The sequence below is a fragment of the Pseudomonas piscis genome (assembly GCF_009380155.1).
Classification (GTDB): Bacteria; Pseudomonadota; Gammaproteobacteria; order Pseudomonadales; family Pseudomonadaceae; genus Aquipseudomonas; species Aquipseudomonas piscis.
Window position 1 is genome coordinate 327,278 of sequence record NZ_WHUV01000002.1, and the last position, 56,694, is coordinate 383,971.

46 protein-coding genes and 1 pseudogene (2 of these 47 only partly in view) are annotated in these 56,694 nt (G+C 65.9%); 21 read left to right on the top strand and 26 right to left on the bottom strand.

Features of this window, described 5'->3' with window-relative positions:
* From GDH07_RS11585 to GDH07_RS11610, 6 genes are all read left to right on the top strand, one after another.
* Positions 1-90, top strand: the final stretch of a protein-coding gene (locus GDH07_RS11585; protein ID WP_152897609.1) for a TetR/AcrR family transcriptional regulator. Its footprint begins 528 nt before the window's first position; 90 of the gene's 618 nt are visible here — the last part of the coding sequence; its start codon lies beyond the left edge, outside the window; it ends in the stop codon at positions 88-90.
* A gap of 83 nt (positions 91-173) precedes the next feature.
* Positions 174-872, top strand: a complete 699-nt coding sequence (locus tag GDH07_RS11590; RefSeq protein WP_022644076.1) for an AzlC family ABC transporter permease — start codon at positions 174-176, stop codon at positions 870-872.
* Positions 872-1,183 (top strand): AzlD domain-containing protein, encoded by a 312-nt coding sequence (locus GDH07_RS11595; RefSeq protein ID WP_164485051.1) that lies wholly within the window; start codon positions 872-874, stop codon positions 1,181-1,183. Before GDH07_RS11590 ends, GDH07_RS11595 begins: the two co-directional genes overlap by 1 nt.
* Before the next feature lie 67 nt (positions 1,184-1,250).
* Positions 1,251-2,237, top strand: coding sequence for an SMI1/KNR4 family protein (locus GDH07_RS11600; RefSeq protein WP_152897610.1), 987 nt, complete (start codon positions 1,251-1,253; stop codon positions 2,235-2,237).
* Positions 2,234-3,187: a GDP-mannose pyrophosphatase NudK gene (gene nudK / locus GDH07_RS11605; RefSeq protein WP_152897611.1), complete on the top strand. Its 954-nt coding sequence runs from the start codon at positions 2,234-2,236 to the stop codon at positions 3,185-3,187. The genes GDH07_RS11600 and nudK overlap by 4 nt, the downstream gene beginning before the upstream one ends.
* Before the next feature lie 216 nt (positions 3,188-3,403).
* A complete protein-coding gene (locus tag GDH07_RS11610; RefSeq protein WP_152897612.1) occupies positions 3,404-5,974 on the top strand; it encodes a bifunctional diguanylate cyclase/phosphodiesterase in 2,571 nt (856 codons plus the stop codon).
* 7 nt (positions 5,975-5,981) lie between these two features.
* Here the strand turns inward: GDH07_RS11610 and GDH07_RS11615 are convergent, their stop codons facing one another.
* The 9 genes from GDH07_RS11615 to bcsQ form a co-directional block, all read right to left on the bottom strand.
* Positions 5,982-7,133: an alginate O-acetyltransferase AlgX-related protein gene (locus GDH07_RS11615; protein WP_152897613.1), complete on the bottom strand. Its 1,152-nt coding sequence runs from the start codon at positions 7,131-7,133 to the stop codon at positions 5,982-5,984.
* The gene (locus GDH07_RS11620) at positions 7,133-8,548 is read right to left on the bottom strand and encodes an MBOAT family O-acyltransferase (protein ID WP_152897614.1); all 1,416 of its coding nucleotides are present in this window, start codon (positions 8,546-8,548) and stop codon (positions 7,133-7,135) included. The genes GDH07_RS11615 and GDH07_RS11620 overlap by 1 nt, the downstream gene beginning before the upstream one ends.
* 17 nt (positions 8,549-8,565) lie before the next feature.
* Positions 8,566-9,240, bottom strand: coding sequence for a cell division protein FtsQ (locus GDH07_RS11625; protein WP_152897615.1), 675 nt, complete (start codon positions 9,238-9,240; stop codon positions 8,566-8,568).
* The gene (locus GDH07_RS11630; RefSeq protein WP_152897616.1) at positions 9,237-9,923 is read right to left on the bottom strand and encodes an SGNH/GDSL hydrolase family protein; all 687 of its coding nucleotides are present in this window, start codon (positions 9,921-9,923) and stop codon (positions 9,237-9,239) included. Before GDH07_RS11630 ends, GDH07_RS11625 begins: the two co-directional genes overlap by 4 nt.
* Before the next feature lie 18 nt (positions 9,924-9,941).
* Positions 9,942-13,850: a cellulose biosynthesis protein BcsC gene (locus GDH07_RS11635; protein ID WP_152897617.1), complete on the bottom strand. Its 3,909-nt coding sequence runs from the start codon at positions 13,848-13,850 to the stop codon at positions 9,942-9,944.
* Positions 13,832-14,965, bottom strand: coding sequence for a cellulose synthase complex periplasmic endoglucanase BcsZ (gene bcsZ, locus GDH07_RS11640; protein ID WP_246195967.1), 1,134 nt, complete (start codon positions 14,963-14,965; stop codon positions 13,832-13,834). The genes GDH07_RS11635 and bcsZ overlap by 19 nt, the downstream gene beginning before the upstream one ends.
* A gap of 112 nt (positions 14,966-15,077) precedes the next feature.
* Positions 15,078-17,366: a cellulose biosynthesis cyclic di-GMP-binding regulatory protein BcsB gene (gene bcsB / locus GDH07_RS11645; protein WP_152897619.1), complete on the bottom strand. Its 2,289-nt coding sequence runs from the start codon at positions 17,364-17,366 to the stop codon at positions 15,078-15,080.
* Positions 17,366-19,471, bottom strand: coding sequence for a UDP-forming cellulose synthase catalytic subunit (bcsA, locus tag GDH07_RS11650; protein ID WP_246195968.1), 2,106 nt, complete (start codon positions 19,469-19,471; stop codon positions 17,366-17,368). The genes bcsB and bcsA overlap by 1 nt, the downstream gene beginning before the upstream one ends.
* A 113-nt stretch (positions 19,472-19,584) precedes the next feature.
* On the bottom strand, positions 19,585-20,643 hold the full coding sequence (gene bcsQ / locus GDH07_RS11655) for a cellulose biosynthesis protein BcsQ (RefSeq protein ID WP_152897621.1): 1,059 nt from the start codon (positions 20,641-20,643) through the stop codon (positions 19,585-19,587).
* Between the two features lie 594 nt (positions 20,644-21,237).
* On the opposite strand from bcsQ, the gene GDH07_RS11660 reads away from it, so the two are divergent.
* Complete coding sequence (locus tag GDH07_RS11660; protein ID WP_053130464.1) at positions 21,238-21,894, top strand: ribonuclease T2 family protein; 657 nt, start codon at positions 21,238-21,240, stop codon at positions 21,892-21,894.
* A gap of 45 nt (positions 21,895-21,939) precedes the next feature.
* On the opposite strand, the gene dapA is transcribed toward GDH07_RS11660, so the two are convergent.
* Entirely contained in the window at positions 21,940-22,800 is an 861-nt protein-coding gene (gene dapA, locus GDH07_RS11665) for a 4-hydroxy-tetrahydrodipicolinate synthase (protein ID WP_152897622.1), read from the bottom strand.
* A 635-nt stretch (positions 22,801-23,435) separates the two neighbouring features.
* Between dapA and GDH07_RS32840 the strand changes: the two are divergent.
* The 3 genes and pseudogenes from GDH07_RS32840 to GDH07_RS11675 form a co-directional block, all read left to right on the top strand.
* A pseudogene (locus GDH07_RS32840) lies at positions 23,436-23,720 on the top strand (PAS domain-containing protein); the annotation flags it as partial.
* Between the two features lie 96 nt (positions 23,721-23,816).
* Positions 23,817-24,965, top strand: a complete 1,149-nt coding sequence (locus GDH07_RS11670) for a methyl-accepting chemotaxis protein (protein ID WP_425502117.1) — start codon at positions 23,817-23,819, stop codon at positions 24,963-24,965.
* A 93-nt stretch (positions 24,966-25,058) separates the two neighbouring features.
* On the top strand, positions 25,059-25,643 hold the full coding sequence (locus GDH07_RS11675; RefSeq protein ID WP_152897623.1) for a LysE family translocator: 585 nt from the start codon (positions 25,059-25,061) through the stop codon (positions 25,641-25,643).
* Here the strand turns inward: GDH07_RS11675 and GDH07_RS11680 are convergent.
* The 5 genes from GDH07_RS11680 to GDH07_RS11700 all read right to left on the bottom strand — a co-directional run bounded on the left by GDH07_RS11680 (position 25,636) and on the right by GDH07_RS11700 (position 31,190).
* On the bottom strand, positions 25,636-26,472 hold the full coding sequence (locus tag GDH07_RS11680) for an AraC family transcriptional regulator (RefSeq protein WP_152897624.1): 837 nt from the start codon (positions 26,470-26,472) through the stop codon (positions 25,636-25,638). The genes GDH07_RS11675 and GDH07_RS11680 overlap by 8 nt on opposite strands.
* A gap of 47 nt (positions 26,473-26,519) precedes the next feature.
* Entirely contained in the window at positions 26,520-27,023 is a 504-nt protein-coding gene (locus GDH07_RS11685; RefSeq protein ID WP_152897625.1) for a VOC family protein, read from the bottom strand.
* Between the two features lie 84 nt (positions 27,024-27,107).
* On the bottom strand, positions 27,108-29,579 hold the full coding sequence (locus tag GDH07_RS11690) for a TonB-dependent siderophore receptor (protein WP_152897626.1): 2,472 nt from the start codon (positions 29,577-29,579) through the stop codon (positions 27,108-27,110).
* Between the two features lie 96 nt (positions 29,580-29,675).
* The gene (locus GDH07_RS11695) at positions 29,676-30,653 is read right to left on the bottom strand and encodes a FecR domain-containing protein (RefSeq protein WP_152897627.1); all 978 of its coding nucleotides are present in this window, start codon (positions 30,651-30,653) and stop codon (positions 29,676-29,678) included.
* Positions 30,654-30,656: 3 nt separating this feature from the next.
* Positions 30,657-31,190, bottom strand: a complete 534-nt coding sequence (locus tag GDH07_RS11700) for a sigma-70 family RNA polymerase sigma factor (RefSeq protein ID WP_152897628.1) — start codon at positions 31,188-31,190, stop codon at positions 30,657-30,659.
* A 326-nt stretch (positions 31,191-31,516) separates the two neighbouring features.
* Here GDH07_RS11700 and GDH07_RS11705 point away from each other — a divergent pair, with 326 nt between their 5' ends.
* Positions 31,517-33,604, top strand: a complete 2,088-nt coding sequence (locus GDH07_RS11705) for an EAL domain-containing protein (protein ID WP_152897629.1) — start codon at positions 31,517-31,519, stop codon at positions 33,602-33,604.
* A 110-nt stretch (positions 33,605-33,714) separates the two neighbouring features.
* On the top strand, positions 33,715-34,689 hold the full coding sequence (locus tag GDH07_RS11710) for a sensor domain-containing diguanylate cyclase (RefSeq protein WP_022639049.1): 975 nt from the start codon (positions 33,715-33,717) through the stop codon (positions 34,687-34,689).
* Here the strand turns inward: GDH07_RS11710 and GDH07_RS11715 are convergent.
* The 8 genes from GDH07_RS11715 to gloB form a co-directional block, all read right to left on the bottom strand.
* Positions 34,680-35,168, bottom strand: coding sequence for an XAC2610-related protein (locus GDH07_RS11715; protein WP_152897630.1), 489 nt, complete (start codon positions 35,166-35,168; stop codon positions 34,680-34,682). The two genes, GDH07_RS11710 and GDH07_RS11715, sit on opposite strands and share 10 nt — an antisense overlap.
* 57 nt (positions 35,169-35,225) lie before the next feature.
* The gene (locus GDH07_RS11720) at positions 35,226-36,836 is read right to left on the bottom strand and encodes an ABC transporter ATP-binding protein (RefSeq protein ID WP_152897631.1); all 1,611 of its coding nucleotides are present in this window, start codon (positions 36,834-36,836) and stop codon (positions 35,226-35,228) included.
* 1 nt (position 36,837) lies between these two features.
* The gene (locus GDH07_RS11725; RefSeq protein WP_022639046.1) at positions 36,838-37,857 is read right to left on the bottom strand and encodes an ABC transporter permease; all 1,020 of its coding nucleotides are present in this window, start codon (positions 37,855-37,857) and stop codon (positions 36,838-36,840) included.
* Between the two features lies 1 nt (position 37,858).
* Positions 37,859-38,932 (bottom strand): microcin C ABC transporter permease YejB, encoded by a 1,074-nt coding sequence (locus tag GDH07_RS11730; protein WP_152897632.1) that lies wholly within the window; start codon positions 38,930-38,932, stop codon positions 37,859-37,861.
* 1 nt (position 38,933) lies between these two features.
* The gene (locus GDH07_RS11735) at positions 38,934-40,787 is read right to left on the bottom strand and encodes an extracellular solute-binding protein (protein WP_152897633.1); all 1,854 of its coding nucleotides are present in this window, start codon (positions 40,785-40,787) and stop codon (positions 38,934-38,936) included.
* Positions 40,784-42,613 carry an extracellular solute-binding protein gene (locus GDH07_RS11740; protein ID WP_152897634.1) on the bottom strand — a complete coding sequence of 610 codons (1,830 nt, stop codon included), beginning with the start codon at positions 42,611-42,613 and terminating at the stop codon, positions 40,784-40,786. The genes GDH07_RS11735 and GDH07_RS11740 overlap by 4 nt, the downstream gene beginning before the upstream one ends.
* Before the next feature lie 204 nt (positions 42,614-42,817).
* The gene (locus GDH07_RS11745; protein WP_053130437.1) at positions 42,818-44,245 is read right to left on the bottom strand and encodes a transglycosylase SLT domain-containing protein; all 1,428 of its coding nucleotides are present in this window, start codon (positions 44,243-44,245) and stop codon (positions 42,818-42,820) included.
* 98 nt (positions 44,246-44,343) lie between these two features.
* Complete coding sequence (gene gloB, locus GDH07_RS11750; RefSeq protein ID WP_053131383.1) at positions 44,344-45,111, bottom strand: hydroxyacylglutathione hydrolase; 768 nt, start codon at positions 45,109-45,111, stop codon at positions 44,344-44,346.
* 65 nt (positions 45,112-45,176) lie between these two features.
* On the opposite strand from gloB, the gene GDH07_RS11755 reads away from it, so the two are divergent.
* The 5 genes from GDH07_RS11755 (at position 45,177) to GDH07_RS11775 (ending at position 50,376) form a co-directional block, all read left to right on the top strand.
* Positions 45,177-45,935 carry a class I SAM-dependent methyltransferase gene (locus GDH07_RS11755; RefSeq protein WP_152897635.1) on the top strand — a complete coding sequence of 253 codons (759 nt, stop codon included), beginning with the start codon at positions 45,177-45,179 and terminating at the stop codon, positions 45,933-45,935.
* A 106-nt stretch (positions 45,936-46,041) separates the two neighbouring features.
* Positions 46,042-46,491: a ribonuclease HI gene (rnhA, locus tag GDH07_RS11760; RefSeq protein WP_022639041.1), complete on the top strand. Its 450-nt coding sequence runs from the start codon at positions 46,042-46,044 to the stop codon at positions 46,489-46,491.
* A gap of 123 nt (positions 46,492-46,614) precedes the next feature.
* Entirely contained in the window at positions 46,615-47,361 is a 747-nt protein-coding gene (dnaQ, locus tag GDH07_RS11765; RefSeq protein ID WP_152897636.1) for a DNA polymerase III subunit epsilon, read from the top strand.
* Between the two features lie 172 nt (positions 47,362-47,533).
* On the top strand, positions 47,534-49,789 hold the full coding sequence (locus GDH07_RS11770) for an Orn/Lys/Arg family decarboxylase (protein WP_152897637.1): 2,256 nt from the start codon (positions 47,534-47,536) through the stop codon (positions 49,787-49,789).
* A 14-nt stretch (positions 49,790-49,803) separates the two neighbouring features.
* Positions 49,804-50,376, top strand: coding sequence for a GNAT family N-acetyltransferase (locus tag GDH07_RS11775; RefSeq protein ID WP_022639039.1), 573 nt, complete (start codon positions 49,804-49,806; stop codon positions 50,374-50,376).
* Here the strand turns inward: GDH07_RS11775 and GDH07_RS11780 are convergent.
* Both GDH07_RS11780 and GDH07_RS11785 read right to left on the bottom strand, forming a co-directional pair.
* On the bottom strand, positions 50,373-51,266 hold the full coding sequence (locus GDH07_RS11780) for a LysR family transcriptional regulator (protein WP_152897638.1): 894 nt from the start codon (positions 51,264-51,266) through the stop codon (positions 50,373-50,375). The genes GDH07_RS11775 and GDH07_RS11780 overlap by 4 nt on opposite strands.
* Before the next feature lie 134 nt (positions 51,267-51,400).
* On the bottom strand, positions 51,401-51,637 hold the full coding sequence (locus GDH07_RS11785; RefSeq protein ID WP_031319940.1) for a hypothetical protein: 237 nt from the start codon (positions 51,635-51,637) through the stop codon (positions 51,401-51,403).
* A gap of 177 nt (positions 51,638-51,814) precedes the next feature.
* Between GDH07_RS11785 and GDH07_RS11790 the strand changes: the two genes are divergently transcribed.
* Together GDH07_RS11790 and GDH07_RS11795 are read left to right on the top strand one after the other, a co-directional pair.
* Positions 51,815-52,372 carry an NADPH-dependent FMN reductase gene (locus tag GDH07_RS11790; RefSeq protein WP_053130426.1) on the top strand — a complete coding sequence of 186 codons (558 nt, stop codon included), beginning with the start codon at positions 51,815-51,817 and terminating at the stop codon, positions 52,370-52,372.
* Positions 52,373-52,474: 102 nt separating this feature from the next.
* Positions 52,475-53,758, top strand: a complete 1,284-nt coding sequence (locus GDH07_RS11795) for an arsenic transporter (RefSeq protein WP_152897639.1) — start codon at positions 52,475-52,477, stop codon at positions 53,756-53,758.
* Positions 53,759-53,764: 6 nt separating this feature from the next.
* Here GDH07_RS11795 and GDH07_RS11800 read toward each other — a convergent pair whose 3' ends face one another.
* Positions 53,765-54,721 carry a DUF1853 family protein gene (locus tag GDH07_RS11800; protein ID WP_152897640.1) on the bottom strand — a complete coding sequence of 319 codons (957 nt, stop codon included), beginning with the start codon at positions 54,719-54,721 and terminating at the stop codon, positions 53,765-53,767.
* Positions 54,722-54,868: 147 nt separating this feature from the next.
* Here GDH07_RS11800 and GDH07_RS11805 point away from each other — a divergent pair, with 147 nt between their 5' ends.
* The gene (locus GDH07_RS11805; RefSeq protein WP_022639033.1) at positions 54,869-55,759 is read left to right on the top strand and encodes an NAD(+) kinase; all 891 of its coding nucleotides are present in this window, start codon (positions 54,869-54,871) and stop codon (positions 55,757-55,759) included.
* Positions 55,756-56,694, top strand: the 5' portion of a protein-coding gene (locus GDH07_RS11810; RefSeq protein WP_172681624.1) for a metallophosphoesterase. It continues 36 nt past the right edge of the window; the window shows 939 of its 975 coding nt (coding positions 1-939); the start codon lies at positions 55,756-55,758; its stop codon lies beyond the right edge, outside the window. Before GDH07_RS11805 ends, GDH07_RS11810 begins: the two co-directional genes overlap by 4 nt.

Genomic DNA, 56,694 nt, shown 5'->3' on the forward strand with positions numbered 1-56,694 from the left:
GCCTGGTTGTCCGGGCGGGTCCAGGGGCGTCCCCGCGAGTACCGCGAGCACTTGGCCGCCGCGGCCTGGCGCTCCATCGCCAGCCTGTAGCAGGCGCAAGTGCGCAAGATTGTTCAAGCCAGGACCGGCAGCGGCTGGCACAGTCCGGGTCCATCATTTGCGTGCGGGGTTCCATGTCCAGCGTTCTTCTACCGCGCGCCGCCTTCATCCGCGGCGCCATTGCCATCGTGCCCCTGTCCCTGGCCACCGCGCCCTGGGGCTTGCTGGCCGGCTCCATGGCCATCGAGGCCAATCTTTCGCCGTTGCAGGCCCAGGGCCTGTCGGGCATCGTGTTCGCCGGTGCCGCGCAGCTGGTGGCCATCGGCATGCTCAAGGGCGGGGCGGGGATCTTCTCGATCCTGCTGACCACCTTGCTGCTCACCTCCCAGCACCTGCTGTATGGCATGAGCATGCGGTCGGTGATCGCGCCGTTGCCGGGGCGCTGGCGCCTGGGCCTGGGCTTTCTGCTCACCGACGAGCTGTTCGCCCTCACCAGCGCCCACGACAAGCAGCAGTTCGACCGCTGGTATGCCCTGGGCGTGGGCCTGACCTTCTACGTGGCCTGGAACCTGTTCACCCTGCTGGGCATCGTGCTCGGCAAGAGCATTCCGGGGCTTGAGCACCTGGGGCTGGACTTCTCCATCGCCGCCACCTTCATCGCCTTGATCACCCCCCTGGTGCGCAATGTACCGACCGTGGTCTGCGTCGCGGTGTCGTTGTTCTGCTCGGTGCTGTTGAGCTACTGGCAGTGGGGCTCGGCCCTGGTGATTTCGGGCCTGGCGGGCATGACCGCGGGTTTTGTCTGCAACAAGCTGTATCGGGGGCGCGCATGATGGTCTGGGCAGTGATTTTCGGCATGGGCCTGCTGGTCTTCCTCAACCGCTACGTGTTCCTCGAACCGCGCCTGCCGCTGCGCCTGAGCAGCAATGCGCGGCAGTTCCTCGGTTTCGCCGTGCCGGGCATGCTCACCGCGATCTGCGGGCCGATCGTGTTCATGCCCGAGCACCAGTTGAACCTGCGGCTGGACAATCCCTACCTGCTCAGCTCCCTGGTGGCCATCGTGCTGGTGATCTACACCCGCAACACCTTGCTCAGCATGCTGTTGAGCATGGGTTTCTTTTTTCTCTTGCGCTGGTGGCTGTAGCGGCCGATTGCGGTAGCCTGGGCACCTTTGGGCCCAGGCGGCCCACCAACCGCAACGGAAGCACTGGATGAGCGAATTTCCCCATGACATCGACCTGGACCAGTTCTGGGGCCAGGATGATCCCGCCAAGCGCCTGCCACCTCCCAGCGACCAGCTGATCGCCGAACTGCAAGAGGAACTGGGCTACCGCTTCCCCGATTCCTATGTGGCCTTCATGCGCCTGCGCAATGGCGGGCGGCCCGAGCTCACCTGTTTCCCGGTGGAGCAGGGCACCTCCTGGGCCGAGGATCATTGTGCGATCGACTCGTTCCTGGCCATCTCCCGCGAGGGTGGCGACAGTCTGGGCGGACCCTCCGGCAGCCGTTTCATGATCGAGGACTGGGGCTATCCGGACCTGGGGATCTACATCTGCGACTGCCCGTCCGCCGGGCACGACATGGTGGCCCTGGACTACAGCGAGTGCGGGCCGCAAGGTGAGCCGCGAGTGGTGCACGTGGACCAGGAGGGCGACTACGAGGTGACCGTCCTGGCCCCGGACTTCGAGACCTTCGTCCGTGGCCTGGTGTCTTGGGAGGTCTACGACACCTCCGAGCAGGACTACCTGGATGACCTGGACAAGGTGGCCAACGCCGAGTTCTCGCCGATGCTGGCCGAGCTGCTGGAACACTTCGCCCAGGTGCCGGACCTGGGCCCGCGCATCCGCCACATCGCCCTGGGCATCGTCCAGGACAAGCGCTACTTCGCCCTGCATGCCGACCCGTTGTCGCAACTGCTGTACGACCTGCAGTTCTGGCTGTACCAGGAACGCCACGGGGTCATCGGCAAGCAGCAGTACCTGCAGGACTACCGCGAGATGATCGCCTTCGCCAAGGGCTTCGGCAGCGGTGGCTACGCCCCTGACTTCATCAACGACTGGTGGCGGGCAAGGATGGCCGGCGGCCAGTTGCTCCAGGTCGGTGGTGGTTTTGCCTTCAGCGCCGAATACCGCCAGCACCTGCTCGCGCAGCTGGCTGGCTTTCCCGCCACCCCCCTTGATCTCCAGGAGCAACCATGAGCGAGGCCTCGATCCGCATCACCGGCGAGCAGACCCTCTCCGACAACTGGTATGTGCTGAAGAAATACAGCTTCGAGCTGCGCCGCCGCGACGGCAGTTGGCAGGCCCAGACCCGCGAGGTCTATGACCGTGGCAACGGCGCCACCATCTTGCTGTACAACCTGGAGCGGCGCACGGTGCTGCTGACCCGGCAGTTCCGCATGCCGGCCTATGTCAACGATCACGACGGCTATCTGATCGAGACCGCCGCCGGGCTGCTGGACAACGCCAGCCCCGAGGTGCGCATCCGCCAGGAAGCCGAGGAGGAAACCGGCTACCGGGTCGGCGAGGTGCAGAAGGTCTTCGACGCCTTCATGAGCCCCGGCTCGGTGACCGAGCGCGTGCATTTCTTCATCGCCCGCTATCAGGCCGAGGACCGGATCGACGATGGCGGCGGCCTGGAGCACGAAGGCGAGGACATCGAGGTCCTGGAACTGGATATCGACCAGGCCCTGGGCATGATCCACAGCGGGGAAATCGCCGACGGCAAGACCATCATGCTCCTGCAGTACTTGCAATTGCATGTGCTCAAGCCCCGCAGCCTGATGGTGCTGGTGGCCGGCCCTTACCGTTCCGGCACCGGTGACGACCCGGCGCTGCTGGCGCGCAACGTCGAGGCCATGGAGCAGTGTGCGGCGCAGGTGCTGGCCGCCGGGCATTTTCCGCTGCTGGGGGAGTGGGTGGCCCTGCCCATGACGCGCCTGGCCGGCTCCACGGCAGTGGGCGATGAAATCTACCAAGCGCGGTTCCATGCCTACGCCGAACGCCTGTTGCAGCGCTGCGACGCGGTATTGCGGATCGGCGGACCATCGACCGGCTGCGACGCCATGCTCGAGCAGGCCCGACGCCAGGGCCTGGCCATCTACCACGGGGTCGAACAGTTGCCGGTGCTCGCCGTCGAGCGCAACTGAGCCCCCGGCTGCCCCTCCATCGCGCCAGCGGCGCCCGGGTTCGCCCGGGCGTGCCGCCGGCCTCTGTCCATTCGTGCAACGCCAGGGGCGCGGCGCCTGCCAGCCCCGCGGAAAAATACTGTCTATCGTCTATAGGCAAGCGGGAGCTTCGTCGAACGCCGCGCGGGAGCCGCAGGGACGCGCCGGTCGATCTGTCGTCATGGCACCTGGAGCACTATGGAAAACCACGGTCCTGTTCTGCCCCAAGGGTTCAGCCCCTCCAACCAGGCGTTGACCCGGGTCACCTTGCTCAGCTGCTGCGGGCTGTTGCTGGCGCTGTTCCTGTTCACCACGGCGCTCCTGGTGTTCATCGCCCTGGAGCAGAACCGCAGCGCCGAGCAACACAACCGCCAGGATATCGACAAGGCCCTGCAAACCCTGGCCAGTAACACCCGCACCACCATCAAGGACTACGCGTTGTGGGGCGATGCCTACCGGAACCTGCACCTGACGGTGGATATCGACTGGGCCTTCACCCGGCAGAACTTCGGCTCCAGCCTGTATCGCGACCTGGGCTTCGACGGCGTCTTCGTGATCGGCCCTGCCGGCACCACCCGCTATGCCCTGGTGGCCGGCCAGCTGGCCGCGATGGACGCCGGCGACTGGCTGGGGGCGCAACTCGCGCCGTTGGTGGCCCAGGCGCGCCAGACCCCGGCCGGGCATCCGGTCAGCCGCTACCTGTCCATCGGTGGTACGCCGGCCCTGGTGGCCGCCGATGTGCTGGGCACTGGCGGCGATCCCCAGGTTCGCGCCGACAACGGGCCGCAGTCGGTGCTGGTGTTCGTTGCCCGGCTCAACCCGCCGCGCTTGTTGGCCATGGGCCGTGGGCTGGAGATCGAGCAACTGCGGGTGGCCGGCGCCGCGCTCCCTGGGAACCAGCCCCGGCTGGCCTTGCCCGACGCCGCCGGGTTCTTGCAGTGGCAGCCGGCCCGCCCCGGCCATCAGTTGCTGGTGGTGGTGATGCCGCTGTTGTTGCTGGTCGGGCTGCTGGTGGGATTGCTGGCAATGTTCCTGCTGCGCCGGACCGCCCTGGCAGCCCAAGTCATGGACCGGCAGATGCACGAGCTGCAGGCCGGTCGCGCGGCCCTGGCGGCCAGCGAGGCGCGCTTTCGCGATGTGGCCGAGGCGGCCTCCGACTGGATCTGGGAAGTCGATGGGCAACTGCGCCTGACCTACCTGTCCGAGCGTTTCCAGACGGTCACCGGGTTGTCCCGCGATGCGACCCTGGGCCAACCCCTGGATACCTTGCTCAGCAGCGAGCAGGGGTCGCTGTCGCAATGGCTGGCGGCACCCGGACAGTCCGCGCGGACGGTGCTGCAATGCACCTACCTGGACGGCAGCCGGCAGCCGCGGATCTGCCGCCTGTCGTTGCGCGCCTTGGCCGAAGGCGGGTTTCGCGGCACCGCCAGCGACATCACCGAGGAAGTCGCGGCCCGCCGGCGCATCGAATACCTGTCCCAGCACGACACCCTCACCGGGCTGGCCAACCGGGCGCGGATGCAAGAGTTCCTCGAGGGCAAGCTGTTGGTGTCGCCATCCTTGCAGGAGCCGCTGCTGATGCTCAGCGTCGACCTCGATCGCTTCAAGCCGGTGAACGACCTGCTGGGCCATGGCGCCGGCGACCAGGTGCTGCACGAGGTGTCCCGGCGCCTGAGTCGTTGCCTGCGCAGCGAGGACCTGGTGGCCCGGGTCGGTGGCGACGAGTTCGTGCTGGTGGTGCCGGGGCATGTGGCCCAGGTGGAGATCGAGGGCCTGTGCCGGCGGGTGATCGAGCATATCGAGGCGCCGTTCTACGTGGCCGGCCACGAAGTGTTCATCAGCGCCAGCATCGGCATCGCCCGGGCCCCGGCGGATGCCACCCAGGCCGATGAATTGCTGCGCCTGGCCGATATCGCCCTCTACGAGGCCAAGGCCGCCGGGCGCAGCACCTGGCGTTTCTATGCGGCGCAGATGAACGCGCGGATCATCGAGCGCCGGCGCCTGGAGCAGGACTTGCGCCAAGCCATCGACCAGGGCCAGTTGCAGCTGCAGTTCCTGCCGCGCTACCGCCTGGCGGACCATCGGCTGGTGGGCGCCGAGGCATTGGTGCGCTGGGCCCATCCCCGGCACGGGCTGCTGGGGCCGGAAGTGTTCGTACCCATCGCCGAAGACAGCGGACTGATCCTGCCGCTGAGCAACTGGGTGTTGCAGGCGGCCTGCCAGGCGGCGCTGGACTGGCCGCAAGAGCTGCCGGTGGCGGTCAAGGTGTCGTCCGCGGAATTCCAGCGGGCCAGGCTGGTGGCGCGGGTCAAGGCGGCGCTGGAGCACAGCGGCCTGGCTGCGGGGCGCCTGGAACTGGAACTGAGCGACAAGCTGCTGCTGGACGACCGGCGCCAGGTGCTGGACATCATGCGTGGGCTCAAGACCTTGGGCGTGGGCCTGTTGATGGATGATTTCGGCACCGGCTACTGGGCCTTGCAGCATCTGCAGAGCCTGCCCCTGGATGGCTTGAAGATCGACCGCAGCTTCGTCGCGGGCCTGGCGGGCAACGCTGCCGGGCGGTCGATCGTCCAGGCGATCGTCGACCTGGGCCACGCCTTGTCGTTGCGGGTGGTCGCCGAAGGCGTGCAGGACCAGCAACAGTTCCAGGCCCTGCGCGATATCGGCTGCGATGAAGTGCAGGGGCTCTACCTGGCCGGGCCGCTCTTGAACCAGAACCTGCTGGACCTCTTCGCCGGGCTGCCGGCCAGCGTCGACCCGGCCCATTGACGGCGCGCTACGGCAGTTGCAACTGCTGTGCGGCAGGCGCCTGCAGGTCGCGCTCGGGGATTTCCCAGACGATCAGCCGCGGCGGTGTCTGCTTGAACGCCGGGCTGGCGAAGTAGGCATTGGCGGCCCCGGCGAACTCGCCGCCGTCCTTGGCGAAGTTGCCCAGGGGCGCGCCGAGGGCGAGCTGGAGGAACCCGGCAAAGTTCGAGTGACGAGAAAACGAGGTGCCGATCAGCACGCTGTTGGGGAGGTTGGCGTCCCCCAGCAGGTCATCCAGGCTTTGCTCGGCCGCGCTCGGGGTGGCCTGGCTCTGGCTGATCCGGCTGGCGGCAACCCACTGTCGGGGTGGTTGCAGGCGTTGTGGCAGCCAGTCGATGCCCGCCAGCCGCACCAGGTCCCCGGGTTGCGGGGCAGGGGCTGTCTGTTCGAGAACGAAGGCCGCCGCCGGTGTCGGTTGCACCGGCATGGCGCGCACCGTTTGGGCGATGGCTTGGGCAGCGGCCTGGGCGCCGCTCTCGCTCCAGTGGGTGTCGGTCCGCAGGAAGGCGTCGCTGCCCAGGGGCGCCAGGGCAGGGGTCAGGTCCAGGGTCCGGACGCCGGCCTGCCGCAGCCGGTCGAGCCAGGCGCGGGTACGCATTTGCAGGGCCGGCGCCCGGGGCAGGCCGCAAAGCTGGTCGGCGGCGATGCGGCTCTTGTCCGGAACCACCGCCACCAGCAGCTCGATGCCGCGTTCTTGCAGGCGCCTTTGCAGTTCGAGCACGCCCCGGACCTTGCTCGCGGCATTGGCCTGGGCATTGGGGTACAAACGCAATTCGTCGCTGAGGAACAACCAGCCGGGGCAGCCCTGGCGTACCCGGGGCCCGAGGTCGCCGAGCAGCAGCCAGCTGCCGCCGCGTTCCAGCTCGGCCGCTTGGCGGGCCAGGGGCGCCTCCTGCAATTGCTTGGCGAAGCGCCGGGTGAGTTCGCCGTGCAGCAGCATGTCGCGGTCCACGTGCTGGGGGAGGAAACTGACCGGCCCCTTTAACATCAGCCACAGGCAGGAGAACAATCCGGCGGTCAGGAACAGGGCCAGGACCCAGCCGGCCAATGGGCTGGCTCGCAGGTCCAGGGCACTGGGCGCGACAGGGGCGATGGAGGACGAGGCGGCTGGCTGCTTCATCAGAATTGGAAGTACAGGAAGGGCACGGCATCGCGGCTGGCGATCAGGCTGATCGCCAGCAGGAAGCCGGCCACGGGCCAAAGGGCGGCCGCCAGCAGGAACCACCTGCGGTCGGCGTATCGGGCATGCACATGTGGTTGCACCAGCGGCGCGAGGATGCCGGCCAGGCCCAGCAGGGCCGCCACGCCGTGGGCCGGCCGCAGTGTCGCGGCCAGGGCGTCGCCCAGGGCCAGGCCGTGCCGGCCGAACTGGCCGGCGTACATGTCCAGGGCGCTGGCGAAGTCCGGTGCGCGGAACAGCGTCCAGGCCAGGCAGACGAACAGCAGCGTCGCGCAGTGGCTGGTCCAGCGCGGCAGGCTAGGCAACCGCGAGCGCGACCAGGCGCGATCGACGCAGAGCGCCACGCCATGGGCCGATCCCCAGAGCAGGTAGTTCCAGCTGTCGCCGCCGTGCCACAGGCCGGCGATGGCCATGGTCAGGAACAGGTTGCGGTAGGTCTTCCAGGTACCCTTGCGGTTGCCGCCCAGGGCTATGTACAGGTAGTCGCGCAGCCAACTGGACAGCGACAGGTGCCAGCGCCGCCAGAAGTCCTGGATGCTGTAGGCCAGGTACGGGCGGTTGAAGTTCTCCGGGAAGTGGAAACCCAGCATCAGCCCCAGGCCGATGGCCATGGCGCTGTAGCCGGCGAAGTCGAAGAACAGTTGCAGCGAATAGGCCAGGCAGCCGATCCAGGCGTCGACGAAGGACGGCCGATCGAGGTGGAAGGCCAGGTCCACCAGGGGCGACAGGGTGTCGGCCACCAGTACCTTCATGCACAGGCCGATCATGAAGCGCCGGGCGCCCAGGGCGAAGTTCTGCGCGGTGAAGTAGCGCTGCGCAAGCTCCCGGCGTACCCAGTCGTAGCGGATGATCGGGCCCGCGATGGAGTGGCCGAACATCGAGAGGTAGGTGGCGTAGTTGACCAGGCTGCGTTCCACCGGCACCACATGGCGATGGACGTCCACCAGGTAGGAAATGGCCTGCAGCACGATGAACGACAAGCCCGCCGGCAGCGCCACCTTCTGCCACTCCATGGGCAGCGCGCCGTAGTGGCTGAGTAACTGGTTGAAGGTGGCGGCGAGGATGTTGGCGTACTTGTACCAGCACAGCACCAGGGTGTTGATCAGGATCAGCGCCGCCAGCAGTCGCAGGCGCCGTCGCGAGCCGTCGTCAGTGTGCGCCAGCAGCAGGCCGCCGCCCCAGGCCAGCACCGTCAAGGCCATGTGCAGCAACAGGAACAACGGGCTCAGCCAGCCATAGAACAGCCAACTGCCGACCAGCAGCACCAGGTTGCGCCAGGCTGGCCGGGCCAGGGCGTAGACCAGCAGGAACGCCGGCAGGAACAGGGTCAGGAACTCGAGCGAGGCGAAGACCATGATTGGCGCTTATCCGCTCAGTGGGCCGAGCTGTCGGTGACCGCCAGCAGCCTCGGTCCGGCGGTGGAGGGCAGCAATAGCAGGCTGTAGCGCTGGCCGGCCTGCAGGGCGCCCAACTGCACCACCGGGCCGCTGTCCCGGCCATCGCAGTTGAGCTGTACCGCCAGTTCGCCACGGGGGTTGAGTTCCTGGCGCCGGGGGTTGCCCGGGGCGGCCTTCTGGAACAGGTCCAGGTCGCGCCCGGCCAGGTTGATCCGGGGCGCCAGGCAGCTTGGGTCGGCATTGAACAGCGCCAGCGAGGCCTTGAGTTGATTGGGCAGCTCGAAGGTCTCGTTGATCGCCAGTTGGCGGATACCCTGGCCAGCCGCCAGGGCGAACACTGTGGTGAAGTCCCCGGCCGCCACTTCGATCTCCAGCGCAGATTGCTGGCCGTCACGGCTGAGCAGGCCCTTGAGCGGCTGGCCGCCCGGCACCGCGATAAAGGCGCTGACCGGTTCGGCGGCGCTCAGTACCAGGGCCGTGCCCGTACCCTCGGGGGTCAGTGTCAACGGCGTGTCGGCGACGTTGACCAGGCGCAGGTAGGCCGAGTCCCGGGCCGGGCCGGTGGGGTACAGGGCGATCGGTCCGGCGCTGGCATCCAGGCCCAGGAACAGCGCCGCCAGGGCAACGCAACAGCGCAGCGAAGGGTTCATGGCTGGTTCCCCTTGACCGCCTGGGCCGGCAGCTGGCTCATGGCCCCGCCTATGGCATTGGCCCAGGCCTTGTAGCCGGCGATGGTGAAGTGCTGGCCGTCGGAGGTGACCCACTGGCCCGGCTTGGAGAAACGGGTGGAGTCGATGTAGGTGCAGGGCGCGACCATGTTGGCCAGGGTGGCGGCCACCAACTGCGTACGCACCTGGTTCTTGCTGTACTGGTTTTCATGGATATCGCCGCCGTTGGCCTTGCCCCAGGCCGGGCCGACCCACACGCATTTGGCGCCGCTGGCGGCTATCTGCCGGGTCAGGGCGGTGACGCTCTGGTAGGCCCAGACCTTGGGAAACGGCGTGCTCTTGTAGGACGCCAGGGTGTCGCCAATGATCAGCACCACCAGGTCCGGCCGGTCCTTGGCGATCACCTCCTTGATCGGTTGGGTGTCCATGGTCCCGCGGGTGTGGATCACGATCTTGCCGCCCGGGTCGCGGGTCGCGCCGCAGTCCAGCTTGAGCTTGGGAACCATCCAGTCCTCGGCGTTGGCGCCACAGGCGCCGATGGCATGCACCTGGGCGCCCTGGCGGGTCAGCTCGTCATACAGGGGATTCATCAGCGAATCGGGAAAACTCATGTGGCTTTCACCGATCACCAGCAGGGTCAGTCCAGCCAATACGGAAGATGCCATCGATCATGCCTCGTTGAATCAATAGGAATTCGAATAGGGGGAGCCGAACGGACTGACCGGCAGGCTCATTGGCCCGGTCATGTCCTCGAAGGTGTATCGCAGGTACAGGCCTGCGGCGAACTGGCGGTAGTCGCTGGCGTTGTCCAGGCCCAGGCTGGCGCCCAGGAAGAACCGCGAGCCGAACTTGTACTCGCCGGCGGCGTTGAGGCTGTAGCCCAGGCCGGTCTTGCTGCTGCCGGAGTAGCGCGACAGCCCGACGGCATCGGCGTTGCCCTGCAGGTCCCGGTGCCCGGGGAAGATCGGCGCACCATCCTGGCCGATGTGCTGGACCCCCAGTGAACCGCGCAACCGGTAGGTGAAGCGTTCGGTACGCTGGGCCCAACTGACCGGTACGCCGAGGGCGAAGAAGGTCTGCGGGCTGAAGTAGCCACCGTGGCCGTAGGTGTAGAAACCCTGGTTTTCCCCGTAGCGCAGGGCCGATCCGCTCAAGCCCAGGGTGAGGATGCGGTCCTCGGCGTTCTGCAGGTACCAGTAGATGCCGCTGCCCAGTTCCAGGCGATCGTTGGACTCGACGTTGTTGCCCAGCAGCTTGTGGGCCGAGGCATAGCCATAGGCGCCCATGCGCTGGTCGTCGTAGCTCAGTTCGCCGCGCACGCCGTTGGCGGTGACACCGCCCCAGCGCTTGCCGCTGCGCGGGTCGCGCGAGCCGGCGAAGGAGGTCAGGCTGTCGATCACCGGGCGCCGTGACAGGCTCACGCCGTAGCGATAGTCCGGGTCGGCCGCGAACGGCCGGTTCAGGCTGATCCCGCCGATCGCCGTGCTGTAGGTGAACCCCAGGGGGCTGACTCCGGCATCGGCCTTAAGGCCCAGGTCGCGGTCCTGGTAGGCAAGGGCGAAGCCAACCCCGCTGTCTTTTTGCGAACCCACCGGAGCCAGGGTGCTGGTACCGAAGCGGGCCGCCGCGTCGCCCTTGGGGCTGCCGGCGTACAGGGTCACCGGAGTCACCCGCAAGGCCAGGCTGGCACTGCTGTCGTCCAGGGGCAGGGAAAGCTCGAAGGGCGCCTCGATATCCAGCAACCGGCCCAGGCCCTTCTCGCTGTTGTTGGCCCGTACCGTCAGGCCCTGCACCGCGTAGCCGGTGCTTTCGGCGGCCAGTTGATCAAGCTCACGGCGCGCCGGGCTCGGGCTGTCGGCCCAGGCCGGTTCTGGTCCCTGGGTATCATCGTCCCGGGCATAGGGATCGACCTGGCCGGCGCTGTCGGCCACGCCCCGGCCTTGTCCCGGATCCACCAGCGGCGGGAACCCCGAGTCGGGCCCTGGGTGCCTGCGCCGGCCCTGGGGCACCGCTGGCGGCACCAGCTCGGCACTGGCCAGGGTAGTGGCCTCGCGGCGTTGGCCGGGCAGGCCGACGAAGGGATTGAACGGCCTGGGCCGGGCGGCGGGACGCAGCACCAGGCGCTCGGTTCGTTGGCTGTCCTCGATGGCCACCGCCTTGCGCAGCAGCCTGCTGGCTTCGGCGCTGTTGCCCAGGCGACGGTAGATCCGCGCGCCCTGGGTCAGCACCTGGGGATCCTCGGGTTCCAGCTCCAGGGCCCTGGCGACGGATTTTTCCGCGGTGCCACGGTCCCGGCCCTTGAGTGCGATATCCGCCAGGCCCAGGTGCAGGCGGGCGTTGCGCGGGTCGCCCTGGAGTAATGGGGCGTAGAGCTGGCGGGCTTTTTCCGGGTTGCCACTGGCGGCGTACATCTGCGCCAGGGAGGTCACGCCCGGGGCTGCGGCGGGGCGTTCGGCCAGGGCCGGGGAGAGCACGTCGTAGGCCGCCACCAGGTCGTTGCGCTCGCGCAGCGCGTCGGCCTGCCTGACCCGGTACAGGTACAGCAGGTCGGCATGCTGCTGGCGGCTGTCCTCGTCCATGGGCTGGTCTTGCCAGTGCCGCAGGATGTCGCCAGCCTCGGCGTCCTGGCCGGCCTTGAGCAGCACCCCGGCATACAGCAGTTGCGACTGGGCGTCAGTGGCGGGGGAGCGTTCCAGCAACTGGCGCATCAGGCCGATGCCGTGCTGCGGATCGCCGGCTTCGGCGTAGGCCGCGGCCAGCACCGCCACGCGGGTGGGCTTGTCGCGGGTCAGCGGGGCGCTGTCGTCCAGCAGGGCCCAGGCTTCCTGGCGCTGGCCACGGCGGGCCATGTCCACTGCCTGCTCGGTCTGGATATGCAGGCGGATATCCAGGTCCAGTTCATTCATATCGTCGCTGCGCCGGCCCGCCGGAACCTGTTCCAGGCTGCGCCGGGCCTTGCGCCATTCGCCCAGTTCGGCCGACAGCAGGGTGCTGGCGTAGAGCGCGTCGGCCTGGCCGGGCTGGCGCTTGAGGGCCTGCTCCATCAGGTCGCGGGCGGCCTGGGCCTGGCCGCTGCGCAGCAGGACCCGGGCCAGGGCGAAGCGGGTCCAGGCATTGTCCGGATCGTCGGCCAGGGCCTGCTGGTAGGCCTTGCGGGCACCCGCCAGGTCGCCCCGGCGTTCGGCCAGCTTGGCCACCTGGGTCGCACGCAGGGCGCGAATGTGCACGCTGGGCGCCAGGCGCGCCTGTTGCGCCGGGCCCAGGCCGTCGATCAGGCGCAGTGCTTCTTCGGCACGCCCGGCCTGGGACAACAGGTTGACCAGGCCGCCCAGGGCATCGGGGTAATCCGGCTTGCGGGCCAGGACCTCGCGATAGCCGGCCTCGGCTTCGCGCCGCTGGCCCATGCGCGCCTGCAATCCGGCCAGGGCCGTGGGGCCTGCCGGTTCCAGGGGATTGCGAGCAAGGGCCTGGTCGATGGCCGCCCGGGCCTCGGTGTAGCGCCCGGCCCGCTGTTCTTGCTCGGCGCGGGCCAGCAGGCGCCAGTAGCGCACGTCCTCCAGGGCGCTTCGCCATTGACCGCCGCCGGGGGCCTGGGTCGCCCGTTGCAGGTAGTCCTGGGCTTCGTCCAGGCGCTTCTGTTGCTGGCGCAGGATGCCCATGCCGCCCAGGGCGTCGTAGTCGTTGGGTTGCACCAGCAGGCGCGCCTGGAAAGCTTGCTCGGCGCCGGCCAGGTTGCCGTTGTCCAGGGCCTGGAGGCCCCGGGCCACCTGTGGGTCGCGGCGCCAGCCGGAGCCGCTGCGACCCTGGGCGATGCCCTTGTTCATCAGGTTGCGGATTTCCTGGTCGTCGGGGTGGGCCTCCAGGTATTGGCGGAACAGCGATACCTGGTCCCGCGATGGCGGGCCGAGCCATTGCAAGGCGAAGCGCCAGGTCTGGTCGGCATTGCCGCCGATGTCCGGGTTGTGCGAGAGCCGGGCCAGGGCCCGGATGCCTTCCGGCCGGCTGTCCGGGTTGCGTGCCAGGTGCAGGGCCAGGAACAAGGCCAGGATCGAGTCGTCCGGGCGTTCGCGCTGCAGACGCTCCAGGCCGACACGAGCCGCGGGCCAGCCACCGCTGGCGAAACCCAGGGTGTTGTAGTACTCGCGGGCGATCAGGCCCTGGGGTTGGCGTCCGCCCAGCAGTTGGCGGTAGACCTGCACGGCTTCGTCACGCTGCTCGGCATCGCTCAGTTCGCGGGCTTGTTCCAGCAACTGCTGCTGGGATTGCGGGCTCAGGGCGATGTCCTGTTGCAGTTGCAAGGCCTGGCGCGGCATCGGCGTGAGCGCTTGCAGCCGGGTCAGGTAGGCCTGGGCCTCGGCCATGCGCTTGCGCTGCAGGCTGATCAGGCCCAGGCCGTACAGGGCGTCGGGTTGTTCCGGAGCCAGGTTGAGCAGCTTGTTCCAGGCTTCGGCGGCCCGCTCGGGGTGCTCCTTGGCCTGCCAGTAGTAACCCTGCTGGATCAGCAGCGCCTCGGGGCCGCCGGCCTGGTCGGCGAGGACCCAGGTGCAGCCCAGCAGGGTCCAAGTGGCCAGGACTAGCCTTGGCTTGCGCATGCGGCCTCCCATGGCAGCCCGAGGGTGCCGTCCTGGTTGAAGTGGTAGCGTTTTTCGCTGAAGCCCAGGGAAAACAGGCTGAGCATCAGGTGGTAGTACTGGTGCTGCTGGTGGGCCGGGTTGGCCGGGTCGCGGTAGTTGGCGATGGCCTGGTCGACGATGCGCTGCTGCTGCTCGGCCAGCAACGGCTGGCCCTTGGCGCGAAAGTACGGCACCAGGGCGGCGGAGAATCCGTAGGGTCCGAGGCCTTCGGTACGGCCGCTGAGGACCTCGACCTTCTCCGGCGGGGTGCCACTGGAGGCCGTGGCGCGGGCCATGCCATCCAGGTGCTGGAGCAGCTTTGCGGCCAGGGGATCGCTGGCTGGGGTCAGGCCGGCCCAGAGATAGACGCGGATCGCATCGTAGCTGCCGACCTGGTTGCTGAAAGGGTCGACGACGAAGAGTCCCCGGTCCAGGTCGGTGGCTCTGTAGGCCACCCAGTCCGGGACGAAACCGTAGCGGTTCATGTCCTTGTCGGCGACCATCGCCAGGGTGTTCTCGGCCACTTCGCGCCAGGGGCCGCCGGGGCCTTCGCGGGTGAAACGCCGCAGCAGCGGCAGCGGCAGGTAGCTGGCGTTGAAGCGCCACAGCTGGTCCGGGTGCTCGAAGCCCACCGGCCCCGGCAGCAGCATCCGGCCCAGGCCGGGAATCGGCTTGACCAGGGTCTTCTCGACATTGGCCAGCAGTTGGCGGGCCGCGTTGCGATAGTCCGGCTTGTGCCACAGGCGATCGGCCTCCAGCAGGGCGAAGGCGAACCACAGGTCGGCGTCGCTGGCCGAGTTCTGGTCGAGGATGCCCCAGGTGCCATCAGGCCTGGCGCCCCACAGCCAGCCGGGCAGGTTGTGGGCCGGATCGCTGCCGGCCAGGTTGTCGCGGGTCCAGCGCCACAGGCGTTCGAAGCTCTCGGGGTCATTGGCCACCAGGGCGAAGAACATGCCGTAGGACTGCCCCTCGGAACTGCTCTGGTTGGGGTCCATGCTGGAGCCGAGCATGCGCCCGTCGGCCTGGACAAAACGCTGGGCGTAGTCCTGCCACAGGGGCCAGGTCCGGGTCGGGCAGGTGTCGGCCTGGGCCATGCCCGGCACGGCCAGCGCGAGGGCCACGGCCAAGTGCGGCGCAGCCAGGGCCCGCGCCTGCCGGCAGAGCCGCGCAAGTGCTGAAAGACGTGTGCTCATGGTCGCGGTCCCATCAGGAAAGACGTTGCCTGGCGCGGCTGCGCAGGGCCAGGTAGATCAGGCCGCTGACCAGCAGCAGGCTGCCCAGGGTCACCAGCAGCATCCACAGCGGATGCTGCGAGAGCAGCCACTGGATGCGCTTGAACAGGCCAAGATCGCCGACGTAGTACTGTTCCTCGGCTACCAGCGAGGTGATTTCCTTGCCATTCACCAGGGCCAGGCTGCCCTGGATGCTGCCCTGGTAGTCGGCGCCACCGATCAACGCCGCGGTGGCTTCCACCAGGCCCTCGGGCTGGCCTGCGGCGATCAGCACCACGCTGCGTCCGGCTTGCAGCGGCGACTCGAAACCGGCCAGGAAGGTGCTGCCCGGTTCCCCGCTGTAGCTCAGGCGCAGGCGGGCCGGACGCGGGTTGGCCTCGGGCTCCGGGCTGATCCATTGGCGCAGGCGCAGGGTCAGGTCCGACAACGAGAAGCGCTGGTGTTCGCTGTCGCGGGTCGCGGGCAGGTACCCGGCCCATTGCTCGAGCAAGGGCTGGTTGGTGCCGGAGGCGAACACCAGCAGGTCCTTGTCGCTGACCTGCCGGGCCTGGTCGGCGCCGACTACGCGGACGGCCGTCGCCGGGTAGCCGGTGGCTTCGCCGAAGCGCCCGAGCACCGTCAGGTAGGCGCTCCATTCTGCCGGGCCGCTGTGCTCCGGCAGCACCACGGCGCTCTGGGACAGATCGGCCAGGCGGGTGAAGGGGAAGCCGCTGTCGTTGAAGACCCCGAGGTTGGGCAGGGCGATGTAGTGGTTGTAGCCGCTGACATCCAGGGTCGAATCCGGATCGATCAGGCCGCGCATGTTGTCGATGATGATGTCCCGGCATTCACCCTGCTTGACGTAGTCGTACATGAAGCGCAGTTGCAGGCGCGAACGCGGCGTGGCGGTGCCCAGGGGCAGCAGGACCCTGGTTTCCCGTGGCAGGCCGGGGTCTGTCTGCAGGCGCTCCAGCAGCGCGGTGCCGCCGTCGAGGTTGCCCACCGAAGGCAGCGGCATGGACTTCATGAAGTGGTCGTTGAGGTGCACCAGCAGCGCCGAGTTGGTGGAGAACTGCTGCGGTGTGTAGCGGTACTTGAGGTCCAGCGGCACTCCGCTTTCGCGCCAGTTGAACAGGTCGGGGGCCAGGCGCAGGGGGATCTCGATATTGCCCGGGTTGTAGCCCGAGACGCTGAGCTTGCCGGGTTCGATCAGTTCACCGAGCTTGACCGGGCGATTGGAGGGCAGCCAGTTCGGGGCATCGTAGGGTTGGCGCGGCTGCAATGCTTCTAGCTGCTCGACCACCACGCTGGCGCCGCTCAGGGCCTTGCCGCCGACGGTCAGGGCATTGGCCGCCAGCTTCAGTTCGTCGGTGTTGCGGCCACTGATGATCAAGACCTTGCCCCGGGCATCGCCGGGATTGCTCACCAGGCTCAGGCTGGGGCCCTTGGCGGCCGGCACTTCGAGGTTGCCCAGGCGCAGTGGTTCCTTGGCGATCGCCAGCAAGACCGCGTTGCCCTGCGCCGGCAACTGGTCTCGGCTGCTGGGGAAGCTGGCGCCACGGTAGGCGGCCAGGGCGCCGATCCAGGACGACACCGCGCCGGCGGCCTCCAGGGTGGCATTGTCCGGAGTGCCGGCGAAGACCATCGGCAAGCGTACCTGGCGCGAGTCGCGGCGATCGAAGAAGGGCAGCGGCAGGATCGCCAAGTCGTTCTTCAGGGTGATCGGTGAAACCTCGATCTGCAGTTCGCTGCTGTTGTTGATCTTGGCCCACAGGCTGCTGTGCAGCGGGTCTTCGCACTGCATGGTGTAGTGGCCGATGAACTGCAGGCGCAGGTGGTTGAACTCGGTGATCAGCTGCGGCGGGATCCGCACCTCCTGCTCCTGGGGCAGGCCTGCACCCTCCTTGGGCAGGGCCAGGCTTGCGGCGACCTGGTCGTTGACCAGTACGTTGATCTGCGACAGCTCGGCCAGCAGGGCCGGCGAGTAGCTGTAGCGCAGCAGCAGGCGGGCGCCGGTCACCACTTCGTCGGCCCGGATACCGAAGTCCACGCTGTCGGAGGCCTCGGTACCTTGCAGGTTCATGGTGTCGCGACGCCCCAGCTGCTTGAGGCTCAGCTGGTAGCTGGCCACCGCCGGCGCCGCAGCGTCGGCGGTGGCCGGCAGCTCCTGGGCCGTGGCCCATTGTCCCAGGCCGCCCAGGCACAGCGCCGAGGCGGCCAGCAGATTCCTTTGGGGGCGCTTGTGGCGCGGTTCGAGGCCGGCAGAGCAAGAGGTCGGTTTCATCACTTGTCCATGAGAGTGGTGAGCGGTGGCTGGGAATCGGTACGGCGGGTGCGCTGCCGACGTTGGAGGCTCAGGCAGGCCCTGAGCAGGGCGCCGACGCCGCCCAGGCCGATACGGCTGACTTCGCGCAGGGCCGACAGCGGAGTGTCGACCTTGCCGCTGCCCCAGCTGGCGGCCCAGGTGTCGGCGCGGGAGAAGGTCAGGCGCACCAGTTCGCTTTGCTGGCGCAGGCTCAGGGGCTCGAACTGCGCGCCGACGAAGTTGCCGTTGCGAAACACCACGCGGGTGTCGAATTCGCTGGCGCGCTGGTTGCGAAACAGCGACACCCGCAGGTGTTCGCCACGCTGTACCAGGCTGGCTTCGGGCAGCCGCAGGCCGAGCCCGCGTTGCGAGAAGTCCTGGGTCTGGCCCATGACCTGCGAGCCATCGTCCAGGGTCACCTGTATCGGCAGTTGTGCCTGGACCCGGGGTTCGGCGCGGACCTGGCGGGTTTCACTGGCTACCGCCACGGCGGCGCTGGTGATGATCAGGTTGTAGAGGGTCCAGGCCAGGTTGATCAGTACTGTGGTGCGGCTGTCCGGCTCGCCCCAGAACAGCTGCTGGATGCCCATGCACAGGCCGATGAAGTTGAGCAGCAACAGGACGATATAGGGCCGGGCCAGCTTCCAGTCGAAGAACTCGTGGTCGATGATGCCGCCCTTGTCGGTGACGTTGAAACCGCCGAACTTCGGCTTGACCAGGGCGATCAGCACCGGCGGCATGATGTACCAGGCCAGCACCGTCTCGTAGACCTCGTTCCAGAACGAATGGCGAAAGCGTCCCTGGATCCGCGAGTTGGTCAGGCTGGCATGGAACAGGTGCGGCAGGACGTAGGCGGTGATCATCAAGGCCGAGGCGTGGAAGATCTCGGCGCCGAATATCAGGTAGGCCAGTGGCGCGGTGAGAAATACCAGGCGCGGCAGGCCGTAGAAGAAGTGCAGCATGGCATTGGCGTAGCAGATTCGCTGGCCCAGGTTCAGGCCCTTGCCGCCCAGGGGATTGTCGATGCGGAAGATCTGCGCCATGCCCCGGGCCCAGCGGATCCGCTGGCTGATGTGCCGCGACAGGCTTTCGGTGGCCAGGCCGGCGGCCTGGGGCAGCGCCAGGTAGGCGGTGTTGTAGCCGGCGCGGTTGAGCTTGAGGGCGGTGTGGGCATCCTCGGTGACGGTCTCGGTCGCCACGCCGCCGACTTCTTCCAGGGTGCTGCGGCGCAGCACCGCGCAGGAACCGCAGAAGAAAGTGGCGTTCCACAGGTCGTTGCCATCTTGCACCAGGCCATAGAACAGCTCGCCTTCGTTGGGCACCGCGCGGAAGGTGTTGAGGTTCTTCTCGAACGGGTCCGGGGAGAAGAAATAGTGCGGGGTCTGCAGCATCGCCAGCTTGGGGTCCTTGATGAACCAGCCCATGGCGACCTGCAGGAAGGAGCGGGTGGGCACATGGTCGGCGTCGAACATGGCGATGAACTCGCCGTCGGTGATCTGCAGCGCGTGGTTGAGGTTGCCGGCCTTGGCGTTGGCGTTGTCGTCGCGGGTGATGTAGTTGACGCCGATGTCCTGGCAGAACTGGCGGAAGTCGTCGCGGCGACCGTCGTCGAGCACATGAACCCGCAGCTTGTCCTTGGGCCAATCCATCGCCTGGGCGGCGAAGATGCTCAATTTGACGATGTTCAGGCCTTCGTTGTAGGTGGGGATGAACACGTCCACCGTCGGCCAGGTATGCGGTTCGCCCTGGAGCAGTACCGGCTGGCGCCGCAGCGGCCAGGCGGTCTGCAGGTAGCCGAACATCAGCACCACCAGGGCGTAGATCTCGGCCAGCACCAGGCCGTAGCCGAACAGCGCATCCAGCCAGGCATCGAAACCCAGGGTCGAGGTCAGGCGCCAGTACATGTAGCGCAGCGAGGCGATCAGCGACAGCACGATCAGCATCAGGATCGGCAGTCGCCCGGGAATGCGCCTGATCACCAGCGCCGCGAGGAAGCACAGCAGGGCGAACAGGCACTGGCTGTAGAGATCCAGCGGTGCGCTGACGCTGCTCAATAACAGCAGTGCAGCCAGGATCCAGAGCATGCCTACGAATGATCGGCGGATTGATTTAGGCCAGGCCGACAGGCGGTCGAGCCAGGCGCCGGGGTGCACTTCAAGACGCCCCTGGGCAAGGGACGGGCGCGGTGTTTCCTGGGTCATGGGGATATGGGCTCTTGGGTATCGTGCGCGAGCAGTTGATCGAGTGCCGCGCCGATCTGCAGGATCTCTGCGCAGCCTCGGGTGCTTGGGCCCCGGGCCAGGGGATTGCGTTCGTAGGCCAGGGCTTCGCCTAGCTGGTGGTCCTGGTGGACCGTCCCCAGCAGTTGGTCGCCCAGCTGGTTGCGCAGGATCTCGGCCATGTCGAGGCTGAAGCTGCGCTGGTCGTCCAGCAGGTTGATCAGGTAACGGCAAACCGGTGCCCGCGAGCCTTGGCGGTGGCTGGCCAACAAGCGGTCCAGGCGTTGCAGGCTGTTGTAGCTGGCGGCATCGGCCAGGGTGACGATCAGCAGCGCATCGGCCACTTGCAACACCTGGCGCAGGTAGCAGGACGCCCCGGTTGGCGTGTCGATCAGCACCGTGTCGCCAGCCTTGAGGTCAAGCTGGGCAAGATGCCGGGCCAGCCAGTTGCTGTCCTGCTCCAGGACTTGTTCGAGCCGGCGTTGCTGGTCTTCCCGGGCATTGCCGTAGGCCAGGCACTGGGTCCGGGCATGACCGGTGCGCAGGTAGTCTTGCCAGTTGGCGGCGCCTTCGTCGGCTTCGACTATCCCTGCCTGTTGCGGGCCAAGCCCAAGGTGCAGGGCCAGGGCATTCTGCGGGTCCAGGTCGATGGCCAGCACCCGGCCGTTGGGGCGCTCCAGGGCGCAGGCGAGCCCGGCGGTGAGAGTGGTACGTCCGACACCGCCCTTGCCCGACAACAGCGCAACCACCCTGGCCCTGGATGGACCTTTCGGGCCCGCGTCGGGCTGCGGCTGTAGCGGGTCGAGGTGCTGGCGCTGCTGGCGGACCTGGGCCAGCAGGGCACCCAGGGCATTGGCCGGGGCTGCCATCTGGGCCCGGGGTGGCTGGATTGCGGTCGAGAAGGCAGGTACAGGCGCCGCCTGGAGCACGGCCGACCGATCATCGGCGTACTCGTAGCTGGGTTCGATTTCCTGATAGTGCTCCGCACTGGCCCCGAACCTGCTGAACAGGTTCGCAATGTCGTCCGAACGATGCATGGGACATCCCTGAATATTGGTCTTATTAGATTGAGGGACGGACTCCTGTCTGGCCGCTCGCATCCTTGCTGCTTTGCAAATTTTCCTGAGGCGAATGCTGGCTATCTAATTCCGTCATTATTTTGTTGTCTATTTGATTTTTTTATCACCACCTGGGTTTTTTGACGTTATTTTGACGACCAAAAGCTTGAAGCGTTGATCGAGCCTTGCCGAGGCTGGCATCCAGGTCTGCACCCTTGGCTGGAGGAGGCCGAGCCAGAGCTTTTGCTGGGTTGGTGGGCAGATTGTGCTGGCCACGGCGTCTCGCTGGGGACCTGCTCCGGGGGCATCGCCGAGGGGCCGGGCTGGTCGTTTCTCTGGGGCGTCTGCTCGGGCCCCTTTGAGTGGCTGGCGGTCACCGTGGGGTTACAGCCCAGCGCCGGGGTGGTTTCACTGGTATCTTGGCGCGCCGGTGCTGGCCGGCTATCCGGGGGCGCCTTGGCGTTCCTGTCATGTTCCTGCAATGCCTGCGTGCCAATAAGGATCCGCTATGTTTGATCTGCGCCGCCTCGAGACCGGGGCCGGAACGCGTCCGTTTTCCAAGGAGAGGTCACGATGAGAAAGCTTTTCACCCTGCTGGCAGCCCTGGTGCTGACCCTGGGGATGGTAGGGATCAGCGACGCGCGTTCGTCCAAGCAACAACGCGACTCGGTGGCCGGGAGCTTCGACTATTACTTGTTGAGCCTGTCCTGGTCGCCGACCTTCTGCCTGATGCATCCGGACAACGAGCAGTGCTCGGGCAAGGGCTACGGCTTCGTCCTGCACGGCTTGTGGCCGCAATACAGCCGGGGCGGCTGGCCGCAGTCGTGCCCACCCTTGACCCAGCTCAACCGTGAGGAAATCGCCAAGGGCCTGACTCTGTTCCCCACCGAAAAGCTGCTCAAGCATGAGTGGAGCAAGCACGGTACCTGCAGTGGCCTGGGCGCCATGGGTTACCTGGACAAGGCCGACCAGGCCCTGGGCAAGGTGAAGATTCCAGAAACCCTGCAACCCTCCACCAGCGTGCGTTACTACGAGGCGGCGCAAATCGCCCAGCAGTTGCGCCAGAGCAACCCGGGGATCACCGAAAATGGCGTGGCAGTCCTGTGCAGCGGGCCGGAGCTGTCCGAAGTGCGGGTGTGCCTGGGCAAGGACCTGGAGTTCGCCGACTGCGGCAAGGGCGTGAAGACCCAGTGCCGCTCCGGGCAGATCCGCATTCCTCCGGTGCGCTGAACGAGCTGCCGGCTCCTGCCGCGAGGGCTGGAGCCGGTTTGCGGGCTAAAGGGCGGCCAGCAGGCGCTGCAGGCGCTCGGCGGTTGCTGCGCTGCAATCCTCCATCGGTGCCCGCAACTGTGCTTCGAGCAATCCCTGATGGGCCAGCAAGGCCTTGACCGGTGCCGGATTGGGCTCGCTGAACAAGCCCTGGATCAATGGCGCCAGGCGCATGAAGGTGGCGCGGGCGGCTTCCAGCTGCTGATCCGCAACCTGGCGTTGCAACTGCACGAACAACTCGGGGCGGATATGCGCCGAGGCGGCGATCGCGCCGCTGGCGCCCAGGCAGAGCGCGTTGAACAGTTGCAGGTCCTCGCCGCACAGCACCTGCGCGTCGCCGCTGGCCAGCACTGCCAGGGTCTTTTCCAGATTGCCACCACAGTCCTTGACCGCCGCGACCTGCGGGTGGCGGACGATCGCCAGCAAAGTCTGCTGGTTCAGGGTCACGCCGGTGCGATACGGGATGTCGTAGATGATCAGCGGCACGCTGGACGCATCGGCGACGCAGCCGAAGAAGCTTTCCAGGGCAGCCTGGGAGGGGCGGATGTAGTAGGGCGCCGGCACCAGCAGGCCGGCCACCGGACGTTCCAGGATGCGCTGTTGCAGGTCCAACAGGGCCGGCAGGTTGTTGCCCGCCAACCCCATGAGCACTTTCCCGGGGGGCGCCAGCTCCACCAGTGCGTCGAGCACCGCCAGTTGCTCGTCCTTGTCCAGGGCGGCGGCTTCACCGGTGGTGCCGCAGGCTACCAGCCCGGCCACGCCGCTTTCCAGCAGGTGGGCGGCGAGTCGGCGCAGGGCGGTGAAATCGATGGCGCCGTGGCGAAAGGGAGTGACGATGGGGACCCAGATACCGTGAAACGATGACATGCATATTCTCCTGGTGCTTGACCGTCGGGTCGTCGTCAGAAGAGTAGAAGGGCGGTCGGCAAGGGGTGTTCCGTAGCGAGGTCCTGTCAGCTCATCTGACGGGACACAGCGCCCCGGTCACATGAGCGGCTGTTTCTTCGATTTGCGGCTGCAGGCCATCCACGCCGGGGCCTTGGCAACTTGGCCAATGGCGCGCGGTACGTGGAAGGTGGCGTGGGGCATGGTGGTGGCCGGCTCGCAAACAAGGCGCCCAGTTTCAGGAACCGTCCGGCGTTTTGTCAATCCTCCCCGGGTGCGGCGCAGGGTCCCGGGGCCAGGCTTGTGCTACACCATCACGAAGCTTTCTCTGAAAGGTTTTCAGTTGCCAGGCTACGTATTGATCCATGTCAAGAATCTTGCAGATTGTTGCCGGATCGTTCCTGTCCACACCGCACATTCGATAGCGCTCGCCAAGGCGCTATCTACACTCGACTCCACCGGCGCCGACTGCCGGGGAAGTCTTGCCGGGGGCAGGAGCAGTCTTCGAGTCATCGCAGGATGCGCAGTTGCGGTTCGATCATGACGGGCAATCAACAGACTTCCTGCGAGGTTTTTTCAAGGTGAAGAACAATCTCCCAGTGACCCAGCGCGAGCGGGTGTTCCCCGCCGAGCAGCGGCTCATCTCCGCCACCGACTCCCACGGCAAGCTGACCTACTGCAACGACGAGTTCGTCGAGGTCAGCGGTTTCACCCGCGAACAACTGATCGGCAGCCCGCACAATATCGTGCGCCACCCGGACATGCCGCCAGCGGTATTCGCCCATATGTGGTCCTACCTCAAGGACGGCAAGAGCTGGATGGGCATCGTCAAGAATCGCTGCCAGAACGGCGACCACTACTGGGTCAATGCCTATGTCACGCCGATTTTCAGCGCAGGCGTGATCACCGGCTACGAGTCGGTGCGGGTCAAGCCCGAGCGCGAGCAGGTCGAGCGGGCCGCGGCCCTCTACCAGCGCATGCGCGGCGCCGACATGGCCATGCCCTGGAGCCAGCGGCTGCTGGTGGCTGGCGAGATCCTGCTACCGCCGCTGCTCGCCCTGGCAGCCATTGCCCTGGCCAGCTGGCTGGGTGGACCCTGGGCCGGAGTGGCTTGCGCCGTGGCCGGGCTGTTCGCCGTGCAGGCCCATGGTGCATATCGCACCCGGCGGTTGCTGGCGCGCATCAGCGCGGTGTCCCTGGGCAGCTTCGATAGCGAACTGATCGCCCGCACCTATACCGACGAGCGTGGGCCGGTGGCGCGCCTGCAGATGATCCTGATCAGCGAGGCGGCGAAGATCCGTACCGCCCTGAGCCGTCTCGGGGACTATGCCAACCAGGCCGCGGAGCTGGCTTCCACCAGCCAGAACCTGTCGCGCCAGGCAGAGTCGGCCCTGGGCAAGCAGCGTGACGAGGCAGACATGGCGGCCACGGCGATGAACCAGATGGCGGCGTCCATCGCCCAGGTCTCGGTGCATGTGCAGGACACCGCCTCGGCGGCCGACCGGGTCAACGAGCTGACCCATGTCGGTTCCGAGGAAGCCCGGCGGACCCGGGTCATGATCGAGAAGCTGGCCGCTACCGTGGACACGGTCAGTCAGTCGGTCCAGGGCCTGGCCGACGAGACCCAGTCGATCCAGCTGGCGGCGAACATGATTCATTCCATCGCCGAGCAGACCAACCTCTTGGCGCTCAATGCCGCCATCGAGGCTGCCCGCGCCGGGGAGCAGGGGCGTGGCTTCGCCGTGGTGGCCGATGAGGTAAGGGCCCTGGCATCCAAGACCCGGGAATCGACCCAGAGCATCCAGCAGATCATCGCCACCTTGCAGGAGGTGGCCAGCCAGGCGGTGGAAGTGGCGCGCCAGGGCAGTGTCGAGGCGCGCTCCGGAGTGGCCCAGGTGATCAGCACCGAACAGGCGCTGGATGGCATCAATACGGCGATGGAGCGCATCCAGCAGATGAGCCAGCAGATGGCCGCCGCTTCCGAGCAGCAGGCCCATGTGGCCGAGGAGATTTCCGGGCAGATCACCAATATCGCCCGGGTCTCGGACCAGAACGCCGATATCGCCGTGCACTCCTGCAGCATCGGCGGCGACCTTGAGTCCACGGCCCATGAGCTCAATGCCCTGGTCACGCGTTTCAATAGCTGAACGACGATTGCAGGGTTGTTTTCTTCAATACGTGATGTTGCTCGCTTCGTAATCTGTGGGCGGTCGATTCGACCCGGACAAGAGAGGCGAGAGATGAGCGTAGTGTTTTCCATGGCGGCCTTTGCCCTGGCCGCATCCATTACCCCCGGGCCGGTGAATATCCTGGCCCTGGGCAGCGGGGCCCGTTTCGGCTTCAAGGCCAGCCTGAGCCACGTAGCTGGCGCGACCCTGGGCTTTACCTTGCTGCTGGTACTGACGGGCCTGGGGTTGAACGAACTATTGCGCCAGTGGCCGGCACTGACCCAGGGCATCCGCCTGTTTGGCGTGGCGTTCCTGCTGTACATGGCCTGGAAGCTGGTCCGGGATGATGGTCGAGTGACTGCCGACGGCCAGGTCCGCGCACCTTCGGCCTGGTATGGAGCCCTGATGCAGTGGCTCAATCCCAAGGCCTGGCTGGCCTGCGTGGCCGGCATCGGGGCGTTTGCCGCCGACGGCGATACGCGGCTGGTCTGGCTGTTCGCCGCGGTGTATCTCGTTATCTGCTACCTGTCGATTGCCTGCTGGGCCTATGCCGGCAGTTTCCTGCGCCACTACCTGGACAATCCTGCGGGCATGCGCCTGTTCAATCGCAGCATGGCTGCACTGCTGGCGGTCAGCGCGGCGTACCTGTTTACCTGAGGCCTTGCTGGTACTGCCCGGGCGTCGCGGCCAAGTGCTGCTTGAACGCCCGCTGGAAGTGCGCCTGGTCGGCAAAGCCGGCCTCCAGGGCCACCTCGGCGATCGATGCACCGCTGCGCAGGCGGGCCTGGGCGAACTGCACCCGCTGGTTGACCAGGTAGGCATGGGGCGGCATGCCGAACCGCTGGCCAAAGGCGCGGGTCAGGTAGGAGGCCGAGAGTTGGGCGGCCTGGCAGATATCTTCCAGGACCAGGGGCTCGGTGCAGTGCTGGCGGATGTAGCGGGCGGCGCGCTCGAGCTTTTCGTTGCTGTCCCGGGGGAGGCTGTCGGCCGGGTTCAGGCGCTGGTGCAGGTCACTGAAGAACGCCACGGCACAGTTGTGCTTGTGCAGGGTATCGCCGCGTTCGTCCACCAGGACCTGGTACAGCGTCTGGAGCTCGGCAAACAATTGCGGATCGTCGCTGTGGGTGGCACTGAAAGGACGAAAGCCCGAAGCCGCATCGAAACCCAGCTCATGCTGCAAGGCGGTCAGCCAGGGCGTGTCGACGTAGAGCATGCGATAAGACCAGGGTTGGTCGTCGATCGGGTTGCAGGCATGCACCACGCCGGGGTTCATCAACACCACGGTGCCGGTTCCGACCCGCCACTGTTCGCCTTCGCTGAGGTAGGTGCTCTGGCCCGCGGTGATGCAACCGATGGAGAACTGCTCATGGGCATGGCGGTTGTAGCAGACCTTGTGTCCATCGGCGATGGACCGGGCCTCGATGAAGGGCAGGGCCGGGTCGCGCCAGAAACGCGGAGCGATGTCAGGGTGCAGGGCGCTCTTCATCAGGGCCGTCCATTGTCCAGGGTGCCGGCGATTGTAGAGGGGATGGCTCAGGATTTGCCATCGAAGGCGCGTTGCAGGCGCTGGATATCCAGTTTCTTCATGCCCAGCAGGGCTTGCATCACTCGTTGTGAGCGGCTCGGGTCGGGGTCGCACATCATCTGTGCCAGGACCTGCGGCACGATCTGCCAGGACAGGCCGAAGCGGTCCTTGAGCCAGCCGCATTGCTGGGCCTGTGGCGGGCCGCCAAAACCCAGGGCATTCCAGTAGTGGTCCAGTTCGGCCTGGGTCCGGCAATGCACCTGCAGCGATATGGCTTCGTTGAAGGTGAAGGCCGGACCGCCGTTGAGCGCGGTGAAGGCCTGGCCGTCGAGTTCGAACACCACGCTCATCACCGAGCCTTCGGGCCGGCCATGGAACTCGAAGCCGGCCTTGCCGTAGTGGCTGACGTGGGTGATGCGCGAGCCCTCGAAGATCGAGCAGTAGAACTGCGCGGCCTCCTGGGCCTGGTGGTCGAACCACAGGCAGGGCGTGATGGTCTGGATGCGTTGCATGGTGCCGGCCCTCTGCGGGTTGATCACGCTTGCATAAGCGTAGTCAACCCGCTGGCGAGGCGGGTTACCGTGGATCGGACCGGGTTAGAAGTCCCAGCGGGTGGCCAGTTGCAGGCTGCGCGGTTCGCCGTAGAAGCCGGTGCCGAAGTTGCCGATGCCGGTGTAGTACTTCTTGTCGAAGAGGTTCTTCACGTTCAGCGTGGAGCTCAGGTGCTGGCTGAACTGATAGCGCGCCATGGCATCCACCAGGAAATAACCATCCTGGGCAATACGCGAGTCGTGCCCGCCATTGACCGTGTCGTTCGGGTCGGGCTGGTAGACCTTGCCGAAGAACTGGCTCTGCCAGTTGACCCCGCCGCCCAAGGTCAGGCGTTCCCAGGCGCCAGGCAGGCGGTAGGTGCTGAACAGCCGTGCCACTTGCTGTGGTTCGGTGGTCTGCAGGACCGAGCCGTAGACGTAGTCGTGGTTGGCATCGCGGGTGTGGTTGTAGCTGTAGCCGGCTGACAGGTTCCAGCCTTCGCGCAGTTCGCCGGCCACCTTGATTTCGAAGCCCTTGGTGGTCGCGCCCTTGGTCGGGCGGTAGATGGCATCGATGCCCCAGCCGTCCACCAGTTGCGCGACGTTGTCCTGCTCGGTGTGGAAGACCGCGAAGCTGGCGTTGACCCGACCGTCCAGGTATTCGGCCTTGATCCCGGCTTCGTAGCTGTCGCCCTGCACCGGGTCGAGGATCTTGCCGTCGACACCCTTGCTCATCTGTGGTTGGTAGATGCTGGTGTAGCTGGTGTACAGCGAATAGCGCTCATCGAGGTCATAGACCAGCCCGGCGTAGGGGGTGACGACCCCGGTCTGCTGGTAGCGCTGGCGTGCATCGGCCTGGCCGGGGTCGAAGTAGCGGGTGTTGTCGATGCCCTTGAAGTCGCTGACCCGGGTGCCGAGGATCACCGCCAGGTCGTCGCTGGGCTTGAGCCGGGTGGCCAGGTAGGCGCCGGTCTGGCGCTGGAGGATGTCGTTGTCGCCGATCTTCGGGATGTCCGGCTTGGCGAACTCGCCGCGCCAGTCGTAGATGCTGCCGCCCACCGGCGGGTAAACCGAGCCGTGGACCGGGATGTCCTGCTTGGCGTTCATCAACATGAAACCGGCGATCAGCTCGTGCTCGCGGCCGAACAGGCTGAAGGGACCGTGCAGGTTGATGTCGAGGTTGTCCTGCACCTGTTCGCCCTTGAACTTGCCCATGTACATGAACATGCCGTTGCCTGTGGCCTGGTCCGGGTTGCCGCCGCTGGCCGAACCCAACAGGGTGTCGTGCTGGCGGCGCAGGCGGTCGTAGCTGACCTTCAAGGTCCAGTCGTGGGCCAGTTGTTGTTCCACGGAGGTGAACAGGGTCTGGTTCTTGAAGTCGCGGCGGCTCCAGTCGGTAGCCGGGTTGAACGAACGGGAGAAGTGGGTCCGCGAGCCATTGCCGAAGTACATCGGGAAGCCGGTCCAGGTGGCGCCCCGGGAGCGCGTATTCTGCTGGTCCAGGCCTATGGTCAGCAGGGTGTCCGGGGTGAGGTCGGCCTCGAGCACGCCGTAGGCGATGTCCTTGGTGTTCTGGTAATGGTCGAGGTAGGAGCTGCGGTCCTGGTAGACCCCGACAAAACGTCCGCGCAGCTTGCCTGTTTCGCTCAGCGGGCCGGAGATATCCCCTTCACTGCGATAGTTGTCCCAGGAGCCGACCGTGCCGGTGATCGAGGCCTTGAACTCTTTGGTCGGCCGCTTGCGGATCAGGTTGACGGTGGCTGAAGGATCGCCGGAGCCGGTCATCAGGCCGGTGGCGCCCTTGATGATCTCCACTCGGTCGAAGGTCGCCATGTCGGTGCTGGTGGTGCCGTAGTCGTAGACCCCGTCGTAGGTGGCGTTGACTCCGTCGTACTGGAAATTGGTGATGGGCATGCCGCGGCTGGAGAACTCCCAGCGCTCGCTGTCGTAGTTCTGCACGCTGACGCCGGGGGCTCGGCGCAAGGTGTCGGCGATGCTGGTAGCGCCCTGGTCGTCCATCTGCTGGCGGGTGACCACGGTCACTGTTTGCGGGGTTTCGCGCAGTGACAGGTTGAGACCGGTGGCCGAGGCGCTGGCGCCGGTGGTGTAGCTGTGGCTGTCTTCGGTGACGTTGCCCAGGGCCTGGGCGGAAATCTGCGTGGCCCCCAGTTGCAGTGGACCCTTGTTGGCGGGAAGCGCCTTGAGTACATAGCCGCCGCTGACCGCCTGGGCCTGCAGGCCGGAGTTCGCCAGCAGCAGTTGCAGGCCTTCTGCGACGCTGTAGCTACCGTTCAGGCCGGGACTTTGCTTGCCCGCCGCCAGGTCGTTGTGCCCGGCGATGAACAGCGTGCTTTGCTCGGCGAAGCGGTTGAGCACGGTGACCAGCGGCCCGGGGCCGATGCTGTAGTTGCGGCGCATGGCTGCGCCCTGGCTGTCACCACCCTCCGGCGCGGCATGGACCCAGGGAGCGGCGCATAGCAGCGCGGCGCACAGGGGCAGGGTATGGAAGGGCAGGCGCGAACGGCTGGGTAATGGCATGGGGTTCCCTTGTGGATCGGCAATGTGAGGACTGTTACCGGGTTGACCGAACGCCAACGGCAAAAGGGAACCGGTCATGCAAAAAAAACATCAGCCTCAGGTTCGCGGCTCCAGGGTCACCCACCAAGAGGCCAGGCGCCGGACCCGCACTGGTAACGCCGCTTCCAGCAGGGCCAGGGCCTGGTCGGGATCGTGCAGGGGGAAGGAGCCCATCACCGGCAGGCGGGCGATGGCCGGATCGCAACCCAGGTGGCCGCCGCGATAGCGCCCCAGCTCTTCCAGCAACTGCTCCAGGGGCAGGTTGTCGGCCAGCAGCAGGCCACGACTCCAGGCTTCGCGGGCAGAGCTGGCGGCCTGCAGTTGTCCCTGGGACAGGTTGTCGAAGCGCAATTGCTGGCCGGCATTTACCACCTGTACCTGCCGGCCATCGGTGCTGCGTACTTCCACGGCGCCGGCGTAGACATTGAGCTGGCTGTCGCTGGCGTTGCAGCGCACGCTGAAACGGGTTCCCAGGGCGCGCAGGCGTCCGTGATCGGTCTGCACCAGGAACGGGCGCTGCGGGTCCTTGGCGGTGTCGATGAGGATTTCCCCCAGGCGTAATGCCAGCAGTCGTTGCTCGCTGCTGTAGAGCACATCCACGGCGCTCAGCGCGTTGAGCCACAGGTGCGTGCCATCGCTGAGCAGGGTGTCGCGGATTTCCCCGGTGCCAGTGGCGTAGTCCGCGCGCCAGCGGCTCAGGGCCTGGGGCAGGGCGGTGCCGCGCCACGTACTCCAGCCCAGGCCGGCCAGCAGTAGCGCACCGAGCACCTGGCGTCGTGCCAGGGGGGCGCGCCGGTTACTGCGCAGCGCCTGGCTGGCGGGCTGGCGGGTATTGGTTTCCTGCAGCGGTAACAGGCGCTGGTGGATCCGTTCGACATAGGCCCAGGCCTGGCGATGTTCCGCACTGTGTTCGAACCAGGCTTGCCATTGGCGGTGCTGTTCGTCGCTGCTGGCCTGATCCTGCAGTTGCACATACCAATGCGCCGCTTGTTGCAGGCTGGCATGGCTGAGCCGGCCGCCGGATTGCTGGTCCATGGGTCACTCCACCAACAGGCCGTCGAGCTCGGCCTCCAGCACCGCACAATGCAGCAGAGCCTGGGCCAGGTACTTCTTGACCATGCGTTCCGACACTGCCAGTTCCTCGGCAATCGCCTTGTAGGGCCGGCCGTGCAGTTGCGCCAGGATGAACGCCGCGCGCACCTTGGCCGGCAGGCGGCTGAGCATGGCGTCCACTTCATGCAAGGTCTCGACAATGATCGCTCGTTGTTCCGGGGACGGTTGCACTGCCTGGGGCCGCGCCGCCAGGGCCTGTTGCCAGGCCTGTTCCAGTTGCCGGCGGCGCCAGTGGTCGATGCATAGGCCCCGGGCCACGGTGGCGAGATAGGAGCGCTGGTGGACCTCGTCGTGCAGCTCGGGGGGGCGCTTGAGCACCCGGACAAAAATGTCGTGGGCCAGGTCAGCGGCATCCCAGGCATGGTTCAGTCGCCGGCGCAGCATCTCGTAGAGCCAGTGGTGATGGGCGTCGTAGAGGTTATGCACCGAGACGGGACTGGCGAGTGGAGGGGAGGACAAGAGGCGGTATCCGGTGGCGAGCTAGGTGTAAATGGGAATTGATCGCGATTAAATCAAAAGCCCCTGGCCCCTGCAAACGATATCGAGCCGCTGCGCTGCAATGGGCGGTGTTTGAGCGTATGGGTGAAATTGCCGCCGGGCCTGGCGTGTATGAAGCGATGAAAGATCCTGGGCCTGGCTATTCAGTGCTTGCTGGAAGGGGTTTCTTAAGTGGTATCTTCGCTTTCAGTCTCAGGGTACGGCAATGTGCCGCAGCACCGGGGCGAGACAAGACGGGACGCCCCTGGTGGTATCAGGCCGGCAGTGACTGCAAAGGGGGGAAGCTGATGCGCGGACCGCGATTCAAGCTGTTTTTCACCCATCGCCTGGCGCTGCTGGCGGGTGCCGAATCCCTGCGTTCGATCCGCGAAGGCCTGCTCTGGCTATTGCCCTGCCTGCTGCTCTCGGCGTTGCTGCTGATCCTCGCGCAATGTGCCCAGGTCCTGGGGGCTCCGAGGGAACTGGTGCAGCTGCTGGCCGGCCTGCACGAGCGCATCAATTCGATCATTCCACTGTTGGTGGCAGCGTCCATCGGCTACATGCTGGCGCTCCAGTACCGCCTGCCGCAGCTGCCGGTGGCTTTCCTGTGCCTGTCCTACGTGGTGATCGCCATCTACATGCTGCACGACTACCCGCTGGCGGCGGCGAGCTTCGTGCTGTTCATCGCCATCGCCTCGCCGCTGGTCAACGTGCCCATCATGGCCAGGCTGCACCGCCAGCGCTGGACCAGGCTGCTGGACGAGGATCTGGTGGGGCACAACCTCAAGGGCACCATCAACATGGTGCTGCCGGGGATCTTCACCTCGTTGTTGCTGGTGGCGGTCTTGCAGTCGCTGCTGCAGATCCAGGACTTCGCCTACATCCAGCAGCCGCTGGACCTCAAGGACCTGGGCAATCCCTACCTCAGCGGCGTGGCGCTGACCCTGGGCAATTCGCTGTTGTGGTTCTTCGGCATCCACGGCACCCACGCCCTGCAACCCTTCATGGAGGTGATGGACCAGGCGGTGGCGCTCAATGCCGCGGACCAGGCCGCCGGCCAACCGCTGCGTTACGCCCTCAACAGCGGCCTGCTGGGGTGTTTCGCCTTCATTGGCGGTTCCGGCGGCTCCCTGGCGCTGGTGTTGGCTATCCTCGGGTTCTCCAGCATCCGCTCCCTGCGCCTGCTGGCCTTGGCGAGCCTGGCGCTGTCGCTGTTCAACGTCAACGAGCTGCTGTTGTTCGGCCTGCCGATCATCCTCAACCCGAGGTTGCTGGTGCCTTTCATGCTGGTGCCCATGGTCAACGTCAGCCTGGCACTGCTGGTGGTGCAGCTGGGCTGGGTGAGCCCGGCGCTGGTGGAAGTGCCCTTCACTTCACCGGTGCTGCTCAACGCTTACCTCAGCACCCAGGGCGACTGGGGCGCGGTGCTCCTGCAACTGGTGCTGCTGGGTGTCGGCACCCTGATCTACATCCCCTATATCCGCAGCCTTCACCATCAGGGCGAGGCTGGCGAGCAGGTCTACCTGAAGACTTTCGACACCACGTTCCGTGGCCTCGAGGAACGTAGCCGGCTGTTCGAACTGGACCCGATGGTCGCGTCCTACAAGGAAACCGCCCGGCAGTCCCTGCAACTGGCGCGGATCCAGCAATTGAGCGAGTACGACTTCCACCTGGAGTACCAGCCCCAGGTGTCCAAGGACACGGGCCGCTGCACCGGTTGCGAGGCGCTGATGCGCGCGCGCGACGGCGATGGCCAGGTGCGCCTGCCCTGGGAGTTGCTGCAGTGGCTGGGCCAGGCCGGGCTGATGCCCGAGGTGGATTTCTGGGTCGCCTCCCAGGCGGTGCGCCAGCACTTGCTCTGGCGCCGCAATGGCTTCGAGTTGCCGATCACCATCAATGTCTCCAGCGCTACCCTGGCCTCGGCGGAGCATGGCGAGCGCTTGCTGGACATCCTGGGCCGGGCCCGCGGTCAGGTATCGGTGGAGATCACCGAGGATGCCCTGGTGGGCGACGCGCTGCGTACCTTGCGCTGGATCGAGCAGTTGCACGCCCTGGGGGCGAAGGTCTACATCGATGATTTCGGTACCGGTTTCTCGGCCCTGAGCTACCTGCACCAGTTCCCGGTGGACGGCATCAAGATCGATCGCAGCTTCGTCCTGGCCCAGCGTGAGCCCCAGGGTGCCCAGGTCCTCAACGGCTTGCTGCGTTTTTGCGAGACCCTGGGCCTCAAGGTGGTAGTGGAGGGGGTGGAGACTCAGGAGCAGCTGGAGTTCCTGCAGTCGAGCTCGGAGCTGATTATCCAGGGCTGGTACTACAGCAAGGCGCTGCCGGGCGCGCAGATTCCCGGGTTCGCCAGCCAGAGGGCCCAGGCCGCCCAGGCGCCCGGCGATGACTGATGCCCCAGGCCGTCGTGCCCTGGCCCCCGGGGGCAGGCGCAGGCCCGTTTTGCCCTGGCTCCGGGCATTTTGAACTACGCTTGACGTCTTAGCCGCGAATGGAGTCAGCGATGTTGTACCCAAGCAAACCCAACAATGAGGCCCTGCGGATCCAGACCTTGCGGGCGCTGAATGTCCTCGACACCCCGCCGGAGGAGCGTTTCGATCGCCTGACCCGGCTGGCCAAGCGCTTGTTCAACGTGCCCATCGCGTTGGTCAGCCTGGTGGACGGTGATCGCCAGTGGTTCAAGTCCTGCGCGGGCCTGGATGCCAGCGAAACGCCACGGGATATCTCGTTCTGCGGACATGCGATCCTTGGCGACCAGATCCTCACGGTGTGCGATGCCGAGCAGGACGTGCGTTTCCATGACAACCCGCTGGTGGTGGGCGATCCCGGAATCCGCTTCTACGCCGGCTGCCCGCTGACGGTGGCCAACGGCAGCAAGCTGGGCACCTTGTGCCTGATCGACGTCAAGCCCCGGGACCTGGACGACGAGGAGCGGGCGCTGCTGCGGGACCTGGCGCGCATGGCCGAGCAGGAGCTGGCGGCGGTGCAGATGGCCAGCATGGATGAGCTGACCCTGCTGTCCAACCGCCGTGGGTTCGAGGCCCTGGCCCGGCATGCGCTGGGAGTCTGCAAGCGCCTGGACAAGCCGGCGACCCTGCTGTTCTTCGATCTCAACGATTTCAAGCAGATCAACGACACCTATGGCCATGCCGAGGGCGATGGTGCGCTGAAGACCTTCGCCGACGTGCTGCGCATCGCCTTTCGCGAGAGCGATGTGGTCGGTCGCCTGGGTGGCGATGAGTTCGTGGTCCTGCTGACCGCCGCCGATCATGTGGAAACCTCGAACATCATGGCCCGATTGCGCGAGATCCTCGATGAACGCAACGCCACCTTGAAGCGCGGCTACGACATTCGCTTCAGCGTCGGCCAGATCGAATACAACGCCGAGCGCCATCCGGACGTGGAGGCGTTGCTGGCCGATGCCGACAAGGCCATGTACCTGCAAAAGCAGGCCAGCAAGCGCCAGCGTCAAGACTGATCGGCAGACAGTGGCTCAGGCCCCGGAGCCTGGTCCGGCCGCGTCAGGCAGCGTCTTGGGATGTTGCCCTGATAGTAGGTACTGACCAGGAATTTCCCGGGCTTGTTGACCTTGAGATTGAGGAATTCATCGCCGCAGGCGGGAAATCGCTCGACGAACTGGCCCTGCGTCGGGTTGTAGATGAACACCCGGTGGATCGTGTAAGTACCCATCCCATCATCGACATGCCAGATGGCGAAGTCGCCGACCCCATCGAAGTTGAAATCGTCGAGCTCGACGTGCAGCGGCTTTTCGGCCTGCACCCGCAGTTCTCTGGATTGGGTGTGACCGTTGCGTTGTATTTCCAGGCTGACCTGCTGGCCATGCAGGGCAAGCGTGACGGTGGTGTGCTTGTCCGGCTGGAAAGTCGTTGGTTGGGCTTGGACGCTCATTGCGAAAAGACCGCCCAGGGCCATCATGGCCCATTGTTTGTTATGCATGGATTCAGCATGTCCGGTGATGAAGGTTGGGGCCTGGCCGGCGGCCCCGGTTGCGGCTCATCCGGCGTTTGCCGGTGCCAGGAACGCGGCTTCCAGCAATTGGCGGGTGTAAGGGTGTTGTGGGGCGTCGAAGATCGTCCTGGCGTCGCCTTGTTCCACCACCTGGCCGTGCTTGATCACCATCAGTTGGTGGCTCAGGGCCTTGACCACCGCCAGGTCATGGCTAATGAACAGGTAGGTCAGGTTGTACTTGCCTTGCAGCCTGCGCAGCAGCTCCACCACCTGGCGCTGGACGGTGCGATCCAGGGCCGAGGTCGGTTCGTCCAGGAGGATCAGCCGGGGCTTGAGCACCAGGGCCCGGGCAATGGCGATGCGCTGGCGTTGACCGCCGGAAAACTCATGGGGGTAGCGGTGGCGCGTCTGCGGGTCCAGGCCCACTTCCTCGAGCGCCGCGATGATCGCCTGTTCTTGTTCCTGCTCGGTGCCGATCCTGTGGATGCGCAGGCCCTCGCCAACGATCTGGCTCACGCTCATGCGCGGGCTGAGGCTGCCGAAGGGGTCCTGGAACACCACCTGCATTTCTCGCCGTAGCGGTCGTACCTGCTGCTGGGACAGGCGGTCCAACTGCTGGCCTTCGAAGCGGATCAGGCCCTGGCTGGCGATCAGCCGCAGGATCGCCAGGCCCAGGGTCGACTTGCCCGAGCCGCTCTCGCCGACGATGCCCAGGGTCTGACCCTGGGGCAGGCTGAAATGAATGCCGTCCACCGCCTTGACGTGGTCCACGGTGCGGCGCAGCAGGCCCTTCTTGATCGGGAACCAGACCTTGAGGTCATTCACTTCCAGCAGAGGCGCGCCGACCTGGCTGGCGATTGGCAGGCCACTGGGCTCGGCGGCCAGCAGTTCCCGGGTATAGGGATGCTGCGGGGCCCGGAACAGCTCTTCGCAAGGCGCCTGCTCGACGATCCGGCCCTTTTGCATGACGCACACCCGATGGGCGATGCGCCGCACCAGGTTGAGGTCGTGACTGATCAGCAGCAGGGCCATGCCCAGGCGCGCCTGCAGGTCCTTGAGCAACTGCAGGATCTTCAACTGCACGGTGACGTCCAGGGCAGTGGTGGGTTCGTCGGCGATCAGCAGTTCCGGCTCGCAGGCCAGGGCCATGGCGATCATCACTCGTTGGCGCTGGCCGCCGGACAGCTCGTGGGGCAGGGCCTTGAGGCGCTTGCGCGGCTCGGGGATGCCCACCAGCTCCAGCAGTTCCAGGGTGCGCTGGGTGGCGACCTTGCCGGTCAGGCCCTTGTGGATCGCCAGCACCTCGTTGATCTGCTTTTCGATGTTGTGCAGCGGGTTCAGCGAGGTCATGGGCTCCTGGAAGATCATGGCGATGCGGTTGCCACGAATGTGCCGGATGCTCTTTTCCTTCAGGGTCAGCAGGTCGTGCCCGGAATAGTTGATGCTGCCCGACGGGTGCTGGGCCAGGGGGTAGGGCAGCAGGCGCAGGATGGAGTGGGCGGTGACCGACTTGCCCGACCCGCTCTCGCCCACCAGGGCCAGGGTCTCGCCGCGCTTGATGTCGAAGCTGATGCCTTCGACCACTCGCTGGCGCTGTTCGCCGGCGACGAATTCGACGGCCAGCTCGCGCACTTCGATCAGGTTGTCCTGGGTCATGTCATTTCCTCGGGTCGAAGGCATCGCGGGCGGATTCGCCGATGAACACCAGCAGGCTCAGCATCAGGGCCAGCACGGCGAAGGCACTCATGCCCAGCCAGGGCGCCTGCAGGTTGGACTTGCCCTGGGCCACCAGCTCGCCCAGGGACGGCGCGCCGGGAGGCAGGCCGAAGCCGAGGAAGTCCAGGGCGGTGAGGGTGCCGATGGCGCCGGTGAGGATGAACGGCATGAAGGTCATGGTCGAGACCATGGCGTTGGGCAGGATATGGCGGAACATGATGGCGCCGTTCTGCATCCCCAGGGCCCGGGCCGCACGCACGTATTCCAGGTTGCGCCCGCGCAGGAACTCGGCCCGCACCACGTCCACCAGGCTCATCCAGGAAAACAGCAGCATGATGCCCAGCAGCCACCAGAAGTTGGGCTGCACGAAGCTGGCGAGGATGATCAGCAGGTAGAGCACCGGTAGCCCGGACCACATTTCCAGGAAACGCTGCCCGGCCAGGTCCACCCAGCCACCGTAGAAGCCCTGGAGGGCGCCGGCGGTGACGCCGATGATCGAACTGAGGATGGTCAGGGTCAGGGCGAACAGCACCGACACCCGGAAGCCGTAGATGATCCGCGCCAGGACGTCGCGGCCCTGGTCGTCGGTGCCCAGCAGGTTGTCGCTGGAGGGCGGCGCCGGGGCTGGCACCCGCAGGTCGTAGTTGATGCTCTGGTAGCTGAAGGGGATCGGTGCCCAGAGCACCCAGGCATCCTTCTGGGCCAGCAGTTCGCGGATGTACGGGCTCTTGTAGTTGGCTTCCAGGGGGAATTCGCCGCCGAAGGTGGTTTCCGGGTAGCGCTTGAGCGCCGGGAAATACCAGCCGCCGTCGTAGTGCACCACCAGGGGTTTGTCGTTGGCGATCAACTCGGCGCCCAGGCTCAGGACGAACAGCACCAGGAACAGCCACAGCGACCACCAGCCGCGCTTGTTGGCCTTGAAGCGCTCGAAGCGCCGGCGATTGAGGGGGGACAGGTTCATCTCAATGCTCCCGGCTGTCGAAGTCGATGCGTGGGTCGACCAGGGTGTAGGTCAGGTCGCCGATCAGTTTCACCACCAGGCCCAGCAGGGTGAAGATGAACAGCGTGCCGAACACCACCGGGTAGTCACGGTTGATCGCGGCCTCGAAGCTCATCAGGCCCAGGCCGTCCAGGGAAAAGATCACCTCCACCAGCAAGGACCCGGTGAAGAAGATGCCGATGAAGGCCGACGGGAAGCCGGCGATCACCAGCAGCATCGCGTTGCGGAACACATGGCCGTAGAGCACCCGGCGCTGGGTCAGGCCCTTGGCCTTGGCGGTGATCACGTACTGCTTGTTGATCTCGTCGAGGAAGCTGTTCTTGGTCAGCAGGGTCATGGTGGCGAAGTGGCCGATCACCAGGGCCGTGACCGGCAGCGCCAGGTGCCAGAAGTAGTCGAGCAGCTTGCGTCCCAGGCCCAGTTGCTCGAAGTCGCTGGAGGTCAAGCCGCGCAGGGGGAACCAGTTGAGGTAGCTGCCGCCGGCGAACACCACGATCAGCAGGATGGCGAACAGGAATGCCGGGATCGCGTAGCCGATGATGATCGCCGAGCTGGTCCAGACGTCGAAATGGCTGCCGTGGCGGGTGGCCTTGGCGATCCCCAGGGGGATCGACACCAGGTACATGATCAGGGTGCTCCACAACCCGAGGGAGATCGAGACCGGCATCTTTTCCTTGATCAGGTCCACCACCTTGGCATCGCGGAAGAAACTGTCGCCGAAGTCCAGGGTGGCGTAGTTCTTGATCATGATCCACAGTCGTTCCGGCGCCGACTTGTCGAAGCCGTACATGTGCTCGATTTCCTTGATCAGTGCCGGGTCCAGGCCCTGGGCGCCACGGTAGCTGGACCCGGCCACCGAGACTTCGGCGCCACCGCCGGCGATGCGGCTGGTGGCGCCTTCGAAGCCTTCGAGCTTGGCGATCATCTGCTCCACCGGGCCGCCCGGGGCGGCCTGGATGATCACGAAGTTGATCAGGAGGATGCCCAGCAGGGTCGGGATGATCAGCAACAGGCGGCGAATGATGTAGGCCAGCATCTCATTGCACCGTTTCGGCCGCGGCCGCCTGGTTGTCCGGCGCCGGTTCCACGGCGGGCTTGGCATCGGGCTTGATCCACCAGGTGTAGATGCCGATGTCGTACTTGGGCGCGACCTTGGGGTGGCCTACGTGGTTCCAGTAGGCCACGCGCCAGGTCTTGATGTGCCAGTTTGGGATCACGTAGTAGCCCCATTGCAGGACCCGGTCCAGGGCCTTGGCATGGGCTACCAGGCTGGCTCGGGAGTCGGCGTTGATCAGACTCTCGACCAGCCGGTCGATGGCCGGGTCCTTGAGGCCGATGTAGTTGCGGCTGCCGGGCTTGTCGGCGCTGCTGGACATCCAGAATTCACGCTGCTCGTTACCCGGGGAATTGGACTGCGGGAAGCTGCCGACGATCATGTCGAAGTCCCGCGAGCGGACCCGGGTGATGTACTGGGACACGTCCACCCGGCGGATCACCAGGTCGATGCCCAGGTCGGCGAGGTTGCGCTTGAACGGCAGCAGCACGCGCTCGAACTCGGTCTGGGCCAGCAGGAACTCGAGCACCACCGGCTTGCCTTGGGCGTCCACCATCTTGTCGTCGACGATATGCCAGCCGGCATCCTGCAGCAGTTGGTAGGCCTGGCGCTGTTGGGCGCGGATCATGCCGCTGCCGTCGCACAGGGCCGGGGCGAAGGCCTGGGTGAACACCTGCTCGGGAATCTGCCCGCGTAGCGGCTCGAGGATCGCCAGCTCGTCCGGGCCCGGCAGGCCGGTGGCGGCCATCTCCGAGTTCTCGAAGTAGCTGCGGGTGCGGGTATAGGCGCCGTTGAACAGCTGCTTGTTGCTCCATTCGAAGTCCAGCAGCAGGCTCAGGGCATGGCGCACCCGCACGTCCTGGAACAGCGGGCGCCGGGTGTTGAAGACGAAACCCTGCATGCCGGTAGGGTTGCCGTTGGGGATCTGCTCCTTGATCAACCGTCCCTGGGCCACGGCCGGGACGTTGTAGGCGTTGGCCCAGTTCTTCGCGCTTATTTCCAGCCAGTAGTCGAACTGGCCGGCCTTGAGGGCTTCCAGGGCCACGGTGTTGTCGCGGTAGTAGTCGCTGGTGATGGTGTCGAAGTTGTAGAAGCCGCGATTGACCGGCAAGTCGCGGGCCCAGTAGTCCTTGACCCGCTCATAGCGGATCGAGCGCCCGGCCTTGACCTCGGTCACCCGGTAGGGGCCGCTGCCCAGGGGTACTTCGAGGTTGCTCTTGGCGAAGTCGCGGTGCTCCCACCAGTGCTTGGGCAGGATCGTCAGCTGGCCGAGGATCAGCGGCAGCTCGCGGTTGTTGCTGTGCTTGAACTTGAACAGGACCCGCAACGGGTCTTCGGCGATCACCTGCTCGACATCGGCGTAGTAACCGCGATACAGCGGCGAGCCGGCGTTGGTCAGGGTCTGGAAGCTGAACACCACATCCTCGGCGCGCAGCGGATGGCCATCGTTGAAGCGTGCCTCGGGCCGCAGGTAGAAACGTACCCAGCTGTTGTCCGGCGCTTTCTCGATCCGCCCGGCCACCAGGCCGTACTCGGTGAAGGGTTCGTCCAGGCTCTGGGCCATCAGGGTGTCGTACACCAGGCCGATGTTGCTCTCCGGCACGCCCTTGCTGATGAACGGGTTGAGGCTGTCGAAGCTGCCGAAACCGGCCATGCGGAAGGTCCCGCCCTTGGGGGCGTCGGGCTTGACGAAGTCGAAGTGCTGGAAACCCGCCGGGTATTTCGGCGCTTCGCCGTAGAGGGTCACGGCATGTTGTGGCGTGGCCTGGGCGCAGCAGGCGATGACGCCGAGCAACAAGCCGCTGGTGTGCAGGAGCAGGGCACGCAGGGGCATCATTGGGTGGTCTCCAAGGACTTCAGCCACCAGGCGCCGAGACCCAGGGTATAGGGCGGCGTGGTGACGAAGGCGAACCGGTTACGGTAGGCCAGGCGGTGATAGTTGAGGTACCAGTTGGGAATCATGTAGTGCTGCCACAGTAGCACCCGGTCCAGGGCACGGCCGGCGGCCAATTGCTCATCGCGGCTCTGGGCCGCCAGGAGCTGCTCCAGCAGGTGATCGACGATGGGGTTGTCGATGCCCGCATAGTTCTTGCTGCCCTTGACCGCTACCTGGCTTGAGTGGAAGTACTGCCATTGCTCCAGGCCCGGGCTCAGGGTCTGGTTGAGGGTCATGAGGATCATGTCGTAGTCGAACTGGTCCAGGCGCTGCTTGTATTGCGCGCGGTCGACAGTGCGCAGGCGCGCGTCGATGCCGATGCTGGCCAGGTTCTCCACGTAGGGCTGGAGGATGCGCTCCAGGTTGGGGTTGACCAGCATCAGCTCGAACCGCAGCGCTTGTCCGGCACTGTTCTGCAGGCGCTGGCCGTTGAGCTTCCAGCCAGCCTCGCCCAGCAGCCCCAGGGCCCGGCGCAGGGTCTGGCGCGGGATGCCGCGGCCGTCGGTGCTCGGCAAGCTGAAGGGCTGGGTGAATAGGCTGGCTGGCAACTGCTCGCGATAGGGCGAAAGCAGCAGCCATTCGCGGCCCTGGGGCACGCCCGTGGCGGAGAACGCGCTGTTGGGGTAGTAGCTCAGGGCGCGCTGGTAGGCGCCGCTGAACAGCGTGCGGTTGGTCCACTGGAAGTCGAACATCATGCCCAGGGCTTCACGTACCCGCACATCGGCGAAAGTCGCGCGCCGGGTGTTCATGAACAGGCCCTGGGTCTGGGTGGGGATCTGGTGCGCCACCTGGGCCTTGATCACCTCGCCACGGCGCACCGCCGGGAAGTCGTAGCCGCTGGCCCAGTTCTTGGCCTGGTGCTCGATGTAGATATCGAATTCACCGGCCTTGAAGGCCTCGAACGCCACGTCGCTGTCGCGGTAGAACTCCACCTCGACCCGGTCGAAGTTGGCGAACCCGCGGTTGACCGGCAAGTCCTTGCCCCAATAGTCCTTGACCCTCTCGAACACCAGCTGGCGGCCCGGCTGCACTTGGGTAATGCGATAGGGACCGCTGCCCAGGGGCGGGGTGAAGGTGGTGGCCTTGAAGTCGCGGTCCTTCCAGTAATGCTGGGGCAATACCGGCATTTCCCCCAGGCGCAGGATCAGCAGCGGGTTGCCGGCACGCTTGAACACGAAGCGGATGCGCTGCGGGCCGAGGATGTCGACCCGCTGCACTTCCTGCAGGTTGGTGCGGTACTGCGGATGGCCTTCCTTGAGCAGCAGGCGGTAGGAGAACGCCACGTCCCGAGCGGTGATCGGCATGCCGTCGTGGAAGCGGGCTTCGGGGCGCAGGTTGAACACCACCCAGCTGCGATCTTCGCTGTACTCCACCGAACGGGCGATCAGACCGTAGCTGGAAGTGGGTTCGTCGCCGGAGGGCGCATAGAGGCCAGTGCCCACCATCAGCGGCTCGTTGAGCTCGTTGACCCCGTATTGCAGGAAGTTCGGCGTGGCCACCGGGCTGGTGCCCTTGAAGGTGTAGGGGTTGAGGGTGTCGAAAGTGCCGAAGGCCATGACCCGCAAGGTGCCGCCCTTGGGCGCGGCGGGGTTGACCCAGTCGAAGTGGGTGAAGCGGGCCGGGTACTTGAGCGTGCCGAACTGCGCATAGCCATGACTCTCGATGAGTGTCGCGCTTGCGGGAAAGCTCAAGGCCAGGCTGATGAGGAGCGGGAGCAGGAGACGCATCGAGTCAGAGATCCGATCCAGGCGGCTTGGGCTATGTGTCCGGTACAGTAACAGCTTGTATCGGCAGGAAAAAGCTCGTTCTGGCGGTGCGCGCAGATGGCGGCAGGTGGGCTCTGGGGCGGGGGCGGGTCGGTATCGCCGGGGGCTCTGGGAAGCTCAGGCGCAGGGCTTGCCGGTGGTGACACCGGCAAGCCCCGTCGGCACTCAGTGCGGCAGGTAGACGGTGAGCGTCTGGCCCGGCTTGAGGGCCTGGCCGGCCCGTGGGTTCCAGCGCTTGAGGTGCTGCATCTCGACGTTGAATCGCTTGGCTACCATGTACAGCGAATCGCCTTGCTTGACTTTGTACTGGGTCGACTTGCGTTTCTCGGTAGCGGCCACGGTGGTCTTCTTGCTGCCGGCCTGGCGCGCGTCCTGCAGGACCAGGGTCTGGCCGACCTTGAGGTTCTTGCCGCTGAGCTTGTTCCAGCGCTGCAGGTCCTGGACCCCGACCTTGTTGGCCTTGGCGATCAGCGCCAGGTTGTCGCCGCGCTTGACCTTGTAGACCCGCTTGCGCAGCGAGTCGCGGCCTTCGTCGCTGGCGAACGCAGCCTTGAGCGAGCGCTTGCTGATCAGTTCCTCAGGCTTCATGGTCGACAGGCTGGTGGTCAGCAACTGCGCCTTGGAGGTGGGTACCAGCAGGTGCTGCGGACCGTCGATGGTGGTGCGCTGCTTGAACGCCGGGTTGAGCTGGAACAGCTCGTCCTCATCGATGTTGGCCACCGCCGCGACCTTGGACAGGTCCATGCGCTGGTTGATCTCCACCACCTGGAAGTAGGGTTCGTTGGCGATGGGGTTGAGGTTGATGCCGTAGGCCTCGGGGGCCAGCACCACCTGGGACAGGGCCAGCAGCTTGGGCACGTAGGCCTGTGTTTCCGATGGCAGCGGCAGGTTCCAGTAGTCGGTGGGCAGGCCGAGCTTCTCGTTGCGCTCGATGGCCCGGCTGACGGTGCCTTCGCCGGCGTTGTAGGCCGCGAGGGCCAGCAGCCAGTCGCCGTTGAACATGTCATGCAGGCGGGTCAGGTAGTCCATGGCCGCGGTGGTCGAGGCGGTGATGTCGCGGCGGCCATCGTAGAAACGGGTCTGGCGCAAGTTGAAGGAGCGACCGGTGGCCGGGACGAATTGCCACAGGCCCACGGCATCGGCCCGGGAATAGGCCAGCGGGTTGTAGGCGCTTTCGATCACTGGCAGCAGGGCCAGCTCCAGCGGCATGTTGCGCTCTTCAAGACGCTCGACGATGTAGTGGATATAAAGGCTGCCGCGCTCGCTGGCGTTCTGCAGGAAGGACGGATTGCTGGCGAACCACAGGCGCTGTTGCTCGATGCGCGGGTTGACGCCCAGATTCTCTTGCAACTGGAAGCCCTGGCGCATGCGTTCCCAGACGTCCTGGGGGACTTGCGGGCTGGGCTGGGTGCCCAGCCAGATGGGTTTCTGCTTGATACGGGCGTTGAGATTCGGAGTGTGTGTGGCTTCAGTCTGCGGGACGTGACCGGTGCTTTGGCAGCCCGCAAGAGTCGCTGACACAGCTACCGCGATGGCCTGGGCCAAGCGCGTCAATGCGTCTGAACTGATGGCGTAACGAATAAATGACGACATTGGCTGGAAGTTAGTTCCGGGCAAAAATGTCGGGCGATTCTAGAAAGCACCCGAAGAGCGGTCAACCATTCAGAATTTCTATGCCAATGCCGGGGTTCTTAGAATTTATCTTTCCAGGCCCGCAAAGCCGCAAAAACCGCACTCTGCGACGGGGTATCCCGGCCGTTCCGTTCGTCCGCTTTTTGTTTAACGGATGTTTCACCGGTACGCAGGAAAGGGTTGGTCGACTTCTCCAGGGCCAGGGTCGATGGCAGGGTCATGAGGCCTTGCTCGCGCTGGCGTGCGACTTTTTCCAGGCGCTGGGCGATCTCTGGGTTGGTCGGCTCCACGGCCTGGGCGAAGCGCAGGTTGCCCAAGGTGTATTCGTGGGTGCAGTAGACCAGAGTGTCGTCCGGCAGCGCCGCGAGGCGGCCCAGGGACTGGTGCATCTGTTCGGCGGTGCCCTCGAACAGGCGACCGCAACCGGCGGCGAACAGCGTGTCGCCACAGAACAGCAGGCCCCGGTGGTAGTAGGCGATATGCCCCAGGGTATGGCCGGGTACCGCCAGGACCAGGAAGTCCCAGCCGAGGATGTTGAGCTGGTCTTCATCGTCCAGGGCCACGTCGCGGGCGGGGATCTTCTCCCGGGCCGGGCCGTAGACCGTGGCGCCGCTATGCTGTTTCAAGCGCTCGACGCCGCCGACGTGGTCGTGGTGGTGGTGGGTCACCAGGATGTCGCTCAGGCGCCAGTCCGGGTGTTGTTCCAGCCAGGCCAGTACCGGTGCCGCATCCCCCGGGTCGACGACGGCGCAGCGTTGGCTGCGATGATCTTGTAACAACCAGATGTAGTTGTCGGTGAAGGCGGGCAGGGCACTGATCTGTATCATCTTCGGATTCGCCAAGGGGAAAACAATGGCGCATCTTAGAACTTCCTGGCGTGTTGGAGAATGCAATGACCGATAAAGCCTTCGCTCAGGCAGATCCCGACTGGCTGGCCCTGATCAGCACGGCCCGGGACTGGCTGTCCGGGCCGCTGGGGCAATTCCTGCTGGATGAAGAGCGGCGCATGCTCGAAGAAGAACTGGGGCGGTTCTTCGGCGGTTACCTGGTGCACTACGGCCCTTCGGCGCAGACCCCGCCGGCGGCGCCCCAGGTCCAGCGCAACGTTCGCCTGGGAGCTCCGTTGCCGGGGGTGGAGATCGTCTGCGAGGAGCAGGCCTGGCCCCTGAGCGAACATGCTGCCGATGTAGTGGTGCTGCAGCATGGCCTGGATTTTTCGCTGTCGCCCCATGGCCTGCTGCGCGAGGCGGCCAGCAGCGTGCGTCCGGGTGGCCACCTGCTGATCGTCGGGATCAATCCCTGGAGCACCTGGGGCCTGCGCCGGGTGTTCGCCCACGACGGCTTGCGCCAGGCCCGTTGCATCGCGCCCTCGCGCGTCGGCGACTGGCTCAACCTGCTGGGCTTCGCGCTGGAGAAACGGCGCTTCGGGTGCTATCGTCCGCCGCTTGCTTCGCCAGCATGGCAGGCGCGGCTGGCCGGTTGGGAGCGCCGGGCCGGCAAATGGCAGCTATCGGGTGGTGGTTTCTACCTGCTGGTGGCGCGCAAGATCGCCGTGGGCCTGCGCCCGGTACGCCAGGTCCGGCGCGAGCCGGTGGGCAAGCTGGTGCCGCTGCCCATGGCCAAGGTCAACCGGCGCAATAGCGAGCCCTGAACAACTGCTGCAACTCTCTCTTTATATAGATCGGCCGGGCTTGCCCGGTCTTGGCCTTGTCGGCTGTGGCTGGCGGGGCAATGGCAATTTCTGATGGAAGGCGTGGATGAGCGATAGCGTAGAAATCTTTACCGACGGTGCCTGCAAGGGCAATCCCGGCCCGGGTGGCTGGGGCGCGCTGCTGGTGTGCAAGGGCGTCGAGAAGGAGCTCTGGGGTGGCGAGGCAAATACCACCAACAACCGCATGGAGCTGCTGGCGGCGATTCGCGGCCTGCAGGAACTCAAGCGCCAGTGCGATGTACAGCTGATCACCGACTCGCAGTACGTGATGAAGGGCATCACCGAGTGGATGGTCAACTGGAAGAAGCGGGGCTGGAAGACCGCTGCCAAGGAGCCGGTGAAGAACGCCGACCTGTGGCAACAGCTGGACGAGCAGGTCAACCGGCATCAGGTCACCTGGAAATGGGTACGCGGCCATACCGGGCACCATGGCAACGAGCGTGCCGACCAACTGGCCAACCGCGGCGTGGACGAGGTCCGTGGCAACAAGGCCTGATGGCTGTCGTCCTGCCGTTCGCTGCACTCATGTGCGCTGGGCCGGCCTTGCCGCGCCTGTGCGCCGTCCCCGGGCGGGGCGTGCTAAAATCCCGCCCTTTGCCAGATTGAGAACTGACCACTGATGGCCAACAGATCTATTGTCCTCGATACCGAAACCACCGGTATGCCGGTGACCGACGGCCACCGGATCATTGAAATCGGTGGCGTCGAGTTGATTGGCCGACGCCTGACCGGGCGTCACTTCCACGTCTACCTGCAACCTGATCGCGAGAGCGACGAGGGCGCCATCGGCGTCCACGGCATCACCAACGAATTCCTGGTGGGCAAGCCGCGTTTCGCCGAAGTGGCCGATGAGTTCTTCGAATTCATCAAGGGCGCGCAGCTGATCATCCACAACGCGGCGTTCGACGTTGGCTTCATCAACAACGAATTCGCCTTGCTGGGCCAGCATGAGCGGGCCGACATCACCCAGCATTGCAGCATCCTCGATACCTTGCTGATGGCCCGCGAGCGGCACCCGGGCCAGCGCAACAGCCTCGACGCCTTGTGCAAGCGCTATGGCGTCGACAACTCCGGCCGTGAGCTGCACGGCGCCTTGCTCGACTCGGAGATCCTCGCCGACGTCTACCTGACAATGACCGGCGGCCAGACCAGCCTGTCCCTGGCCGGCAATGGCGCCGATGGTGGTACGGACGAGGGTGGCGCCCGGGCTTCGGCGATCCGCCGCCTGGCAGCCGACCGTCCGCGTGGACGGATCATCATGGCCAGTGAGACCGAGCTGGCCGAGCACCAGGCCCGCCTGGAAGCCATCGCCAAATCCGCTGGCGGCCCGGCGCTCTGGACCCAACTGCTCGAAACCCAGCATTGATCCTGTAGCCGCTGTCGCAGCCTCTTGGGTGCCGCAGCGGCTCCAGTCGGTTGTTGTTCCAGTGCGACGTTTTGTTACAGGGTGTCCCCACCCGGGGTGACACGCCAGCCGTGCAGCTTCTACCCTGAGTCCATTGGCGGGGCCTACCCGTCGCCTCAGGACTTGCCGCCCCATGTATAAAGACCTGCAGTTTCCGATCCTGATCGTGCACCGTGATATCAAGGCCGACACGGTCGCGGGGGACCGGGTGCGGGGCATCGCCCGGGAGCTGGAAAAGGATGGCTTCAGCATCTTTTCCGCGGTGGACTATGCCGAGGGCCGGTTGGTGGCCTCCACCCATCACGGCCTGGCCTGCATGTTGATCGCCGCCGAGGGGGCGGGGGAGAACACCCACCTGCTGCAGAACATGGTGGAGTTGATTCGCCTGGCCCGGGTCCGGGCGCCGCTGCTGCCGATCTTCGCCCTGGGCGAGCAGGTGACCCTGGAAAACGCTCCCGCCGATGCCATGAGCGAACTCAACCAGCTGCGCGGCATCCTCTACCTGTTCGAGGACACCGTGCCGTTCCTGGCCCGGCAAGTGGCCCGTGCTGCACGGGGTTACCTGGATGGCCTGTTGCCGCCATTCTTCAAGGCCCTGGTGCAACACACCGCCGACTCCAACTATTCCTGGCACACCCCGGGCCACGGTGGTGGCGTGGCCTATCGCAAGAGCGCGGTGGGGCAGGCGTTCCACCAGTTCTTCGGTGAGAACACCCTGCGTTCGGACCTCTCGGTATCGGTGCCGGAGCTGGGCTCGCTGCTCGACCATACCGGGCCCCTGGCGGAAGCCGAGGCCCGCGCGGCGCGCAATTTCGGCGCCGACCACACCTTCTTCGTGATCAATGGCACCTCCACGGCCAACAAGATCGTCTGGCATTCCATGGTCGGTCGCGATGACCTGGTGCTGGTGGACCGCAACTGCCACAAGTCGGTGCTGCATTCGATCATCATGACCGGGGCGATCCCGTTGTACCTGTGCCCGGAGCGCAACGAACTGGGGATCATCGGCCCGATCCCGCTGAGCGAGTTCAGCGTCGAGTCGATCCGGGCCAAGATCGACGCCAGTGCGCTGACCCGCGGCCGGGCACCCAAGGTCAAGCTGGCGGTGATCACCAACTCGACCTACGACGGCCTGTGCTACAACGCCGAGTTGATCAAGCAGAGCCTGGGCAACAGCGTCGAGGTGCTGCACTTCGACGAGGCCTGGTACGCCTATGCGGCGTTCCACGAATTTTTCGCCGGTCGCTACGGCATGGGCACCTCGCGTTCGGCCGACAGTCCACTGGTGTTCACCACCCACTCGACCCACAAGCTGCTGGCCGCCTTCAGCCAGGCGTCGATGATCCATGTGCAGGACGGCGGGGCCCGGCAACTGGATCGTGATCGTTTCAACGAAGCCTTCATGATGCACATCTCCACGTCGCCGCAGTACAGCATCATGGCTTCGCTGGACGTGGCCTCGGCGATGATGGAGGGGCCGGCCGGCCGCTCGTTGCTGCAAGAGATGTTCGACGAGGCCCTGAGCTTCCGCCGCGCCCTGGCCAACCTGCGGCAGAACATCGCCGCCGATGACTGGTGGTTCTCGGTCTGGCAACCGGAGCGGGTCGAGGGCATCGACCAGGTACGCACCGTCGACTGGCTGCTGGAGCCCGAGGGCGAGTGGCACGGCTTTGCCGGTGTCACCGACGACTACGTGCTGCTCGACCCGATCAAGGTGACCCTGGTCATGCCCGGCCTGACCGCGGGTGGCGCCTTGAGCGAGCGCGGGATTCCGGCGGCGGTGGTCAGTAAGTTCCTCTGGGAGCGTGGGCTGGTGGTGGAGAAGACCGGCCTGTATTCGTTCCTGGTGCTGTTCTCCATGGGCATCACCAAGGGCAAGTGGAGCACCTTGCTCACCGAGTTGCTGGAGTTCAAGCGCAGCTACGACGCCAATGCCAGCCTGGCCGGGTGCCTGCCCAGCGTCGCCAGCCAGGACCTGCAGCGCTACCAGGGCATGGGCCTGCAAGACTTGTGCGACCAGTTGCATGCCTGCTATCGCAGCAACGCCACCGCCAAGCATTTGCGGCGCATGTACACGGTACTGCCGGAGGTGGCGATGAAACCCGCCGATGCCTATGACCACCTGGTGCGCGGCGATGTCGAGGCGGTGTCCATCGATCAGTTGCAGGGCCGCATCGCCGCAGTGATGTTGGTGCCTTATCCGCCGGGCATCCCATTGATCATGCCCGGCGAACGTTTTACCGAGTCCACCCGTTCGATCATCGACTACCTGGCGTTCGCCCGGGATTTCGACAGTCGCTTCCCCGGGTTCGTCGCCGATGTGCACGGCCTGCAACATGAGGACCTGGGCAATGGCCGGCAGTACACCGTCGATTGCGTCCGGGAGTGAGGAGAGCAGTACCCATGCAGCCAGCATTCTGCCCGCATCCGGGGCTCGCGGTCCGTGTCGCCGATGCCGGGTTCGCGGCCTATGTCAACGACAGCGATTTCAGTTTCCAGGTCGAGGCCTACGCCGAGGCCGAACGCGACGTGGCGGTGGCCAGTTGGCCATTGCGCCAGGTGGTGCCTTATCGCAAGTGCTACGGCATCGACCCGGAGGAGTTCAGCAGCTACCGCAATGCTCCGGGCAGCGAGGTGTTCATGGCATACCTGGATGGGCATCCGGTGGGGCATGTGGTGGTCAGCACCAACTGGAACGGTTATGGCCATATCGATGAACTGGCGGTGCATGCCCCGGCGCGGCGCCATGGGGTGGCCAGGGCCCTGCTGGAGGTGGCGCAGTTCTGGAGCCGCAAGAAGGGCCTGCCGGGGGTAATGCTGGAAACCCAGAACAACAACCTTGGCGCCTGCCGCTTGTACGAGCGTTGCGGCTACGTGGTGGGCGGCGTGGATCATTTGCGTTATCGCGGCATCGATCCGCAGACCGCTGAAACGGCGATCTTCTGGTACCTGCTGTTCGCCGAAGAGCCAGCCTAGCCTGCCAGCAACGCCGTGGCCTGTTCGGCCAGCAATTCCAGCAGGGCATTGAGCAGGGGCGAGCTGTCGCTGCCCTGGCGGCGCAAGGCGTAGAGGGTGACGCCCACGGGCGGCGACAAGGGGCTGATGTCGAGCCCCGAGCCCCGGGCCCCGGCGGCGGTGAACGGGTCGACGATGGCCAGGCCTTCGCCGGCTTCCACCAGGCTGCGCATCATCTGGTAGGTCTGGACCCGGGTCTGGATCACCGGGCTGGGCCGCAGGTTCTGCAACTTGCCGGCCAGGACCGCGCTCAGCGGGTCGTGTCCCTCCAGGCCAACCATGGCCTGGCCGGCCAGGTCCTGCAGGGACACGTATTTCTGCTTGGCCTGCAACCAGCCATGGGGCGCCAGCAGGAACAGCTTGCCCTGGGCCAGGGCCTGGCTGTGGATGTCCGGATGTTCGGGGTCATGCAGGCTCAGGCCCAGGTCGCAATCGCGCAGCAGCAGGCTGTCGATGATCTCTCGGGTGTTCTGGCACAGGAGGCTGCACGGCGTATCGGCGAAGCGCCGGCGCAGGGCGGCGATGCATTGGGGCAACAGTTGCTGGACCAAGGGGGCGGTGCCGACGATGCGCAAAGGCGGCGCCTGGTGGAACCTCAGGCTGTCGGCCAGGCGTTGCACTGGTTCGAAGGCGTCATAGACCCGGATGATTGCGCCCTGCAGCTCTCGCGCTTCGCGGGTGGCCTGCAGGCGTCCGCGCACACTGGCGAACAACATGAAGCCCAGCTGGCTTTCCGCATCGCGCAGCAGGGCCTCGACTTCGGCCACCGATAATTGCAGCAATTGGGCGGCAGTGCCCAGGTGGGCGGTTTGCAGGAGCGCCTGAATCACTTCGATATGACGTAAACGCATGCTTGAAATCCATATCCAGCCGGTTAGGGACGCAAGCGTCGAATCCTACCCCAAGTCTGCGCCCGGAATCTGTAGCGGTTGTCGCAGGGGCAGGCCGGGGCAGACGCCCGGCGCGGGAGGAGGGGGATCGCAGGTCAGGGAGTCACGGGAGAGTCGGGTTCGCGCACCAGGGTCACGTCCAGTTGCACCAGCAGGAAGTTGTCGTCGTCGAGCTTGCGCACCCGATCGCCGATGGCCAGGCGGTAGGTGGTCACGGGTTCCGCGCTGGCCTCGCCATCTTGCGCTGGCATGGATTCCTGGAATTCATGGACGGAATACACCCGCCCCTCGGCATCTCTTGCATGGAATTGTCCGACAAGTACTTCTGCCATCTTTTTAGAGCCTCTGGAGATAGAACACGCAAATTTCGGTGCTGTAGACCCGGGGGACCGGGCGGAAGTTTTACCCAGGGGAAAAAATATTAAAGAGCGCCTGGCGTCGGGGTAGCAGAGTCCGCCTTGGCTCATCTATAACTAGCACTTCCCCCAAGCCAACGGTTGGAAACTCCAATGAGCAATGTCTACAAGGTTGCAGTACTGGTCGGCAGTTTGAGAAAGCAGTCCCTGAACCGCAAGGTTGCCTTGACCCTGGCTGAGCTGGCCCCGGCCAATCTCCAGCTGAACATTGTCGAGATCGGCGACTTGCCGTTCTACAACGAGGATATCGAGGCGACTCCCCCGGCCAGCTACGTGGCGTTTCGCCAACGGATCGTCGAGGCCGATGCGGTGCTGTTCGTGACTCCCGAGTACAACCGTTCAGTGCCGGCGGTGCTGAAGAATGCCATCGACGTCGGCTCGCGCCCCTATGGCAAGAACAACTGGAGCGGCAAGCCGGGGGCGGTGATCAGCGTGTCCCCGGGGGCCATCGGCGGTTTTGGCGCCAATCATCATTTGCGCCAGTCCCTGGTGTTCTTGAATGTGCCGTGCATGCAGCAGCCCGAGGCCTACATGGGCGGCGCCGGTTCCGCATTCGATGAGTCCGGCAAGCTGGCGGAGGCCACCCGGCCATTCCTCCAGGGTTTCATCAACGCCTTCGGCCAGTGGGTCGAGCAACAGAAGCGCACCTGAGTTCCCCCCAGTGTGGCGGTCCCGGCTTTGGAAAAGGCCGGGCCGTCCCCCTCAAGCCCCGCCCTTGGGGTTTGCCCGCGAGCCACGGATGCCTGCCAAGACATGCTGATTGCCGTAGCGATCTTCCTGCTGACCATCATCCTGGTGATCTGGCAGCCCCGAGGGCTGGGCGTGGGCTGGAGTGCAATGGGCGGCGCGCTGCTGGCGTTGCTCTGCGGAACGGTGCAGCTCGCCGATATCCCGGTGGTATGGCAGATCATCTGGAATGCCACCGGCACTTTCGTCGCCTTGATCATCATCAGCCTGTTGCTGGACGAGGCTGGTTTCTTCGCCTGGGCCGCGTTGCACGTGGCGCGTTGGGGGCAGGGCAAGGGCCGCCGGCTGTTCGCCTGGATGGTGTCGCTCGGGGCGCTGGTCTCGGCGCTGTTCGCCAACGATGGCGCGGCGCTGATCCTGACGCCCATCGTCATCTCCATGCTCCTGGCCTTGCACTTTTCCAGGGCGGCGACCCTGGCCTTCGTCATGGGGGCCGGGTTCATAGCCGATACCGCGAGCCTGCCGCTGGTGGTGTCGAACCTGGTGAACATCGTTTGCGCCGACTTCTTCGGTATCGGTTTCAACCGCTACGCCGCAGTGATGCTGCCGGTGAACCTGGTAAGCGTCGTCGCCACCCTGGGGGTGTTGCTGTGGTTCTTTGGCCGGGACATTCCCCAGGCCTATGACCCACGGCAACTGGCCGACCCGGCGAGCGCCATTCACGATCGCGGCACCTTTTTCGCCGGCTGGTGGGTGCTGTTGATCCTGCTGCTGGGCTGCTTCGCTCTGGAACCCCTGGGCATTCCCATCAGCGCCATTTCGGCGGGCTGCGCTTGCCTGTTGTTGATGGTGGCTGCCCGGGGCCAGAGGATTTCCACGCGCAAGGTACTTAAGGAGGCCCCGTGGCAGATCGTGCTGTTCTCCCTGGGCATGTACTTGGTGGTGTACGGCTTACGTAACGCCGGGCTCACCACGCACCTGGCCGGCTGGCTGGACGCTTTCGCCGCCGGCGGGGTCTGGGGCGCAGCGCTGGGCACCGGGCTGCTGGCGGCAGGCTTGTCGTCGGTGATGAACAATCTGCCGGCAGTGCTGGTCGGCGCCTTGTCCATCGATGCCAGCCAGGCCACGGGCGTGGTCAGGGAGGCGATGATCTACGCCAACGTGATCGGCAGCGACCTGGGGCCCAAGATCACCCCCATAGGTAGCCTGGCGACCTTGCTCTGGCTGCATGTGCTGGACCGCAAGGGCATTCATGTCGGCTGGGGTTACTACCTGCGGGTCGGGATAGTGCTGACCCTGCCGGTGTTGCTGGTGACCCTGGCGGCGCTGGCCCTGCGCCTGTTGCTCTGAGGCCGGCTAGGACTGGGACGCGGCGGGCAGGTCGGGCCATGGGTCGGCCACCAGGAACAGGCGCTCGGCCTCGATCCAGTCGCCTTCGGCGCTCTCTTGCAGGCGCACCAGCAGTTGCGCCGGGGCCAGGGGGTCGAGCTCGGCCAACCATTGCTGCAACTGGGCGGCGCTCCAGGTGTGTTCGCCGGGGTAGCGCGCCGGAGCCAGCCAGGCATGCCGGGGCAGGGGCTGCCAGCGCCCCGGCGGGCTGCTGTCGATGAACGCCGGCCAGTCGCGCTGATGCAGCCAGCGCCCGCGCAGGTGCTGCGGATGGGCGCCCAGGGGCGGGTCGGCATGGCCCGGCCAGGGATACAGCAGGTAGCCGCCGAGCCACAGGTGGGCGCTGGGTTGGCCGACCTTCAGCGCCGCCAGGGTGGCGTGGCTTTCTTCCCGGGCCGAAAGCGGCAGCTGGTGCGCGGCCAGGTGGGCCAGCTTGCGGTCCAGGCGGTCGTGGCAGCCCGGGCCCAGCCATTGCGCGCTATCGCCGCCGGGCCCTTGCTGTGGACCGAGGTAGAGCTTGATCGCCAGCTCCAGGTGGTGCACCCCGTCGCGGTCGCGCAGGAGCATGTCCAGCTCGCCCAGGGTATGGCCGTCGCGACGGATCGGCAGGTTGGCCGCCAGTAGTTCCACTCCCGGGGCGTGCTGCACGGCGAACTGCCAGAGCCGCTCGTAGTACAGGCCCAGGCGCCGGGTCGGGCTGCGGCTGAGCCACTGGCGCAGCGCGCTGCTGTCCTGGTCCTGCACTTGCAGCCAGTGGGCCAGCCGTTGCGGCTCCAGGGTCCAGTCGCTGCCGGCCAGGGGGTGGCGCTGGGGCCAGGGTGTGGCGCTGAGCATTGGCGGGGCGAGGATCACCCAGGCGAGATCGCGCACTTCGGGCTGGCGTAGCTGGCGGGGGAGGTTGAGCAAATCGGCGAACGGGAGCATGTTGCGAGCATAGACGCAAACCGCGGCGGCTCGCGATAAATACCTGCCGCCCGGGCGCCGGGCGAGCCTGTACGGCTGAAAGGATTTTGTCTGGCGCCGGGTTTCGCCCATAATCCTCCGTTTCGCCCGAACCCCCGCAGGAGCCCCATGGAGCAATTTCGCAATATCGGCATTATCGGTCGCCTGGGCAGCTCCCAGGTGCTGGACACAGTGCGCCGACTGAAAAAGTTTCTGCTCGAACGCCACCTGCACGTGATCCTCGAGGACACCATCGCTGAAGTGCTGCCAGGCCACGGACTGCAGACCTCTTCGCGCAAGCTGCTGGGCGAGGTCTGCGACATGGTCATCGTGGTCGGTGGCGACGGCAGCCTGCTGGGCGCCGCCCGGGCCCTGGCGCGGCACAATGTCCCGGTGCTGGGGATCAACCGCGGCAGCCTGGGCTTTCTCACCGATATCCGTCCCGACGAACTTGAGATCAAGGTCGCCGAAGTGCTGGACGGCCACTACCTGGTGGAGAACCGTTTCCTGCTGCAGGCCGAGGTGCGCCGGCATGCCGAGGCCATCGGCCAGGGCGATGCCTTGAACGACGTGGTGCTGCACCCGGGCAAGTCGACCCGGATGATCGAGTTCGAGATCTATATCGACGGCCAGTTCGTCTGCAGCCAGAAGGCCGACGGCCTGATCGTCGCTACCCCCACCGGCTCCACGGCCTACGCACTGTCTGCCGGCGGTCCGATCATGCATCCCAAGCTCGATGCCATTGTGATCGTGCCGATGTACCCCCATACCTTGTCCGGACGGCCGATCGTGGTCGATGGCAACAGTGAGCTGAAAATCGTCGTGTCCAAAGATATGCAGATCTATCCGCAGGTTTCCTGCGACGGGCAGAACCACTTCACCTGTGCTCCGGGCGACACCATCACGGTGAGCAAGAAGGCCCAGAAGCTGCGCCTGATCCATCCGCTGGACCACAACTACTACGAGGTCTGCCGGACCAAGCTCGGCTGGGGCAGCCGCCTGGGTGGTGGAGGCGACTGATGCTCGATCCCGCGCGTAGCTACGACCTGGTCGGTGACGTGCACGGTTGTGCCCTGACCCTCGAACACCTGCTGGACCGGCTCGGTTACCACAAGCAGGGCGGCGTCTGGCGGCACCCGTCACGCATGGCGGTGTTCCTTGGCGACATCATCGATCGCGGCCCGCGGATTCGCGAGGCCTTGCACATCGTCCACGACATGGTCGAGGCCGGCCAGGCGCTGTGCATCATGGGCAACCACGAGTTCAATGCCCTGGGCTGGAGCACCCCGGCGGCCGAGGGCAGCGGCAAGCAGTTCGTGCGTGAGCACACCCCGCGCCATGCCCGGCTGATCCACGAGACCCTGGCCCAGTTCGAACAGCACCCCGGCGACTGGCACGATTTCCTTGAGTGGTTCTACCGGATGCCGTTGTTCGTCGACGCCGGACGCTTCCGGGTGGTGCACGCCTGCTGGGATTCGACGCTGATCGCCCAGCTACGCCAGCGCTACCCGGACGGCTGCATCGATCGCGACTTCCTGCAGGCCTCGGCGCTGCCTGACAGCTTCGCCAGCAATGCCTTCGATCGCCTGTTGCGGGGCACCGACATGCGCCTGCCTCATGGCTTGACCATGACCAGCGGCGACGGCCTGACCCGTTCGTTCTTCCGTACCAAGTTCTGGGAGGACGATCCGCAGACCTATGGCGATATCGTCTTCCAGCCCGATGCCTTGCCCGAGCCGGTGGCTCGCACGCCGTTGTCCCGGGACGAGAAGAACAGCCTGCTGCGCTACGGGATCGAGGAGCCGCTGCTGTTCGTCGGCCACTACTGGCGCAGCGGTACGCCGGCGCCGATCCGGCCCAACCTGGCTTGCCTGGACTACAGCGCGGTGCTCTACGGCAAGCTCGCCGCCTACCGCCTGGACCAGGAAACGCGCCTGGATCCGAACAAGTTCGTC

What these genes read in the sequence shown, in the direction of transcription:
- GDH07_RS11615 (WP_152897613.1), bottom strand. Translation starts at nt 7,133, where the DNA reads ATGAAGCAGCCAGCCGCCTCGTCCTCCATCGCCCCTGTCGCGCCCAGT.
- GDH07_RS11800 (WP_152897640.1), bottom strand. Translation starts at nt 54,721, where the DNA reads ATGCTCCCGTTCGCCGATTTGCTCAACCTCCCCCGCCAGCTACGCCAG.
- GDH07_RS11675 (WP_152897623.1), top strand. Translation starts at nt 25,059, where the DNA reads ATGAGCGTAGTGTTTTCCATGGCGGCCTTTGCCCTGGCCGCATCCATT.
- GDH07_RS11625 (WP_152897615.1), bottom strand. Translation starts at nt 9,240, where the DNA reads ATGAACCCTTCGCTGCGCTGTTGCGTTGCCCTGGCGGCGCTGTTCCTG.
- GDH07_RS11730 (WP_152897632.1), bottom strand. Translation starts at nt 38,932, where the DNA reads ATGCTGGCCTACATCATTCGCCGCCTGTTGCTGATCATCCCGACCCTG.
- GDH07_RS11770 (WP_152897637.1), top strand. Translation starts at nt 47,534, where the DNA reads ATGTATAAAGACCTGCAGTTTCCGATCCTGATCGTGCACCGTGATATC.
- GDH07_RS11590 (WP_022644076.1), top strand. Translation starts at nt 174, where the DNA reads ATGTCCAGCGTTCTTCTACCGCGCGCCGCCTTCATCCGCGGCGCCATT.
- GDH07_RS11795 (WP_152897639.1), top strand. Translation starts at nt 52,475, where the DNA reads ATGCTGATTGCCGTAGCGATCTTCCTGCTGACCATCATCCTGGTGATC.
- GDH07_RS11595 (WP_164485051.1), top strand. Translation starts at nt 872, where the DNA reads ATGGTCTGGGCAGTGATTTTCGGCATGGGCCTGCTGGTCTTCCTCAAC.
- GDH07_RS11805 (WP_022639033.1), top strand. Translation starts at nt 54,869, where the DNA reads ATGGAGCAATTTCGCAATATCGGCATTATCGGTCGCCTGGGCAGCTCC.
- GDH07_RS11745 (WP_053130437.1), bottom strand. Translation starts at nt 44,245, where the DNA reads ATGTCGTCATTTATTCGTTACGCCATCAGTTCAGACGCATTGACGCGC.
- dnaQ (WP_152897636.1), top strand. Translation starts at nt 46,615, where the DNA reads ATGGCCAACAGATCTATTGTCCTCGATACCGAAACCACCGGTATGCCG.
- dapA (WP_152897622.1), bottom strand. Translation starts at nt 22,800, where the DNA reads ATGTCATCGTTTCACGGTATCTGGGTCCCCATCGTCACTCCCTTTCGC.
- GDH07_RS11620 (WP_152897614.1), bottom strand. Translation starts at nt 8,548, where the DNA reads ATGGTCTTCGCCTCGCTCGAGTTCCTGACCCTGTTCCTGCCGGCGTTC.
- rnhA (WP_022639041.1), top strand. Translation starts at nt 46,042, where the DNA reads ATGAGCGATAGCGTAGAAATCTTTACCGACGGTGCCTGCAAGGGCAAT.
- bcsB (WP_152897619.1), bottom strand. Translation starts at nt 17,366, where the DNA reads ATGAAACCGACCTCTTGCTCTGCCGGCCTCGAACCGCGCCACAAGCGC.
- GDH07_RS11790 (WP_053130426.1), top strand. Translation starts at nt 51,815, where the DNA reads ATGAGCAATGTCTACAAGGTTGCAGTACTGGTCGGCAGTTTGAGAAAG.
- GDH07_RS11785 (WP_031319940.1), bottom strand. Translation starts at nt 51,637, where the DNA reads ATGGCAGAAGTACTTGTCGGACAATTCCATGCAAGAGATGCCGAGGGG.
- GDH07_RS11710 (WP_022639049.1), top strand. Translation starts at nt 33,715, where the DNA reads ATGTTGTACCCAAGCAAACCCAACAATGAGGCCCTGCGGATCCAGACC.
- gloB (WP_053131383.1), bottom strand. Translation starts at nt 45,111, where the DNA reads ATGATACAGATCAGTGCCCTGCCCGCCTTCACCGACAACTACATCTGG.
- GDH07_RS11685 (WP_152897625.1), bottom strand. Translation starts at nt 27,023, where the DNA reads ATGCAACGCATCCAGACCATCACGCCCTGCCTGTGGTTCGACCACCAG.
- nudK (WP_152897611.1), top strand. Translation starts at nt 2,234, where the DNA reads ATGAGCGAGGCCTCGATCCGCATCACCGGCGAGCAGACCCTCTCCGAC.
- GDH07_RS11780 (WP_152897638.1), bottom strand. Translation starts at nt 51,266, where the DNA reads ATGCGTTTACGTCATATCGAAGTGATTCAGGCGCTCCTGCAAACCGCC.
- bcsZ (WP_246195967.1), bottom strand. Translation starts at nt 14,965, where the DNA reads ATGGCCCAGGCCGACACCTGCCCGACCCGGACCTGGCCCCTGTGGCAG.
- GDH07_RS11660 (WP_053130464.1), top strand. Translation starts at nt 21,238, where the DNA reads ATGAGAAAGCTTTTCACCCTGCTGGCAGCCCTGGTGCTGACCCTGGGG.
- bcsA (WP_246195968.1), bottom strand. Translation starts at nt 19,471, where the DNA reads ATGCTCTGGATCCTGGCTGCACTGCTGTTATTGAGCAGCGTCAGCGCA.
- GDH07_RS11690 (WP_152897626.1), bottom strand. Translation starts at nt 29,579, where the DNA reads ATGCCATTACCCAGCCGTTCGCGCCTGCCCTTCCATACCCTGCCCCTG.
- GDH07_RS11630 (WP_152897616.1), bottom strand. Translation starts at nt 9,923, where the DNA reads ATGGCATCTTCCGTATTGGCTGGACTGACCCTGCTGGTGATCGGTGAA.
- GDH07_RS11695 (WP_152897627.1), bottom strand. Translation starts at nt 30,653, where the DNA reads ATGGACCAGCAATCCGGCGGCCGGCTCAGCCATGCCAGCCTGCAACAA.
- GDH07_RS11705 (WP_152897629.1), top strand. Translation starts at nt 31,517, where the DNA reads ATGCGCGGACCGCGATTCAAGCTGTTTTTCACCCATCGCCTGGCGCTG.
- GDH07_RS11610 (WP_152897612.1), top strand. Translation starts at nt 3,404, where the DNA reads ATGGAAAACCACGGTCCTGTTCTGCCCCAAGGGTTCAGCCCCTCCAAC.
- GDH07_RS11755 (WP_152897635.1), top strand. Translation starts at nt 45,177, where the DNA reads ATGACCGATAAAGCCTTCGCTCAGGCAGATCCCGACTGGCTGGCCCTG.
- GDH07_RS11670 (WP_425502117.1), top strand. Translation starts at nt 23,817, where the DNA reads ATGCCCTGGAGCCAGCGGCTGCTGGTGGCTGGCGAGATCCTGCTACCG.
- GDH07_RS11775 (WP_022639039.1), top strand. Translation starts at nt 49,804, where the DNA reads ATGCAGCCAGCATTCTGCCCGCATCCGGGGCTCGCGGTCCGTGTCGCC.
- GDH07_RS11735 (WP_152897633.1), bottom strand. Translation starts at nt 40,787, where the DNA reads ATGATGCCCCTGCGTGCCCTGCTCCTGCACACCAGCGGCTTGTTGCTC.
- GDH07_RS11715 (WP_152897630.1), bottom strand. Translation starts at nt 35,168, where the DNA reads ATGCATAACAAACAATGGGCCATGATGGCCCTGGGCGGTCTTTTCGCA.
- GDH07_RS11725 (WP_022639046.1), bottom strand. Translation starts at nt 37,857, where the DNA reads ATGAACCTGTCCCCCCTCAATCGCCGGCGCTTCGAGCGCTTCAAGGCC.
- GDH07_RS11635 (WP_152897617.1), bottom strand. Translation starts at nt 13,850, where the DNA reads ATGCGCAAGCCAAGGCTAGTCCTGGCCACTTGGACCCTGCTGGGCTGC.
- GDH07_RS11600 (WP_152897610.1), top strand. Translation starts at nt 1,251, where the DNA reads ATGAGCGAATTTCCCCATGACATCGACCTGGACCAGTTCTGGGGCCAG.
- GDH07_RS11740 (WP_152897634.1), bottom strand. Translation starts at nt 42,613, where the DNA reads ATGCGTCTCCTGCTCCCGCTCCTCATCAGCCTGGCCTTGAGCTTTCCC.
- GDH07_RS11680 (WP_152897624.1), bottom strand. Translation starts at nt 26,472, where the DNA reads ATGAAGAGCGCCCTGCACCCTGACATCGCTCCGCGTTTCTGGCGCGAC.
- GDH07_RS11720 (WP_152897631.1), bottom strand. Translation starts at nt 36,836, where the DNA reads ATGACCCAGGACAACCTGATCGAAGTGCGCGAGCTGGCCGTCGAATTC.
- bcsQ (WP_152897621.1), bottom strand. Translation starts at nt 20,643, where the DNA reads ATGCATCGTTCGGACGACATTGCGAACCTGTTCAGCAGGTTCGGGGCC.